This window comes from Paenibacillus hamazuiensis, from assembly GCF_023276405.1.
Classification (GTDB): Bacteria; Bacillota; Bacilli; order Paenibacillales; family NBRC-103111; genus Paenibacillus_AF; species Paenibacillus_AF hamazuiensis.
This window is the reverse complement of record NZ_JALRMO010000001.1, coordinates 6,597,501-6,655,171: the sequence shown is the minus strand read 5'-3', so window position 1 is coordinate 6,655,171 and position 57,671 is coordinate 6,597,501. Positions and strand designations below refer to the sequence as shown.

Below are 57,671 nucleotides of genomic sequence, written 5' to 3'. Positions count from 1 at the left end.
GGCCGCGTTTTAGAGCGTCGAGGCGTTCCGCCCTTCTTCTCTTTAGATGATCACTTATCCATTTATCGTGTTCCGTTTGAAAACCCATTCCCTAACCCCTCGCTTCTCCATATACGTCTGGAAACATAAAAACCCCGAATCCTTTCCGAATTTAGAAAGGAAACGGGGCATTCTTTGCCACTCGGCTATTGCTTGATATCCATAGTGTGCCACAAAGTGGTAAAGGAATGCAACCTTTGGCCCAGGACGGGGGAAGTCTTCTACGATGCGGAAATAAACTTCACGCGACCAATGGGGAAATGAACGTAGAGGCTGGAGGCTACCATGATAAATATTGCGTCTTTTACTTCCATGGCTTCACCCCCTTATCGAAGGGAACCCATGCCCACCCAAGGTTTCAATTGTACATTTACATCATTAACGCTGTTTTGCAACGCGATCAAGCGTTCCGTTTCCTCGGCACTCGCAATTCCCGAATCATTTCGCTCTCATCTCGGCCGATTTCCTCGAAGCCCAATGACGCATACAAGCTCGCCGCATGTACGTTCGCAGGCCGATGTCCAAGCATGATTTTCGCGCAGTCATGCTTTTCCCGGATGTACCGTACAAGCTCCTGCATGCCGGATCGTCCTAATCCTCTACGTTGGAACTTGTGGTCGATCATATAAGCCATGATCCAGTAGTTGCCATCGTCGGGATCGACGGCATAAACCGCAAATCCGACTAATTGCTCGTGATGATATATGGCCAGAGGGGTAAACCCGCAGTAGGCGGATTCGGCAAGCCAATATACGACAGGTACGGGAAAAACGGGCTTCTGTTCATCGGAAACTTGAAGTTCGGTGCAGGCGTACCAATTGTGCTGGTCAACCGGCCTGAGTTCAACAGTCGGCCGGTAACGCTCGCGTATCCGATCGCAGATTCCCAGCAGTTTATTTTTAAGCGGGATGACCCATTCCGGCGGGTTTATCAAATCCATATCCTCCACGCTGCGGAGAATCCGTGCGAAAGAATATAGATCCGCAAACCTTTGGAACAGGGGAAGCTGTTTAAGGCAACTATCATCCAAAGATCTAACCGACCGGTAACCGGCGATAAAATGCTTAATCTTTCCCCGGACCTCATCATGTTCTTGTTCTGCAAGATCGGAAATAGCGGACGCAATATCCATAACATACCAATGAAACATCGCATCGTCGAAATCGATGGCGCAATAACGGGATTTTTCCGCCACATAGAAGATGTTGTCCGGTTGGAAATCATAATGGATCAGCCCTGCATGCTCCTTGCCCGTAGGCAGCTCTGAAAGCAGCCCTCGCAATTGTTCGAGCTCACGCCTGGCGCCATGTTCTTGGGGATGGCGTTTCAAAACCGAGGAGACGAAGGTCAGCGCATCGACCCAGCTCCCCCGCAATACTGCACCGGAACCATACGATTCGGATAAAATATGCAGCGAAGCAAGCGAACGTCCCCACTCTTCGACATGCCGATCGGTCATTTGATCGAGCGGGAGGTGGATTCCGCCTGCTTGTTGAAACACTACTCCATAGTACCGGCTGCCGTCGGGCAACCGAACCGTTTCGATCCAGCAGCCGTTCCGGGAACGGACAGGAGCGACGGCCGGATAACCTTGGTTTATCAGGTATAGGATAAAATCGAGCTCCGCCTGAATCCTTTCGATAGTGCTGTCTTCCTCATGAATGAATCTGAGGAAGTACCGTTCCCCGTTTTTTTCAAACAAGTAAACGAAGTTGCTGCTGGCCCTCCAGAACCTCAACGTTTCCGCATCATGATCCCAAAGCTGAATCAGTTGTTTGGCAGGGGAGTGGTTTTCCAATCCTCGTACCATGTTTTTTAAAGACATCATGTCCTGGCTATCCTCCCATGTCCTGATGAGAGGCGTTTTGTCTAAAACCAACGACCTCTCACAGGCATTTTTATGTTGTCGTTCGTATTCAACATCATCACTCCTTCAGGTCGTAGTAGGGATAATAAAGCCGTATGTCGTGAAGTCCTGCCCTCCATGTCACATTGTCGAATAAGTATCCGGCAACATCAAGGTACAGTTTAGATTAAACTGATTTCTAACCGGGCTGGCATCGCCCTTCTTCAGTTTGGTTCAGTACATCGTTCGTTAAACTTTTTCCGAAAGCGCCGATTTTTGCATGAAAAAGACCTATAAGGAGAGCACCTGCGGCGCCCGCTGCAAACGAGACGAGGGCATGCTCCGGAACATCCGCAAAATAGATCAGCACCGCGGTCGCGACAAAGCCGGCCCAACCCGCCACGAAATTCGGAACCGCCGAGTTGCCGAAGATGCAGGGATAAGATTCCTTGGTGATGCCTTTAACAAAATGAGGAAAGGCATTCGCGCCGAGTACCCCGGCCATGAAGCTCAAAAATACGTCGAGCAGCATAATAAGACTCCTTTCGCTTGAAAAACATGGTTTTTTTTGGTACTAATTCATTATGGCACCGGACATAATGTTGTGGGTGGTGTCAATAGTAACAGTTGGCCGTTGGGGGAGGGAGGAATCGTCTATGAGCTCGCAGGAGCAGCGGTTGAAGGCGCTGGGGAATTATTTAAAATCGTGCCGTGCCAGATTGACTCCGGGCAGCGTAGGACTGCCTCCGGGCTACACCCGGCGGAAGACGCCGGGACTCAGGAGGGAAGAGGTCGCGCAGTTGGCCGGTGTCAGCACGACATGGTACACATGGCTGGAGCAAGGAAGAGACATCCATGTTTCCAAACAAGTCCTGGATTGTATCGGCAGGGCTCTGCGGTTAAACGCCGATGAATATGCGCATATGATGAATCTCGCTCAATTTCAGGCCGATCCTCCGGCGGCGAATGGGAAGCTGCTGATACCCCAAGGTTTGCAAAAAATCATCGAAGACCTGGCGTATCCGGCCATGGCCGTTAACCGCCGAACCGATGTTCTGGCCTGGAATAAGGCGGCCTGCAGCTATTTTGCCGATTTTCCTACAATCCCCGATCAGGAAAGAAATATGATTTGGCAGTGGTTTACAAACAGCGCTTTCCGGTTACGCCTCGCCAACTGGGAAGAGCGTTCGCCCTATGCGGCGGCCCTATTTAGAGGTTTATGCGACATGAACGCCGGGGACCCGCAGTTTTCACGGCTAGTGGACGATTTGCTGCAGACAAGTCCGTCTTTTAAGGAACATTGGACGCGCCATGAGGTCAAACAAAAATCGGGAGGAGTTCTCGAATTTGTCGGTTTAGGCGGCAAAAAACAATCGTTTGAAGTAACATCGTTCATGAATATCAACGGCATGGAAGACATTCATTTTTTTGTGCTCACACCATGTGTGACATCGGGATAAAAAACCATTTTCGGAGGTTATGGAAAATGAAAGTAAAACGAATCGTCGCCAATATTGCCAACCCGGATATCGCGGCAGCTAAAATTTTTTATCAGGACGTGCTTGGCCTGGATTTGCTGATGGATCATGGCTGGATCGCTTCTTACGGCTCGGACGAGGAGATGCGAGTTCAGATCAGCATCGCTGCCGAGGGAGGATCGGGTACACCGGTTCCGGATCTGTCGATTGAAGTCGATGATGTGGATGCCGCATTCGAACGCATGCAAAAAACCGGGTTCCGGATAGAATATGGCCCGGCGGACGAGCCGTGGGGGGTTCGGCGGTTCTATGTCCGCGACCCGTTCGGCAAGCTCGTCAACATTTTGGCTCATCACCGCGAATGAGCGGCTTCGGCTGCTTTTTTCGTTTTGTCGCGTTTTTACAATACGCTCTTTCATGTTTGTCTTATAATGAAAAAGGGTAGTATAGAGCTGGCCGCACGAAGAAAAGAATGATCGAACGGAGGATGAATCATGGAGGATCTGAGGTATGAATTGTATATCGGGGCCGCACCGGAGGCTGTTTGGCACGCTTTGACATCGCCGGAAGGCACGAAAGCGATATTTTTCGGAAGCGTTCTTAAATCGACCTTCGAAGCCGGTGCGCCCTACGAATACGTAGGCCCGGGCAACGACGGCGAAGAAACCGTACATGTTTACGGTAAAATACTGGAGTTTGAGCCGTACCGGATCATGAGCATGACGGAGCATCCGGGACCGTCGTATAGGGAGAATCACGCGGAACTGGAGACGAGGGTAACCCTCACGCTCGAAACCGTGGGCAATTGCACGAAGGTTACGCTCGTCAACGATCAGTGGCCGGACAATCACCCTTCCTACGAAAATACAAAAAGCAGCTGGCCGATGATTTTGAGCAGCCTGAAAAGCTTCGTGGAAACGGGCAAAGCATTGGATTTCGGCTGGTAAGCGAGAGCTTGCGCTAAGCTTCGAAGAGAGACTTCTGTCTGTATGAGGCAGGGGTCTCTTTGCGTTGAGAACAAACGCATCGAATGAGAGAGCAACATGACGAAATCTCCCTTGTGTTATAACTGAAGCGCAAGCCAAAAAACAAAGGGAGATGAACGTATGGGTAAGTTAGATGGAAAAGTGGCCTTGGTAACGGGATCGAGCCGGGGAATCGGACGTGCCATTGCGAAGCGGCTGGCGGAAGAGGGGGCGCTCGTTGCCGCGCATTACGGCAAAAATCGGGATGCTGCGGAGGAAGTGGTCCGCGAAATTGAACGGGACGGGGGAGAGGGGTTCGCCATCGGCGCCGATCTGGGAACCTCCAGCGGCGTTCAGGTGCTCTATGAAGCGCTCGATTACGAGCTTAAGCAGCGCACCGGGGAGACCAGCTTCGATGTTTTAGTAAACAATGCGGGCACCGCTTTGATGAAATCGATCGAGGAGACGACGGGACAAGAGTTCGATGAGTCGATGAACATCAACGTCAAAGCGCCGTTCTTCATGATTCAACAGGCGCTGCCGCGTTTGCGCAATGAAGGGCGCATCATCAATCTTTCGTCCGCCGTGACGAGAATTGCGCTTCCCGGCATTTTGGCTTACAGCATGACCAAAGGGGCCATCAACACATTGACGCTTGCATTAGCCAACCAGCTCGGTCCGCGCGGAATCACAATCAATGCGATCCAGCCGGGATTCGTTGCAACGGACATGAACGCCGGTATGTACCATGATCCGGATGGGCGAAAATACGGCGCCGATTTTTCGATCTTCGGCAGATGGGGACAGCCGGAGGATGTCGCCGACATCGCCGCTTTCCTGGCTTCGCCGGACAGCCGCTGGATAACCGGACAGTTGATCGATGCCAGCGGGGGATCGCATCTATAACAGGGCTTAACCTGGATTGGAAAAATTTTTTTGAAAAAATAAGAGAAGAGAACGCATTGGCTTATCTTGACTACGATTATCGTTACGACATATGGAATGAGCTCAAAAAGTTTGAGGATGAGAATCCTCAAGCGACGGAAGAACAGATTACCGACTATTTCCTGGACTTTAAAGCGATTTTCGCAGTCGAGCAGGCTGCTTACGAAACACAGCGGCTTTTCGGTTATAATGCCGAATTTGATGAGACGGGAGCCTATCGGAAAATTGCCGCCGGCATGTGGATTTTGCACTATACAGAGAACTGCATGTTAGTGGATTATTGGTCTCTGTCGCCGTCCGAGGGATTTGTCAGGGAAGGGAGTACCTCTAGACTAACGGCGCCAAAATACATGGACCTCATAAACGGGCTTACGGCGAAAAGCTTCGCATTCGAGGCGGGCATTACTAGGAAAAGCACGGAAACCGACGTTAGATTGGCTGCGATCAAGGCGTATACCGGCGGTGAAACCGTGAAATTGGAGAAAGTAGGCGGCGAACAGTTCCCCCGGGTATTTAAGGGGAACATTAAGGATTTCCAAAATTCGCGTAAAAAGCAGCAATAACTTTAAAGCCAGCCGGCTCTTACATCGAGCCGGGCTGGCTTTGTTTGTCCGCAGAACCGTTTCCCCATTTCTCCCCCCACTTGCGCATTTCCGAAAGGATGGCTCCGTACTCCTTGCCTTTTTCCGTCAAAGAGTATTCCACACTGACAGGCACGGTCGGGTATACCCTGCGGTGAACGATCTGCTGCTGTTCCAGCTGGCGTAAAGTGTCCGTGAGCGACTTGATGCTGATGCCGCCGACATTTCTTTGCAGTTGATTAAAGCGCTGAGGACCCAGACAGAGCTGGGAAATGACGAAATACGCCCACTTGCCGCTGATCACCTGCAGCGCTTCGCTGACGGCGAGCTGGCACGGATGCTGTCCGGTCGGAATCATCAAACCGCCTCCTAATCTTTCGTTAGCTGCTATGTTCAATTAGCGTATGCCAAAAAAAAGTGCGTTCTTACCAAAGTATATCATTTGATTTAGGATATCAACAGGGCAGGACCGAACCAAGGGTATAAGGTAAGCCCGCTCGAATAAAAAAGGAGGACGCATAGATGACATCACATAACAAGACAATTTTGGTGCTGGGGGCAACCGGGCAGCAGGGCGGAGCGGCAGCGGAGCAATTGCTGGCTGACGGGTGGAAGGTGCGGGCGTTTACCCGCGATACGTCAGGTCAACGGGCCCTCGCTCTCGCACAGGCGGGGGCCGAGCTGGCAGCCGGAGATATGGGGGACCGAGCTTCGCTGGACGCCGCCATGCAAGGAATTTACGGCGTCTTCAGCGTACAGCCGGTCGAGTGGGATTTGAGCGCTGCGGCGGAGGAAATCCGGCTCGGGACCAATGTGGCCGAAGCGGCCCAAGCGGCCGGAGTCCGGCATTTTGTGTATTCGTCGATGGGACACGCGGACAAACAGTCTCTTTTTCGTAAGGTGGCCAAATGGGAAGTCGAGAAGATCATCGAATCGCTGGGCCTGCCCGCAACCGTCTTCCGTCCGCCGTATTTCATGGAGAATTACGTCAATTTCCCGCATTACGGCATACGGAACGGAACGTATTTGGAGGCGATCAACCCGGATATCCCGGTGCCCATGATCGCGGTGGAGGACATCGGCAAGTTCGCAGCGCTGGCATTCCAACACCCGGAACGGTACCTCGGAAAAACGATCGAGCTGGCCGGAGATGCGAAGACGCCTCCCGATATTGCCGCGGCGATCAGCCGGGTGTCCGGCAAGACGGTCGTCTACACGCACATTCCATCGGAGACCGTGCACGAGCAGAGCGAGATCATGGGCAAGATCTACGACTGGTTGAACGCCGGTAATTATGTCGTCGATATTCCATCCTTGCGTAAGCTTCATCCGGGTCTGCTCAGCTTTGACGCCTGGCTGGAGAAAAACAAGGCGAAAGTCGATGCTTTGTTCGCCCGTCCGTAGCGGGCCGCAAGAAAGAAGCGCAGCCCGCAGATCCGAGCCGGATTCGCGGGCGTTGTCGCTTTGATCAGTGGGAAGCCGCGGGGTAACCTTGCGCATCCGCATCCGAGTCCGATTCCGGCCCTGGATTCAGTCTATCCTTTCCCATCGTGAAGGCGGCTGCGAGTGCAAGCACGGCGGGAACGAGACTGCAGGCAAACGTCAACACGATGGAAGAAGACAGCCCCTCAGCGATTTTGCCCAAAACCTGCGGCGAGATTTGGCTGCGGGTCGCCGGATCGAGCAGTGCATGCGGGTCGCTGAAGTTAAGACCATGCGGTATGGCGGTCTGATCGCTTCCCGAGAACGCATCGGTCAATTTGCGCGTCAGCGAGTGGCTCTGGATGATGCCGAACAAGGTGATGCACAGCGTCATGCCGAGCGACCGCAGGAAATTGAGCGTGGCGCTCGCCGCCCCCCGCTGCCGAACCTGAAACGAGTGGATCGCGGCGGTGGTCAGCACGGAGAAGGAAGCGCCGATTCCGAGACCGACCAGAATCATAAAAAGGGTGATGAGGACTCGCGGCGTTTCTGCGGACAGCGTAGTCAGCAGCGCGAGCCCGATGACAAGCAGGGCAAGAGTCGGGATCAAGATCGCCCGATAGGTTAACCTGCTCATCAGAAAACCGCCTCCGGCCGCGGTGACGACCGAGCTGAGCATCATCGGCAGCAGCACGAGGCCGGAGTTCGTGGCCGTTCCGCCAAGAACGCCCTGGATAAAGATCGGGATGTAGACGGATGCCGTTATGAACGCGGCTCCGCTCAACATCCCTATCGCGTTGCTTGCCGCATACAGCCGGTTTTGGAACATGCGAAACGAAATGATCGGTTCCTCGGCGCGCGTTTCGGCGAGCAGGAATATCGCGGCAAGCAGGACAAACCCTGCGAACAGGCCGAGAATAGGAGCCGAGCCCCATGCATACTGCTTGCCGCCCAGCTCCAGAGCGAACATGAGGCAGACGATGGCGCCGACCAGCGTAATGGCCCCCCACCAATCGATCCTTTGTTTGGAATGCTCCAGCGATTCCTTGTAAGAAAGCGTAATCAGGCCGAAGGCGATCAGACCGATCGGCAGGTTGATGTAGAAAATCCATTCCCACCTGATATAGTCGGTGATATAAGCTCCGAGCAGCGGGCCGAAAATGCTCGACATGCCGAACACGGCGCCGAACAGCCCGTTGAGCCGACCTCTTTGCTCATGCGGGACCGCATCGAACATGATCGTAAACGCGATCGGCACCAGAGCCCCGGCGCCAATGCCCTGCAAAGCGCGGTAAATGCTGAGCTGTACGATCGAATTTGCCGTTCCGCATAAAGCGGAGCCGAGCATAAACATCAAGATGCCGAAGACAAAAAAACGTTTGCGTCCGTACATATCGGACAGTTTGCCGAAAATCGGCATTCCGGCCATTTCCGCCACCATATAAGCGGAGGTGACCCAGACGAACTTGTCGAGTCCCCCAAGCTCGCCGATAATCGTTCCCATCGAGGTCGCTACGATCGTATTATCCATCGAAGCCATCAGGATAGCCAGCAGCAGTCCCGCTACGATCAATCCCGTTTTGTTTTGCGTTGCACCCATGATTTCTCTTCCTTTCCTTATCGTTGATCCGATCTACAGGCTTAATCATAAACAACCAACCCTGACAAAAGTATGTCAGGGTTGGTTTCAAAATTTATGTACATTCCCAAAAAGTGAAGCAGGTGACCTTCGGAAGGGAGGCTCTTTCATCAGAGCCTCCTTATTGCCTGCAGCTATAATTTGCTGATGGCCTCGTAAACGATCTCCCTTCGTTCTATGATGTAGTTTCGGATGATATCGGACTCCCCGTTGAATACCGATGTCGGATATTTTCGCGTCGTATCGGTGTAAATGCTGGGGGCGATGTCGTTTAACATTCGATTCGCCACAGGCATAATTTTTTTCACGGTAAAGGTGTGGGCCAAAATATCTTTAAGTATTTCTTTATACCTGGTCCGGTTGCTTTTAAACGCAAGCACCTTTTCGGTCAGCGTGTTATATCCCGTCACACGGACCAAATCGCTGCCGCATCGTCGGCCGTAGCAATTTCTGCCCCACGTTCCTTCGTAGTCCCAGGGGATCATCCGGTATTTGTGCCGGAGCCGGGGTGTATACAGCGCGTAATTTTGGTCGAAGCCGTCGTAATTTCCGGTAAGCACCGCTCCGGCCAGCCACCGGAGATAATTTTCAATATCGAGCCGCTGTTTCAGGTATTGCTGGAGTTGTTTTTGCCTCAGCCGGTTGATGCGGGCGATAAATGATTTGAGACGCTCGCGTTCGGCAGCCGTACCGATGATTAATCGGTAGCCGCTGAAAAGGGACTTCTTTCGTTTGCGGGTATCCGCACTCATCAGTCCGAATGTCGCGTTGTCATTGACGGCATATATCAGAGATTTCATAGGGAGCCGTCTCTTCCTGAAAAAAGAACGATCCACCCCCTCGATCTCCAGATATACTCCTTGATTTTCCCCATTCATCTTTAATAAAACATGCTTCGTATTCGGACTCGGGACCCCGATCCATTGGAAAAATCGGAACGAGAGCGCATTGCGGATCATGGAGGGATCGTCATACTCCGCATTATAATGGAATGTTTTTCCCCGGCGGACGATCTCGTACGATTTTTTCGGATACTCCCGGGTATGTCCTCCCCGGTAACGCATCTTGATGCAATATTTTCTTCCTTGGGTGGTCATGGCCGCATCGACATATTTATCGCTCCATACGTCCTTTTGAAGCGCCTGTCTTTGCCTGTCGTTAATCATGATTTGCCTGGTTGGCAATGCCATCGTCATCCGCGCCTTTCCCGCAAGAAAACCAAAAAGCCTATCGCATGGATAGGCTTTTTGCGATACTTTACGTTATGCGTTCAGGGCATCTGTCGACACGGCTGGTGTCCCTGTTGCAGGGGTACTCCGTTCGCTTTACTCCCCGCCGGTGCCCCGAGTACGGCCCCCGGGAGTGCAGTGGGAGCGATGTCCGGAAGTACCGCGGGTACGGTGTCCGGAAGTACCACGGGTACGGTGTCCGGAAGTACCGCGGGTACGGTGTCCGGAAGTACCGTGAGTACGGTGTCCGGAAGTACCATGAGTACGATGTCCGGCAGTACCGTGGGTACGATGCCCGGAAGTACCGCGGGTGCGGCCCCCTGCGGTACCGTGAGTACGTTCTCCTCGAGTTCCTTTAGTTCGATCCCCTCCAGTGCTACGAGAGCGACCTCCCCTGGCACCTCTGGAACAATCTCCTTTGGCAAACGCAGCTTTAGGCATTCAAAACCAACCTCCTCAATCTAGGATACTAACAGATTATGATTGAGCGCTCGGAATGATATGGACGGAAGTTGATAGAGCCGAAAAATAAGCGGATGGACAGGTCGTTTCGTCTATGAACCATCGATAGATTATTGCGGATTTGCCAGAAATATAGATAGACAACCAGTACCGTTCCTTAAGGGACACATATAAATATATTACAACTAAATATTCAAGATGAATGAAAGGAGGTCACTGCCTATGTAACCGGCAGCTCGAGCTGACTTGATAGATAGAGTAGGCATTGATCGAGTGAAGCAATTAATCGAGAGGGGTAATGACAAAATGGCTTATTTGGCAAATGCAATTGGACGAGGAATACGAGTTAACCGCTCGGGTCCGGATTCGATCGAAGGAAAGCTTCTTTATGTTCATCATGACTACCTGGTCATGCAAACAAACCAAGGCGTCGTATACGTAAACGGCAGGCATGTGAAGAGCTTCAGCGAAGCGAATGCCAGCGGCTCCTACAGCGGTTCCGCTCGGTATGTAAGAGCGTATAACTTTAACGATTTGTTCCTGCGGCTCAGGCACCAACATGTCTGCATCAACGGCGGTCCCGAGAAAGTCGAAGGATTTATCCTGGAAGCTATGGACGATAACATCGTTGTACTCGTCAATAAACAAATGGTGCGCATACCGGTTTTCCATATTAAACATGTAACGGTCCTCAGCACAAATTCCAGTAAAGGCAGCGGCAGCGGCGGAAACAAAAATAACAGCAAAAGCGGTTCGAACCAAAGCGGCGGAAACAAAAGCAACAACCAAAAAAGCGGTTCGAACCGGAGTGGCGCTAACAACAAAAGCGGCAGCAACAGAAGCCGCAGCAACGGAAGCCACAGCAGCAGAAGCGGCCATAGAGGCGGTACCAGCGGTTCCAAATCCAGAAGCGGATCGAAAAGATAAACCGTTCGATCTTATAGGGGGGGCCGGTCTTTCCGAACCTGACGAGGCCGAAGACCTCCTTTTCGGAATTGAGGCGAGCCCCCCATGCCTGATATCATGACGATCCTGACCCTAACCGTCTTTATAATGACGGTTATTTTTCTAATGTGGCGCCCCGGGGGTATGAACGAATCGATTCCTGCCTCCGTCGGCGCAGCCTTTATCATACTTGCCGGAATCGTTCCGGTTTCCGATGTGTACCGGATCTTCGGCATCGTCAGCGGAGCGGCCTTAACGATTCTGTCCACGACAGTGATGTCCATCGTGCTGGGCAGCATCGGTTTTTTCCGGTGGTCAGCCTGCAATGTCGTCCGATATGCGGGCGGGTCCGGGGTACTGCTTTATTGGTACATTAACTTGCTCTGTTTTTTAATGACGTTATTTTTTAACAATGACGGGAGCATATTGATCACTACGCCCATCATCATTCAAGTCGTAACGATGCTGAATTTAAAACCGCATCAAAAAATACCGTATTTGCTTTCGGGAGCATTGGTAGCGATGGCATCCGGCGCGTCCATAGGGGTGAGCAGCATTGCCAATTTGATGGCGCTGGACATCGTTGGGCTTGATTTGAACTCGTATGCAAATCTGATGTTCGTGCCTTCCGTAACGGGCATCGTTTTTATCGCGCTGCTGCTCTTTATTTATTTTCGAAAAAAGATTCCCAGAAACATATCCTTGCATCCGGCACCGAACGCGTTCCCTGTTCAAACGAATATTCCTCATGCTTACTACAGTCCCCAAAGAATAGAACGATGGATTCGGAGGGGCGATTCCCCGGAGGTATCCTTTCATCCGTCTATGAAGGGGCCTGGAACAAATCAACTGGAATTTGTTTCAAGCGTGCATCGGCATTGTGGTTATCGTCAGAGCGGCCTTTTTCGGAGGAACGTCGCTGGGCGTCCCTATCGAATGGATCGCTGTTCTGGGGACGGTGCTTCTGATCGCGGTCCGTTGGTTCAGCGTAGGAATCGGACCTTCCGATTTGCTGAAAAAAACGCCTTGGCACGTTTTGCTTTTTGCCTTCGGTATTTGCGTCATCGTCTATGGATTGAGCAACATCGGCTTGACTGCGATTATCGTAAGCGGGATGAAGGAAAGTATCTCTTCGGACCCTTTTCATGCGATTATGATTGTCGGCATTCTGGTCTCGCTGGTTTCGAATTTGCTGAACAATCTGCCTTCGGTCATGATCGGTGCGCTTTCGCTGATGGAGATGGGGCTGGATCCGCATATACTGCAGATCACTTATTTGGCCAACATTATCGGCAGCAGCGTCGGTTCTCTCATTACGCCGATGGGCACATTGGCTTCGTTAATCTGGATGTTCATCGTCAGGAAAAACAATATAGCGGTCACCTGGAGCGAGTATATCCGAGTGACGGTGGCGGTTATCCCGCTGGGAACGTTGTTCAGCTTATTTTGTTTGTATATTTGGACAGCGATGGTCAGGTAAGTTTGCGTTACGTTATTTTCCGCAATGGTTGTTTTATCCAGAAATGCCTCAAGGAGGGGAGAAGATCATGGAAATCATGCAGTCTTTTATCGGCAAGCTGGTCGAGCTGGAAATTTCGGGAAGGGGGCATCCTGTAAAGGGAACTCTCGTCGACATCGGCAACGATATTCTCGTTGTGCGTAATGCGACGCAGTTTCTGTATATTCCGCTTGTCCATCTGCAGTACATCAGCCTGAATCCGAATCCGGACGAAGTGGACGAGGAGGTGGCGGAATCGCCTTTTGAAAACGGGTCCGACATCTCTTACCGGAAAATCCTGATGAATGCCAGAGGGATGTTTATCGAGCTTTTCATTACCGGCAACCAGACGATTCACGGCTATTTAACGAGCATTATGAACGACTATTTCGTATTCAATTCGCCGGTATTTCGAACCGTCTTTATATCGATGAATCATTTAAAATACTTGATTCCGTATCACCCTAACGTGACGCCGTACGCTTTGAAGCAGGAAAAATTTCCGCTTAATCCGAATCCGATTCCGCTCGCCCGCACGTTCGACCAGCAGCTTAAGAAGCTGGAAGGGGAGTTCGTTGTCATCGATCTGGGGGAAAACCCGAACAAAATCGGTCAGTTAAAGTCGGTGCAAAACAACATGCTCGAGCTCGTAACGTCAAACGGAGAATCGGTCTTTATGCATTTCGATCACGTAAAAACCGTACATGTTCCCTAATGGGGCCCGGGATTCCGATCCCGGGTTTTTGCCGCATACGGCTGATTTTTCGAAAAACTATGCGTCATTTTTCGACAATAATCGACTTTTCTAGTCGTTTTTATGATATGATGAGGTTACGTTTTTCAATTTGCTTTCGGGGAGATCACCATTGAAACGTGTTACGGCCATCCCTTGGCACTATCTTTTTCGAAATCCCTCCAAGTCCATCGGCACAAGGCTGTTTCTTATCGTTGTTGCGGGTATGGCCGCTCTTGTGCTGCTGCTCGGATTTTCTTCTTATCATGTATCGAAATCGGTGCTAAAGGAGAACATGTTAAACTCCGTTTACCGAACGATCTTGCTTATGAACGAAAAGCTCGATATCAAGTTCAGATCTTATGAGGAAAGCTCGGCGCAGCTTGCGCTCGCCGTCTCGGAAAGCGGCAAAGACTCCTTCGATTCGAACAATCCCGCTTACTTCAGCATCCAGACAAAGGACTGGCTTGAACGATCGTTATATACTTACAAAGAGCTGTCTGGTGCGGCTTTATATAATTTGAAAGGAAAATACGTCGGCGGTGTAGGGTTGGGATTCTGGGAACACGAAAATGATGACGTGAGCGGGGAAACCTGGTTCCGTCAAGTTGTCGAAACATCGGGCAAAGCCGTTTGGCTGAATACGGTGGACATCGATGGCTCATCCGGGGAGCCCGTACTCAGTTTATCGCGGTTGGTCATGGACCGAACCGCATTTAAGCCGATGGCCGTCGAATTTATTCGCATCGAAACGGAGTCGGCAAGGGACGCTCTTTTGCAGCCTTTTGCAGGTTCGCTCGGCAAAACCTATATCGTAAACCCGGCCGGCACAGTGATGTTATCCTCCGAGGAGGGCATGATAGGTAAGCCGTTTCCGGCGCCGATACAACCCTCCGTATTTGAATCGATGCAGGGCAAATATTTTATGACGGATTCGCAAGGAGAAGAGCAGCTTGTCGTATATGCCCGGTCCGCCGTTACCGGATGGACGGTTTTTGGAGTGATCCCCGTTTCAGGGTTGACGGGAAAAAGCCGTGTTATTTTTTGGCTTATGCTGTGGATGGCGATTGCGGCATTGCTATTGTCGCTGGGAGTAGGGTACTACATCGTTCAGAAGTACATCGTTCCTTTGATCGGTCTTCGCAACCTGATGAAGGAAGGGGAGCGGGGCGACTTGTCGGTTCGTATGCAGATCACGACCGAAGACGAGATCGGACAGCTGGGGCAAAGCTTCAACCATATGATGGAGCAGCTTGCGAAGCTGGCGGAGGAAAATACGGGATTAAGCCGGTTGTCCCGAACGGATGCGCTCACCAAGCTGTACAACAAGCTTTCCTTTCAGGAGCAGCTCGACCGGGTTATAGAGGAAAGGCGCAAGAGCTACTTTCCGATCCATCTGGCCGTTATAGATATCGATAATTTCAAACAGGTCAACGATACGTACGGTCATCCGATCGGCGATCTTATTTTGGAAAGGGTCGCGAAAACGCTTCAAAGTGTAGCCGACCCCGACGATTTCGTAGCCCGCTACGGCGGGGAAGAGTTCGCCGTGATCTTTACGAGAAAAAGCATGCAAAGCGTTTGCGAGATTCTGGAGCGAATTCGCGTGGCCGTCGCCGGACTGAACCACGAGGAACTTGGCGGCTTGTCCGTGACAATCAGCGCCGGCGTGCAAAGCTATTCCGAGTCCAGAGGCAAGGAGCAGCTGTTCGCGGATAGCGACGCCTGTTTGTACGTGGCGAAAAGAACGGGGAAAAACAAAGTCGTGAAGGAGAAATATGGGTGAGTGATGTACCGTAATCAAGGTTTGGAAATATGCTCGCATAACAAAAAGAAGGAGGGCTCTCGGCCGGAGAACCCTCTTTTTGTTGGCAGATGCTATGAAGTGGAGCGTGCCAGGCACCATTTCGGCGCCAGCCGAAATGTGCCGGGCAGACGCGGGCACGAGGCACGTATCTCCTCCGATAGCATCACGCCTAAAGTGAAGCGTGTCCGGCAAAGGATTTTTTACCCGAAGGTTAAAAATCCATGCCGGACAAACGCGACTTAGAAGCGAGCACTCCCGCACTGCGGGCGGGTCCAGGGCGCCTGAGCGCCTGAGCGCCTGGGGTCCCCCCGATGGGGGGATTTAGGGGGGAGGCTCCTATTTTTTCATTTTTAAATAGGCAGCTTTATATTCGGCAATCAGCTTGTCGCCGCCGGCTTTTTTCCACTTGTTGATCTCTTCCTGCCAGCCGGCTTCGTCGATTTTGCCCATGATGAATTTCGTCTGCGCATCCATCATCATTTGATCGAGCTCTTGGCCGCGTTCGGAGAATGTTTGCGATTTCAGGCTGAGCGCCGGGTTGGAGACGATATATTGGATGCCGTCGGATTCCATCTTCGTGCCTTTTTCGCCGATCGGCACGTCCTTGAGCGGCTTCACATTGTAGCCTTCGAGCACGGTCAGGTTATCCCGGTACGGCTTCACTTCGCGCTGGAAGATGTTGAAGCCGTCGCCGACAAATTCGGTTCGGCCGTCGGCCGTATTGCCGAAATGAGTGCCTTCGATACCGCGCAGCAGCAGCGTCGACATTTGCGGATCCATCAGCTTGTCGAGGAATCCGAGCACCCGTTTCATTTCCGCTTCGGTTTTCACCGACGATTTCGGAATGACGAGGAAGCCGTTGTTGCCGTTTTCCGAAGCGATGCGAATGCCTTTAGGCCCTTCGAAGCTGGCGACATCGACGACCGCGTTCGGATTCGTTTTGTTCAAGCGGTCCTGCTGGCTCTTGCCGTTGGTCGCTACGCCGAAACGCATGCCGGCGCGGCCGGTATCCATCATTTTTTCCGCTTCCGTCGCGTCAAGCACGGCGAAGTCCTGGTTGATCAGGTTTTCCGCGTACAGACGGCGGAACAATTTCAGCACATCGAAAAATTCCGGTGTCATGTACTCCGGCGTAAAGTTGCCGTCTTTGTCTACGCCCCATTTGTTGATGCCGCCCATCATAACGGCAAAACGGGTCGGAATCGAAGCGGAGCCCTGGTTGTACGTTTTGTGAAGCACCATGCCATACGTATCGTTTTTCCCGTTTTTGTCCGGATCGTTCAGCGTGAGCGCCTTGAGCACGTTGTACCATTCGTCGAGCGTCTTCGGATAGGCCAGTTTCAAATTGTCCATCCAATCCTTGCGGTAAACGTTCGCTCCGCGGCCCATATTGCGATACAGCGGCACGCCATAAATTTTGCCTTCCACCGCGATGTTTTCGTAAAACTGCTTGTTTTGCGCGTTCAGGTTTTTGTAGTCCTTCAGGTACGGGCCGATTTCCCAGAACAGCTGGGATTCGATCGCATTCGTAACCGTAGGCCCCTGGTTCACCTTAAGCAGCTTCGGCATCTCGTTGGAGGCGAGCATCACGTTGATTTTATCGTTATAGGCGGACGAAGGAATCCACTGAAAATCGAGCTTCGTGTTTGTATATTTCTCGATAGCCTGCTCCACGGCATTGCCTTTGGCGGGAATGTCGCCCACCTGGGTAATGGCGATGTTCAGGTTAAGCGGCGATGTATCCTCCGGTGCGGCAGCTTGTTTGCCGGCAGATGGCGCTTCTCCTCCGCTGCTGCAGGCGACCGATACCAACATGGTGCTGGCGACCGCTGCGCTGACTAAAGCAAGTTTATTGTTTCTTTTCATGAAATATGGACCTCCCCGGAATGTAAGTATATTTATCCTTTTACCGAACCCAGCATAACGCCTTTCGCAAAATGCTTCTGCAGGAACGGATAAACGGCGATAATCGGCAGTGTGGCGAAGACGATAACCGCCATTTTGATCGTCAGCGGCTGAATGTTCATCTCCTCGATGTTCGTATCCCCGATGCGGCTGCTGGCGTTGATGACGATTTCCCGCAGCACGACCTGAATCGGCCATTTGGTGTTGGTGTTGATGTACATGACGGCGCTGAAAAACTTGTTCCAATGGTCGACCGCGTAGAACAGTCCGAAGGTGGCGATCGCCGGCAGCGACAGCGGGATAACGATGCGGAACAAGATGCCGAGGTCGTTGCAACCGTCGATTTTTGCAGAGTCCTCCAAACCGTCGGGAATTTGCTGGAAAAAGTTTTTGAGCACGATCAGGTTAAAGGCGCTGATCGCCGACGGGATCATAAGCGACCAGAGCGAGTCGATCATGCCAAGCGACTTGACCACATAATACGTCGGAATGAGTCCGCCGTTAAACAGCATCGTAAAGAGCACGGCCAGCAGCATTAAGCTGCGCCCTTTCAAATGAGGCCGGGAGAGAGGGTAGGCGAGCAGCGACGTGAATACCAGATTGATCAGCGTCCCGACCACCGTGACGTAAACGGACACACCCAAGCTCCGGACGAGCGTATTCGTGGAAAAAATGTACTTGTATGCGGAGAGCGAAATTTCCTTCGGGTACAAAATGAAGCCGCCTTGCGCAACGATATGCGGGGCCGTGAAGGAAACCGCCAGCACATAAATAAACGGGATGATGCAGACAAGCCCGATCAACGTCAGGAGGGTATAATTGACACCGTCGAAAATGCGGTTGCTCCATGTTTTATCGTAGGTCATGGGTCGATTTTCCTTTCTGCAGAGGGTTAGTATACGCCTTCTTCGCCAAAGCGCTTGGCCATCCAGTTGGCGACAAGCACAAGCAGCAATCCGACAACCGATTTAAACAGGCCAACCGCCGCGCTGTAGCTGTATTGCCCTTGCGTCAGCCCCTTGACGTACACGTACGTGTCGAATACTTCGCCGACCTCCCGGTTCGTCGACGTGAGCATGAGGAAGATATGCTCGAATCCCGAATCGAGGAAATTGCCAAGGCGAAGAATCAGCAAAATGACGATCGTGCTGCGGATGGCGGGCAGGGTGATGTGCCACAATTGCCGCCAGCGGCCGGCTCCGTCCATACGGGCCGCTTCATAGAGCTGCAGATCGACCCCGGCCAGCGCCGCGAGGAAAATGATCGTTCCCCAGCCGACTTCCTTCCATATGGACTGTGTGACGATCATCGTCCGGAACCATTCCGGCTCAAGCAAAAACGGAATTTTCTGCCCGGTAAACTTGAAGAGCAGCTCGTTGACCGCCCCGCCTTCGGTGGTGAACAAAATGTAGAAAATACCGACGACAACGACCCACGAAACAAAGTGCGGAATGTAGACGAGCGTTTGCACAAACCGCTTGAACCGCTCTCTTCGAACCTCATTAAGCATGAGCGCCAAAACGATCGGCAGCGGGAAGAAAAAGATCAGATTGTAAATCGCGAGCAGGAACGTGTTGCGGAACAGCATCCAAAACTGGTCCTCGCCAAAAAAGCGCTCGAAATGCTTAAGCCCCGCCCAAGGGCTGTTCAAAAAGCCGAGATGCGGCTTGAAATCTTGGAAGGCCATAATGATGCCGTACATCGGAACATATTTAAAAATCAAAAAATACGCGAGTCCCGGCAAAGCCATTAAGTAAAGCCAGCGATCCTTCGCCAATTCCTTCAACCACCTAAGCTTGTATGCGCTTTCTTTCGTGCGGATTTCGGCATTCGCTTGGGTATTCACCGCGCAGCCTCCTTTCATTGTCTCACATCATCTTCGCTGCATGGTTTCATTATCAATGAAGGTGTGGAAACATGCTATTGACCGGATGTAACTTCTTGCTGCGAACACCGGATGCTTGCCGGAACTGCAATGCCTGAGCGGGCGGAGTTAACCGAATGCAACCTTGCATATACCGAAAGCAACGTTCCGGTAAATCTGCGAAAAAAGCCTCCGTTTAAGCGGAAAGACGGCGTCTTTCCTGCCCAAACGGAGGCTATTCGAAGCTCTTTGGGGAATCACACTTCATGCTGACCGTTTCGTTCCCGATACTGTCCCGGCGTCATGCCGACGACCTTGCGGAAAATGCGGATGAAAGCGGTCGTATTCGAGTAATTCAGCTTGTCCGAAATGTCCGAAATTTTCATCGTCGTTGTCTCCAGCCATTCCTTGGCGAGCCTCATCCGGTATTCCGAAACGTATTCGCTGAAGGTCATGCCGGTTTCCTTCTTGAACACGCGGCTTAAGTAGACCGGATGGAAGTTCAGCTCCGCGGCGCAGCCCTCCAGCGTAATGTCCTGATTGTATCTCTCTTCGACCAGCTGGATGACCTTGTTGGCGATGCTTACGTACTGAGATTCCGCCTGCCGGTTTAAATAAGCGCCGATCGGCTCCAGCAAATCGCGCTTGAACCAGTCCGCGATATCCTCGAGCGTGTTCAGCTTCATCAGCTCGGAGTATGAGGCGCTCTCTCCCAGGACGTGATGGACCGTGCCGCCTTTCTCCTGTACGATCTGGTACAGCCGCGAGACGAGCTGCATCATCAAAACCGGGTATTCGTTAATGCTCACATTGCGCGCCGTCAGTTCCGAGATATAGGTATCGAGCCAAGGAATCGCTTTCTCCGTGCCTCCGAGCTTCAGCGCCTGTACGAGCTGGTCTTCCGTCCATTTGAGCTGCGTGTAGGCGGCGGCGGCCATCTCGCTAAGGCCCGCCTGCGCGTCCTCATAATGCAAAATCATTCCGTGACCGAGGTAAATCCGGCTTTTCAGCGCTTCCAGGCTTTCATTGTAAGCCAGCACCGCATCGGACGTGCGGGTAAACGGGCGGCTGATGCCGATGCTGACGCTGACCTGCAAAAATTCCTGCACCTTCGTCTTGATCAGCTCGGCAATGCCGTAATAATATTCCTTAAGCTCGACCTCGCTTGTCAGGTCGCTTTTTACGAGCGTCACCTGATACTGGTTGAGCAGCACGGGGCTGAACCTCAGATGAGCGGGAATCAGCTCCGAGGCGATGTTATGAATCGCGAACAGCAGCAGCTCCCGGTCGTGACTGCGATAGCGCGTGTCCTGCAGCGTATCGATTTGCAGCGTCAGCACGGCGAGGCGGCTCCATTCGGTAGGGAAGCCGTACAGCTTGCTGCGATGGGCGAAACCGCTTTCGGACAGCTGCCCGGCAAACAGCTTCAGCATCAGAAATTCCTTCAGCTGCGAAAATTGATCCTGCATCTGCTGCTTCATTTGCTGCCCGGCGCTGAAAAGCGTGCGGAACCGTTCCTCCAGCGAGGAAAATTCATCCTTGCCGCCGGATACGCCGACCGATACGGCTTGAGTCATCTCGTTCAGACGCCGTATGGGGGAGTACATCCGGTTGCTGATGATCCAGGCAAGCAGGCCGACGACGAGGAAAACGACGCTGCAGGCCACGACGGTGCCGACGGCGATTTTGCGGGTTTGCCGCGTCATCTCCTCCAGCGAAATGGCATATACGTAAGTCCAGCCGTTGTATGGCGAATGCACGTAAGAAAAGACCATGTCTTTGTCGCTTACCTTGCCGTGCAGAAATCCCGAAGTTTCGCCGACCTGCCGAATCCGCTCGGAAATAAGCGCATTCATCGGATTAAAAGGAACGACCTCCTGATCGCTCTTCGCCAAAAAATCGACCCCATCCCGGTCCAAAATATACATGCGACCGAGCTGCTCCGTACTGCCGGCAATCAGCGTCCGGAACTGCGTCTTCAGCATCTCGATGATCAGAAATCCCCGGGGCTGCTGGGTGAAGGGCAAAATCGGCAGCTTCTGCACCATGCGAATCGTTTCACTCCGGTTGCTGCTCCCGTCGCCGCCGCCGGTCGGCGGCGCGTATCCGGTATCCCAAAACATATTGTTCGGCCGCTTGGCATATGCCGCAAGATCGTCATGCAGCGGATGCCCGCTCAAAGGAATAACGGAGGTAAAGCTCATCAGCCAGTCGTGCTGCAGGTCGACCAAATAACCCTCGTTAATTCCGGGAAGCGTTTGCAGATTATAAAGACCCGTATAAAGGTTTCGGATTCGGGTCAGGTCCGTCACGTCGATCGTTTCACTCAGCGACGAGGTGACCAGCTGGGAGTTCGCAAACTGAATAGCCGTCAGCTCAAGCGTCTTCATGGACTGCTCGATGCGCATTTGCGTCTGCGAAAGAAGCTGCATGTGGCTTTCCTTCGTCTTTTGCTCTGCGTCTCCCGCCGCAATATAATAGGAAAACAAGCCTAAAGCCAGCACGGGGATGGCCCCGATCAGCAGGCTGAATGCCAGGAGAAGCTTCATATATCTGGGAATCTCTCTTATTTTTTTGCTTCCTGCAAGCATGCGGAACTCGACCCCTCTTACGGTATAAATATAGTATACACTGGCTGGCGGACGAGGCAAAGAGAGGTTTTTTTCCACCGGTCCTAAAGACATAAAGCCCTTCAGAGCGCGCCGTCCTTCACAAAAAGGGATCGCTCTGAGGGGCTTTACCGGGTCGGCTCCTTACGGGGAGTCGGTCATGACTTGCTCGTACTGCTCGTCCGAAAGGACGCGGCGGGCGGTCACGTAACGTTTCTTGTAGTAAGAATCATCCAGCTTCGTTACGGTGATTCCCTTGTTGGTGGCGGAGTGGTAGAATTGGCCGTTCCCGACATAAATCCCTACATGCGAGATTCCTTTGCCATCCGTATTGAAAAATACGAGATCGCCCGGGCGAAGATCATCTTTGTCCACCCATGTGCCTTCCTGTGCTTGATCCTTGGACGAATGAGGCAGCTTCGTGTTGAAGAATTTCGCGAAAATGTAGGACGTGTAGCCGGAGCAATCAAAGCCTTTCTCGGTGGTGCCCGCGTACTTGTACGGAGCTCCCATCACCGAATTGACCGCCTGGCTCAGCGGCGTTTCCGCGAAAACACTGCCCGCTCCGATGGAGACGGACATCGCCAAGGTAAACACGAGTACAGCAAACTTTTTCAAAACAAGTTCCCCTTCCTGTGCCTACGAGGTTAGCTTTAGGGTTCGGTTGAAGGTTCCCTATGATCACTTGAAATCGAGATCAATTCACCCGGAAGTGGTTCCCCCGTTTCCCTCTGGTGAGGGAATTCGGCAAGTTTTTCTTGTTGATTTTGTTGCTGGTACTTCAAATTCGTCAAAAAAAGCGAAATTCCTGCTCGGGACACAAAATTTTCACAAAAAACCTCGAAAAAGGTACGTTTATCTCCGAATATCACCTGTTTTTAGGACTAGCTCTTAAAATCAGACGACAGATCGCCAAACGCTTGTTTTATGCGGGTTTTCTGCGCAAAAAAGAATCAGGCCCCGCCTCTGTAAAGAGACGGAGCCCGATCCTGTGTCAAATCCTGCTCTATCTATACGATTGTCGATTTCGACAATTTACGCCTTCGCCAGCCAAATCCGGTATTGGGCCGAAATGGCCCATACTTTGCAAAACATTTGCGCCAGCCGGTATGCCTGGTACCCGAGCAGGGCGAAAAATCCGGCCCATATCATTGAAGCGGACATGACGACCGCGGTCAGGAGGAAGCCGACGAGCAGCAGCAGGATGGAAGCGCCGAGAGCAGGCAAAATCCCCCGGCCCATCGTGAGCAGACCTTCCCAGGAGGGGCGGCCGCCCGTTATCGAGAACTGCAGGTACATGAAGACCAGATGAAGGAGATATCCGTACGCCAGGTACGCCGCAAGGATCGGCAGCAGATCCGCCGCGATCGACTCGTAGGTAAACCGGGTCTTCAGCACGCCGGCGGCGGAAGGGAGGACCCACCACAGCGGGGCGAGCGTAAGCAGCATCCGAAGACCGTACAGGCCGAGAAACGGCACGGCCAATTGGCGAATGCCGCGGAAGAAGCGATAGCCGGAATTGAGATCGGTATGGTGAAGCGAGAAGAAGAGGCCGGCGTTCAGCAGCGGAGTCAGCAGCATCCGGGTGACGAGCAGGACGAACGCCCACCAGAGGTACGGTTGGAGCAGGTCGGTTTTCGACAGCTGAAACTGGCTCTCGATCCAGAAGAGACGGGCCGCTTCGCGGCCCATGTCGGCTCCGGGATAACGGTGAAGCAGCGGAACGATGATGGAGTAGACGAGCTTGTATAAAACAAGTCCCCATATCAGATTGTAAACGAACAGGGCGATGACGGCGAAAGGCTGCTTCCACGCCATGTTCCAGCCTTCCTTGATTGTTATTAGCATCTTCTTCACCTCACCATGCGACCCAGCCGAACAAGGTCTCAATAAATTTGACGGAGCCGAGATTCCAGCGCATCGCCAGCTTCGGGTCCACGTTCGTTCTCATAAAGCTGTTGATATGTTTGTTCTCGAGCACGTTCGTATAATGGGGATCGATGGCGACCCAGTCGACGGGGGAGGAGTGCGTCAGCTTGAAAATGACTTCGCTCTCGGTGCCTTCCCACACTTTGCCGGTTTGCGAGCCGTCGGCGAAATGGAATACGATCGGAACGTGGCCGTAGCTGCCGCCGAGCTTGCGAATAAGCACGCTCGATTCGTAAAGCGTGAGACCGTCATGCTCCAGCGGTTTCACGCGGATGCCGTCGACCGCGAAGTCCGTCATCATGCCGCCGAATACATATTGCTTGAAAAAGTCGTCCCAGCCCGCCTTCGTCGTATCCTCGACGATGCGCTGAAAATCGGCCGTAGTGGGATGCTTGAATTTCCACTGCTGGAAGTAGTTTTTCATGATGCGTTCCATAAGCTCCGGGCCGACCTGCCGTTCGATCGATTTGAGCACCAGCTTGGCTCGGGTGTACACGTTTTCCGCATACTCGTCGTGTCCCTTGTACTTCCAGGCAAGCTGCTTGAGAGGCTCCGGTGCGGTAATGTAACTTGACTCGACCGGCAGGTTCGGACGTACGCCGTATTCCGCCTCCATCAGCTTATCTTCGGCATAAGAGGTGAAGCCTTCATCGAGCCAAGCTTCCTCGAACTCGTTCGACGCCACCATGCCGTACCAAAACTGATGGCCGATTTCGTGAACGAGCACGCGCTCCAGTTCCAGATCGGGCTTCTCTTCCTCGGCGGCCCAACTGGTGATCAGCGTCGGATATTCCATCCCCCCGGCGCCATTGCCCCCCTTCGGAGGAACCACGATCGACAGCGTCGAGTACGGGTAGCTGCCGAACCACTGCGAGTAGCGGGCGAGCGCTTTTTTGGCGGCGGTCATGTAGCGGGTTTTGAGCGCTTCGTGGGACGGATCGAGGTACAGCTTGATTTTGACCCCGGGCAAATTGGCAGTCGCATACGGCTCTTCGACGTAGACGAAATTCGGCGAGGCGGACCAGGCGAAATCGTGCACGTCATCGGCGTAGAAGCTGTATGTTTTCCATTGCCCGTCGTCGACCGGAGGTCTCGTCGGGAAACCCGTCGCGGCGACCGTATATTTGGAAGGCACTTTCACCTTCACTTCATAGATGCCGAAATCGGCGTAAAACTCGGAATTGCCGTGATACTGGTGAATGCTCCAGCCTTCTTCCGCACGCCCCCTTGTTCCCGCCGGCTCATAGACGGCGATTTTCGGGAACCATTGTCCGGCCATAATAAAGTCGTCCAGGTAGCCCATGCGGGCAAACACGGTAGGGAGCTGTACGGTAAAATCGGTCCGCAGCGTCAGCTTCTCGCCGGGGGCCACCGGCTTGGGCAAAGTGACCTTGAGCAGCGTGCGGTCCTCCTTGTTGCCGTCATCCGGCTGGACGTATTCGGCGCGGATCAGCAGGTCTTCTCCGGTCAGCGTCTTCATGGAGAGAAGCTCCATGCCGCCGAAGCTGCCTTCCTTCGCTTTATCGCCCCGCAGCTGGCCCCCGGATTCCTTCATAAACGTCGTTTTTTTCGAAGCGAAGGCATTCGGGTACAGATGAAAGTAAAGTTCGCTTACTGGCTTTGCGCCGGGGTTTCTCCAGGTGAGCGTTTGCTGGCCGTCCAGCTTCTTGTGCTCCGCGTTCAGATCGACGGTCATGTGGTATTCAACGATGCGGTCGCTTAGCGGCTTGGGGGCGGGGCGCTCCAGGGGCTTCGCCGGCACGGCGGGCGGCAGCGGGCTTTCTGTGGCCGGCATCACCGGCTCCGTAAGCTGGGCCAGCACGGCGGCGGCGGGTGACTCCTTGAAAGGAATGGGATCGCCAAGCCCGGAAGGCTGCTGCAGGAGCGAGCCGGCTATGAGTGTCGTGCTCGTGGCGAGCAGAAAGGCGGTCATCCATTTGGCGAAAGGATGGGAGAGAGCGGTTTTCATTACTTTTTCACCCCGTTGACAAGCATCTACAGCATGTATATGTGGGCAAGCCGGGGAATATATCTAACGCTCCATGAAAAAATGGGACAAAGCGGAAAAAGGCCGCTCCCGGCGTAGGGAGCGGCTTGAGGAAGAGATGCGGCGGGAAGGGCCGAGAGGAGGAAAAATCGTCTCTCGGCCGCCGGAACAAGCGTCAAGCGAGACTGAGAGCGGGAATGGGCGCTCTCGGCCCGGTTATTGGGCCGCGGCGGGAGGCGGGAAGAGCCGAGAGGAGGAAAAACCGTCTCTCGGCCACCGGAACAAGCGCTAAGCGAGACTGAGAGCGGGATTTGGCGCTCTCGGTCAGTACGTTGTGGCCATTACCTGCTTCACATAACCCTGCGGAATTGGCTGTTGTACAGCTCGGCGTAGAAACCTTGCCGTGCGAGCAGCTCCTCGTGAGTGCCCCGCTCGATAATCTGCCCGCCGTTAATGACCAGAATCATGTCCGCCTCGCGGATCGTGCTCAGCCGGTGGGCGATGACGAAGCTGGTGCGCCCTTTCATCAGCACGTTCATCGCCGCTTGAACATGCATCTCCGTGCGCGTATCGATGCTGCTGGTCGCCTCGTCGAGAATGAGGACGGACGGATTCGCGAGGATCGCCCGCGCGATCGTCAGCAGCTGCCGCTGCCCCTGGCTCAGGTTGCCGCCTTCGGCCGTCAGCACCGTATCGTAGCCCTGCGGCAGCTTGGCGATGAAGCTGTCGGCGCCCGCCAGCTTCGCGGCGGCTTCGACTTCTTCGGGCGTGGCATCCAGCCGGCCGTAGCGAATGTTCTCGCGGACCGTACCTACGAAAAGGTACGCATCCTGCAAAACGATGCCGAGCCGGCCTCTCAGGCTGTTTTTGTCCATGTCGCGAATGTCCGTCCCGTCAATCGTAATCGTACCGCTGTCGATTTCGTAAAATCGCGTCAGCAGATTGACGATGGTCGTCTTCCCGGCGCCCGTCGGACCGACCAGCGCGACGCAATCGCCGGGACGCGCAGTGAAGGTGACATCGCGGAGCACGGGCGAATCTTTTTTATAGCTGAAGCTGACGTCCTTGAAAATCACTTCACCCTCGACGCCCGCTACTTGCCGGCCTTCCCCGGGATCCTCATATTCCGTCTCCGTATCGAGAATCTCGAACACCCGTTCAGCCCCCGCGATGCCCGATTGAATCATGTTGTACTGGTTGGCGAGCTCGTTGATCGGGCGGCCGAGCTGGCGGGAATAGTTAAGGAACGTCACGATAACCCCGATCGTCGTCCAGCCGTTCAGCGCCATCCAGCCTCCGATTGCCGCGATCAGCGCAAAGCTGGAGTTGTTCAGCACGTTCATGACCGGTCCCATCGTCCCGGAAAACACCTGCGCTTTCACGCTCGAGTCGCGGAGTTTCAGATTAATGTCGTGGAACTGCTGCAGCGAAGCCTGCTCCCGGCGAAAAATTTGCACGACCTTCTGGCCGGACACCGTTTCCTCAATATACCCGTTCAGCTCCCCGAGATGCTGCTGCTGGTCCTTGAAAAACCGGCGGGTGCGCTTCGAGATGAACCCCGTCACCAGAGTGACGAGAGGGACCGTAACGAGGCTGATGACCGTGAGCCATACGTTTAACGCCAGCATCATGGCGAGCGATCCGGCGAGCGTGACGAAGCTGGCAATCAGTTGGGTCACGCTTTGGCTCAGCGAGTTCGAAACGTTTTCGATATCGTTGGTCGTACGGCTCATCAGTTCCCCATGCGTTTTGCCGTCAAAAAAACGGAGCCGAAGTTTCTGCAGGTGGGAAAACAGATCGCGCCGCATCTCCATGACGGTATGCTGGGCGACGCCGGCCATCACATAACCTTGAAGCCAGGTCGCGAAGCTGCCGAACGCATAGACGACGAGCAGAAGCAGACATATCCGCAGAAGTCCGGCAGCCTGCTGAGGAATGACGTAATCGTCTACCGCTTTGCCGATCAAATACGGTCCGGCCAGCGCGAGACCCGAGCTGGCGATGGACAGCACGAAAACCGAAATCAGCCCGGCGCGCTGCCGGCTCAAATATTGCCATATGCGCCCGAGGGTGGCGCGGGTATTTTTGGCGCGCACCTTCGGCATCATGCCGCGGCCTGCGCCTCCGCCGCCCATCGGCATGCCCATGCCCATCGGAGGGCCGGGCGGCCGGCCGATTTCCGGCGAAGCATCTTTTCGGACGGGTGCCTCAGCCATGAAGGACCTCCTCCTTGCCCAACTGGGATTTGTAGATATCCTGGTAAACGGGACTTTGCGCCATCAGCTCGCGGTGCGTTCCCCGCGCTACGATACGTCCGTCCTCCAACACTAATATCAGATCCGCATCGAGCACCGATGAGATTCGCTGAGCGATGAGCACGCAGGTGCTGCCGGCCATCAGCTCCCTCAGCGCTTTCTGGATTCGCGATTCGGTCCCGAGATCGACGGCGCTCGTGCTGTCGTCGAGAATGAGCACCTTCGGCCGGACGAGCAGAGCCCGTGCGATGGATATGCGCTGCTTCTGCCCGCCGGACAGGTTGACGCCCTTCTGGCCGAGCTCGGTATCGTAGCCGTCCGGGAAGCCCATGATGAAATCGTGGGCTTGCGCCGCTTTCGCCGCCGCTTCGACTTCCTCTTGGGAAGCGTCGGGTTTGCCGAACCGGATGTTGTCGCGGATCGTACCGGTGAACAAAATCGACTGCTGAAGCACCATGCCTATCCGGCTTCTCAGGTGCCGGAGCGAGATGTCCCGCACGTCGGTCCCGTCAATGAGCACCCGGCCGCCGGATGCATCGTACAGGCGGGGAATCAGGCCGACGAGCGACGATTTGCCGGAGCCCGTCGCGCCGAGAATGGCGATCGTTTGCCCGGGTTCCGCGGTGAAGCTGATATCGCTCAGCACGATCTCCTTGGCTTCTGCGCCATAAGCGAACGAGACGCGGTCGAACTCGATTTTTCCGAAGCGAATGGCATCGTCCCGGGCGTCCGTTCGTTCGGCAATCTCCGAATTCGCAGCAAACACTTCGTTAATGCGGTCGGCGGACGCTTTGGCGCGGGAAACGTTCATCAGCATCATGCCGACCATCAGCAGAGAGGCGAGCACCTGCATCACATAGTTCAAAAAGGCGATCAGATCGCCGACCTGCAGCGAACCGCTCCACGTTTGTGCGGCTCCGAACCAAAGCACGGCGACGATGCTGAAGTTCATTATCAACATCATCAGCGGCATGTTCAGCGCGATCATTCTCGCCGCCTTCAGCGCCATATCAGTGTAATCTTGGTTTGCATCGCCGAAGCGGCTGCGCTCGTAGTCCGCCCGCACGAACGCTTTGACGACGCGGATGCCGGACAAGTTTTCCTGCAGCACGTTGTTCACGGCGTCCAGCTTCGCCTGCACGTTGGCGAACAGCGGGAACGACAAGCGGATCAGCCAATACAGCACGACGAACAAAATCGGGATCGACACGGCGAGCACCAGCGCCAGACGCGGGCTGATCGTCAGCGCCATGACAACGCTCCCGAGTGCGAGGAACGGAGCGCGGACGAAGATGCGCAGCGTCATTTGCACGAGATTTTGCACCTGAACGATGTCTCCGGTGAGCCGGGTAACGAGCGAGCCCGCTTTGAAACGGTCCAGATTGCCGAACGAGAACGTTTGCACATGCCGATACAGCGCTTTCCGAAGATCGGCTCCGAAATACTGCGAGGCTTTGCTGGAAAAAACCGTGCAGCCCACCCCTCCGATAAGTCCGATCAGAGCGTACAGCAGCATGAAGCCTCCGGTATGCTGAATGTGCTGCAGATCGCCTTTCATGACGCCGTCGTTGACGATGCTCGCCATCAGCTTCGGCTGCAGCAAATCCATATACACCTCGAGCAGCATAAGCAGAGGCGCGAGCAGAACGGATAACCAATAAGGTTTCAAGTAGGTCGCAAGCTTCCACATCGCTTCCATCACCTCATTATTTTGTCGACTAACTATGTTCGGATTCGATATCCTTGCTTAAATTGTCATGCATATGAAGCAAAAAACGGCGGAGCAGCAGCTTCTCCTCCTCGCGGAAATCTTCGAAGCATTTTTGCTCGGAGGCATGGATCGCCTCTTTCACCTTGCCGGCCACCTCCAGCCCTTTTTCCGTCAAAAAGACCCGGGAAACCCTTTGGTCGCGGGGGTCCGGCTTTCGCTCAAGGAGCCCGTTTTTTTGCATGCGGGTGATCATGACGGTCAGCGTGGCCGGCTTGACCCGCATTTTTGCGGCAAGCTCGCTTTGGCTCTGTCCGTTCCGCTCAAGGAGACGCATCAGCAAGGGAGGCTGGCCGGGATATACCTCGTAATCCTGCAGCAGCACGTGAATATGGTGGCGGTGGAGCTTCATGACATGCCCCATCATATGCATCAACGAGTTCGAATCGCGCAAGAGGAGTCGCTCCTTTCTAATATTTAGTCAGCTAATGATTAGTGTATGACCGGCTGCCGAAGCAGTCAACCATTTTTTAGCAATGGGCCGAGAAATTTTTACCGTGGGGTTTGAAAAAGAGGCCGCACATTCGTTAAAATAAAAGGAAGGCCGGAAAGTGTGAATTCGGGCCATTTTTCGGAATGGATGGTGCCATGCAGTGGAAGCGGATAAAGGGAAAAAGCTGGCGCTCAATATCGTCAGCGGCAAGGTCGAGCATAAAGGCTTTGGAGCCGGTTCAATCGATTTGAACAACATGTCGAGCGTCATTATCGACGGCGATGAAGCATATTTGGATATGGGCGCAATGCACGCCAAGAGCAAGGTCGAGAAGGGCATCAAGTTTTCCACGAATAAGGAAGACGTGCCGAACGGCCGTAAATGCTGGATCGTTTGGGTCGCTGTAGACCGAAATGAGCAGGGAGAAAAGTATTACGCGGGCGTTACGGCCTGCGAGATGCTGGTTGACCCGGAAGCGCGCAAGGGCTGGAAAATTCTCGCCGATCACGTTAACAAGATGGACTACGCGCTGAAGCGGCGCATCATTTTGGAGGGACTGAGCGATGCCGAGAAAGCGGCGCTGAAGCGCTGCCTGATCGAGCAAGGGCCTGACATTTGGGAAAATTCGGGTGAGGTGCTGAAGCAGGCGCTGGCTTAAAGGTTCGACGAACCTGTCCGTGAATGTAAGGATAAAACGTTCCGGAGAAACGAGCATAGAGCCGCCCGGTGCTGCTGTTTGCGGAGGTATGGAGCCGCCGGAAGCCCGTTTTTAAAATGTGTCATTTATGTGTCGGTGGTTGTGAGCGGCGCTTTTCCGAGGTATACTATTCGCTGGTGTATGCACAGTATACTAGGACAGCAAACAGGCGGCTCCCGGGGGCTGCCTGTTTGTGTTGTGAGAGGCCGAGAACTAGTCGCCTTCCCCAACTGGATTCGCATATGCTATTGCCGGTATTGCTGGTATATTTGACGTGTGGTAAGATGATAACTATAAAGACCGCCGCTGCGGGAACAGCGGCGGCCGGCAGCACCAAAGGCTGTGGCCTGACCACGGCATGCGATGACTTAGATGTTAAGCGAAAGACCACCGTGGGTTGGCGAACCTCGTGCGGTGGTCTTTTCGCTTAACGCCGCTTTCTGCGAATCCATCGAACCAGCTTTCTTCCGGAGAATTGCGTAAAAACCAAGGCCGTTACCCTATGGGGTAGCGGCCTTGGTTTTTGCTGTTCATCGACTGGTGGGCGGCATCCGATTCAGTGGGCGTTAACTCCGCCGATGCGTTTTTTTCGAAATACTGCAGATGGCTGAATGTGCTGGACCACGTCACCGGCTCATGAAGCGCTCCCCGCTATCTGATCGAATCAAGATTACTGTCCGAGCCGCTCCCGCAAAAACTCCAACGTGCGGCGGAACGCGTCCTGCGACGGTTCCTCGCGGTACGACGGCCGCGTGTCGTTGAAGAAAGCGTGCGGCGCGCCGTCGTAGACGACGTAGTCGAAGCGCTTGCCGTGCTCCTTCATCGCTTCGGCGAATGCTGGCACCGCATCGGTGATGCGGCGGTCGAGCTCGCCGTAGAAGCCGAGCACCGGGCACGCGATGCCCGGGATCTCCTCGGCGGCCGGCGCGCCGCCGTAGAAGACGACCGCGCCCGCCAGCTGCGGGTCGCGGCAGGCCAGCTGGGCGGCCAGCATGCCGCCCAGGCAGAAGCCGACGGCGGCCGTGCGCGGGGCCGCCGGGCCATCCTCGCGGCGCAGCCACTGCGCCGCGGCATACACCGGCTCCGCAAGCGCGCTGCGGTCGCCGTTAAAGATCGCGCCGAGCGTTTCGCGCAGCCGCTCGGCCTCATCTGCGGGCAGCGCGGCAAGCGTCTGCTCCTGCACATCGGGGCCGCCCGGGACGGCGGGCGGAAGCGCGTCGCGGAACCGCTTCACGGCCTCGACGCGCTCGGCCTCAAGCGCTTCCGGGCGCTTGCCGTTTCGCGCGTACAGATCCGGCGCGAAAGCGGTGTAGCCGGCGGCGGCAAAGCGCCGCGTCACATCCTGAATATGGGGGTCGACACCCCAGATTTCCTGAATCACAAGCACCGCGGGCCGAGGGCCCGCCGCAGTTTCCTCCGGCTGCGCCAGATAGCCGCTGAATTCCCCGTAGGTCGTCCATTCCGTGCGTACATTTGCCATGCCATAACTCCTCCTCTTATCGAAAAAGCATGCCAAGCTCTCCCCACCAGCATATTCCAAAACGCGGCGATTCACAAGATGGCGGGGGACGGAGAAGGGGAGGATAAGCCCTCAATGTGGTCAGGCTAAGCGGGGCCATAGCGGAACTCCGGTTCGCTAAGTGGATCCATTTCGGATATTTTGGAAAATTAGCGGAACTCAGGTGATCTATTGGACTGAATTCCCACTCCCCAAGCCAGTTTCCACAGATTTAGCGCATCTCAGTTCCTTTATTTTTTCAATGTGTCCGTTTATCCAAGGTTAACGAACGTGTGTTCCGCTAGTTCCAACGGATCTAGAACACAGCCCCCTACGCGTCGTATAAGCTTAAACATTTGCGCTTCATACGTTGCGTACGTTGCGCGGAGAGGAGAATGGCTGCCGCTCGACGGCCAAGCCATATTCAGTCCCCCTCCGCTGCTGTTTTGCCGGCTCAGTCGTTCCACCAGCGCTTCAGATCGTTCCACCACGTCGAGTTGCCCTTCGTCTTCGGCGGCGTTTCCTTGGCGGGCGCCGGTTTTTGCGTGCAGTATTCGGTCGGCTCAGTGCCTTTCACGAACGCTTCCATCCGCGAGTTCGGGCAGTCTTCGTTGGCGAGCTTGCCTGTGGCCGGATCGATGTATACGTTCACGACGCCGTCCGGGATCGGGAACAGCTTCGGCGGCACCGACTCGAGCGCGCCTTCCGTGAAATCGGCGAAAATCGGCGCGGCCAAATACGATTCCACCGCGCTGACGGTGCGGCCTTTGTCGTAGCCGACCCATACGGCCGTGGACAGCTCCGGCGTGAAGCCGACCATCCACGCGTCGGTATCGGTCGTGCCGGTTTTGCCGGCGACCGGCCGTTTGATCTGCTTCGAGACGCGGCTGCCGGTGCCGCCGTCGTCAAAGACGCTTTCCATCAGGCTGGTCATCACGTACGTATAATTCGGGTCGGCGACCTGCTCCTCGTGCGGCTCCGCTTCGTACAGGACGCGGCCCGAAGAATTCTCGATTTTCAAAATCGCCACCGGATCGACATGTACCCCTTGATTGGCGAACACGCCGAACGCCGAAGCCATTTCCAGCGGGCTGACCGGGAATGTGCCGAGCGCCAGCGAAGGCAAAGGCTGCATCGGGCTTGTGATGCCGAATTTGCGTGCGGTGGCGATGACGTTTTCCGCCCCCACGTCCAGCAGCGTGTGCACGGCGAAAATATTGTCCGATTTGGCGATCGCCGTACGCAAATCGATCCAATCGAAATAATGATTGTTGAAGTTGCTCGGCGTGTACGTCTGCCGTCCTTTATCGTAGGTGAACGTCGTCGGCTCGCTTTTGAACCGGGTGACCGGGGTGAACCGGTTCGTCTGCAGCCCCGTGTAATACACGAACGGCTTGAACGACGACCCCGGCTGGCGGCTGGACGCCAGAGCGCGGTTGTACTGGTTTTCCGCATAGCTTTTGCCGCCGACCATCGCCTTGATGTAGCCGTTGCGCGGATCGACCGCGACCAAAGCGGCCTGCAGCTCTCCACGGTCCTTCAAAGTGCTCGCCACAACGTCGTCGGCGATTTTTTGCGCGCGCAGGTCCAGCGTCGTGTACACCTTCAGCCCGCCTTCGTCGAATTGTTCCTCGGGAATGCCGAGTTTGTCGATTGCGAGATTACGCACGTAATCGCGAAAATACGGCGCGGCGGCCGGCTTTTTTTCCTCCAGCGGCTTGTAGGTTAAAGGTTCTTTCGACGCCCGATCGGCCTCCCGCTGGGTGATATATCCGCTTTCGACCATCGTCTGCAGCACCGTCATCTGGCGCTCCTTCGCTTTTTTCTCGTCATAATAAGGAGAGTAGTAGCGCGGTCCCTTCGGGATGCCGGCCAGGAGCGCGCTTTCCGCCAGCGTCAGGTCGCGGGCGTCCTTGCCGAAAAACAGCTTTGCCGCCGCCTGAATGCCGTACGTGGAGTGCCCGTAATAAATTTGGTTCAAATACTGCTCAAGGATTTCGTCCTTTGACAAGTGCATCTCAAGCTGCATCGCGTAAAACGTTTCCTTGATTTTGCGCGTCCACGTCCGCTCGTGGTTCAAATACAAATTCCGCGCGAGCTGCTGGGTGATCGTCCCGGCGCCCTGCACCTTGGCCATATGCTGCAGGTTGACGTAGGCGGCCCGAATAATGCCTTTCGGATCGAAGCCGAAATGGTTGTAAAAATTGCGGTCCTCCGTCGCCAGCGTCGCCTTCACCAAATAATCCGACACGTCCGACAGCCTTACGGCTTCGCGGTTTTGCCCGGAATGAAAGGAATCGATGATTTCTCCGTGGACGTCGTACATTTGCGTCGCTTGCTCCATTTTGGAGGCGGGCAATGCCTGGGAGCGAAGGTACAGCAAAAATACTATCGAAAAGGCGGCAAATACCACCAGGGACGAGAACATGAAGGAAAAGAGCTTTTTCATAGCCGCCCTCCTGAAATTCAGTCTATACTATTAATCCAGTATGGAATGGAATGGGAGGAGGTATTCTAGAAAAGTTAAATATTTTTTAAATCGCCATAAAACGGGACTGCGCGCTGTTGCATTTTTGCCGGGATACTCTATAATACAATTTGATGTTTGGAACAGAGGAAAAAAGCCCCTTCCCGCAGGAAGATTATTTTAGATGAAAAGAGGTAATCGCGATGGAATTGTGGTATACGGAGAAACAAACGGAAAACTTCGGCATTACGGCTAAAATCCGCGAGACGCTCGTTACGGAAAAAACCGATTTTCAAGATTTGGCGATGATCGATACGGTCGAATGGGGCCGCATGCTCGTGCTGGACGGCATGGTCATGACAACGATCAAGGACGAGTTCGTATACCATGAGATGGTCGCGCATCCGGCGCTCTATACGCATCCGAATCCGAAGCACGTGCTCGTTGTCGGTGGCGGGGACGGCGGCGTTATCCGCGAGGTGCTGAAGCATCCCGAAGTGGAGAAGGCGGTTCTCGTAGAGATCGACGGCAAAGTCATCGAGTATTCGAAAAAGTACCTGCCGGAAATCGCCGGCGAGCTCGATAACCCGCGCGTGGAAGTGATCGTCAACGACGGCTACATGCACATCCACGATCACAAAAATACATACGACGTCATCATGGTCGACTCGACCGAGCCGGTCGGACCGGCGGTCAACCTGTTTACGCAAGGCTTCTATAAAGGCATTTTCGACGCGCTGAAGGAAGACGGCATCTTCGTCGCACAGACGGACAATCCGTGGTTCAAGGCCGATCTGATCAAAACCGTGAACCGCGACGTGAAGGAAATTTTCCCTATCGTTCGCGTGTACTGCGCCAACATCCCGACGTATCCGAGCGGTCTGTGGACCTTCACGATGGGCAGCAAGAAATACGATCCGCTGCAAGTGGACGAAACGAAAATCCCGGACATCGATACGAAGTATTACACGCCAAGGCTGCACAAAGCGGCTTTTGCGCTGCCGAAGTTCGTTGAGGATTTGACGAAGTAATTTATAATGGCGAAGGAAGTGTCCCCATGCGTTTGGATCAAAAATATTCCGGCAACGTGTTCATCCTGAGCTCCGACGATTACGCGGCTTCCCGCGCAGTCATCTACGGCATGCCGATGGATTATACCGTCAGCTTCCGTCCCGGCTCCCGCTTCGGCCCGGCGCGTATCCGCGAAGTGTCGATCGGGCTGGAGGAATACAGTCCTTATCTCGATAAAAGCCTCGAAGACATCACCTATTTCGATGCCGGGGACCTGCTGCTGCCGTTCGGCAACGCCGGACGCAGCCTGGAAATCATCGGCGAATATGTGCGCGGTTTGCTAGCGGACGGTAAATTCCCGTTTGGCCTCGGCGGCGAGCACCTCGTCAGCTGGCCGGTCATTCAGGAAGTGTATAAGAAATATCCGGACCTCGCGCTCATCCATATCGACGCTCACGCCGACCTGCGCGAGCAGTACGAAGGCGAGCCCCTGTCGCACTCGACTCCGGTCCGCAAAGCCGCTGCGCTGATGGGCGGCAAAAACATTTACCAATTCGGCATCCGCTCCGGTTCGCGCGAGGAGTTCCAGTTCGGCCGCGAGAACATCAACTTCCACCCGTTCGAGGTGCTGGCGCCGCTGAAAAAAGTGCTGCCGGAACTCGCCGGACGGCCGGTCTACTTGACGATCGACATCGACGTTCTCGATCCGTCCTGCGCGCCGGGCACCGGTACGGCCGAAGCGGGCGGTATCACGTCGAAGGAGCTGCTTGAGGCGATTCACGCAATGGCGGCGTCAGATATCAACTTCGTCGGCGCCGATCTGGTGGAGGTTGCCCCGGGGTACGACCCGACGGAGCAGACGCAGATTGTGGCCAGCAAGCTGATTCGCGAAATGCTGCTCGGCCTGGTGAGATAATAACGATAAGAACTCAGAGCCGCCCTGCGGTCCGCTGAGTTCTTTTGCTTTTAAGGAGGGGGTTTCTAAGTGAAGCCGGATTTGAGCGGTTTGAAGGCGGTTGCGCAAGCTCTTGAAAAGGCCGGAATTGCCTATGCATTAGGAGGGAGCGGCCTGCTCTACAGTCTGGGGCTTGCGGAAACGGTGAACGATTGGGATGTGATGACGGAGGCGCAGCAGGATGTGGTGGAGCGGTCGCTTCGGGATTTTGACGTGGCGGAAAAGAAAAGCGGGGATTTCCCGTTTGCGACTGCGTACAAGCTGATGGTGCGCTTTCGCGATGGGCAGCCGCCGGTCGAGATGATAGGTTCGTTCGCCATCCGTTCGGAGCAGGGCTTGTGCCGCTTGCCGGCCATTCCGTCATCCCGTTGGGAAGGGATTTGGACCGGCAGCGCGGAAGTATGGTACGCCGCTTACTCCCTGATGCAAAGGACGGAGAAAGCCGAACTGCTGCTCGCGTACTTGCGCAAGCACGGCGTGGACCGGGAGGCGGTGCGCAGGCTGCTCGAAGAGCCGCTGCCCCCGGCGATAAAAGCCGAGCTTTCCGCCCTGCATCGGCGGCAAGATCGGTAAGCGCGGCTTTTGATTGAATGCAATGCCGCTTACATTTGCAGCACGCTTAACGCAAACAAGGTCTTGCGGGCGAATTGAAGCGGAGGTTCGACCGACATAAAGTGTACATAGTAAATGGGCGGCTGTTCAAACAACCAATGGTTGTGTATGGCGCTGATGAGAATGCCCTGGTTTTGCAGCCGATGGGTGAAGGGGGCGATTTCGTCCTGAAGCAGCGAAATTTCGCCCAGATTCAGCGTGTTTCCCCGTGCATCCGGCGACTCGATGGAGAGGTCGACTCCCAGCACGTGGTGACTTCGCACCGGCCTCCCCATAATATAGGCGCGGAGCCGGCGGGGAATGGATACGGAGCACACCCCGTTTTCCAGCGTAGGCCGCCCCCCGACGATTTCCGCAAATTGCTTGCATACCGTTTCGTTCATATTGAATTCCACCTGTCGTGTTGTTTCTAACAGGTTATGGCCTATGGGCGCAAAAGGTGAGTGTGCCCGGTGCTCTTGAAAAAAGGGTTTTACCGCATCGGCCGTAATTGCGGCGAGTTTTTAAAAGACTGGAGGGACGGATGTTGGAAAAAACGGTACTCCGTAACGGGCTGACCATCATTACCGATCATAACGAAAAAGCCGTTTCCACTCTGCTTTGTTATTGGGTGAAAGCCGGCGGTCATCACGAAGGGGGATATCCGTACGGGATCGCCCATTTTCTGGAGCATATGATGTTCAAAGGTACGGCATCGCGTACGAAGGAAAACATCAACGAGCAGGCGGAGGAAAGCGGCGGCAGGCTGAACGCGTCTACAGGTGCGGACCGGACGCGGTATTTCATGTACACTCCGTATGACGAATGGAAGCGGGGTGCGGAGCTGTTGACCGATATGGTGTTTCGCCCTGCCTTTCCGGAAGAGGAGATTGTCAGGGAGAAGACGGTGGTTATCGAGGAGATTAAACGCTCGGAGGACAACCCGCGGGAGTACGGGGTCCGGCAGCTGTTTCGCATCCTCCGCGGCATGCATCCGGAGCGGGCAAGCGTACTCGGAACGGAGGCGTCGGTCGCCTCGATCACCCGCGACGATTTGCTCCGATTTCATCGGCAGTTTTATCAGCCGGGCAACGTGGTGCTTGTAGCTACCGGTCATATCGACCACGATGCGCTCGTCGCTTATGTGGACTCGCTTACGGTTCCGGCGACGACCAGTCTGCCTTCGCCGGTCGGCCTGGCGAAGCTCAGCCCGTGTCCGCTGGACGGGCGGACGATCCATATCGCAAGGGATATTCGGCAAGCGCAGCTGCACTGGGGCATGTACGGGCCGGACGCCGGATCGGCGGACAAATATGCGGGGTTTGTCGCGCTCCATCTGCTGGGGGGAGGCCGCAGCTCCCGGCTGCGGAAGCTGATCCGCGCGGAGCGGGGGCTTGCCTACGACGTCTCGGCAAGGCTGAGTCCGCTCGTCAGCGAAGGGTTTATTTCCGGCTACGCGGGTATCGACCCGCAGCATATCGACGAGGTGCGCCGCATCATCGTGACCGAGCTGGAGCGGCTGGGATGCGAGCGGGTGCAGGACGACGAGCTGCTGCGCGCTCAAAAGGCGATTACGGGCGGCTATCTGATCGCCGAGGATCGGCCGGAGGCGGTGAACGCCCGGCTCGCGGCGCAGCATATGTACGGCGATGTCATCGACCCGGGCGTATTTGCCGACCGGATCCGCGAGGTGACGGCCGATGACGTGCTCCGGTTTGCGCAAACGTACTTGCAGGAAACCAAAATGCTGTTTATCCAGGTGAGCCGCGAGGGCGAAGCGGGGGCGGGCCGCTCGGAAACGGACGAACGGACGGCGTAAAGCGAAGAACATTCGTTCTTCTGGCGTGCGTATGAGCGTAGGGGGACAATATTTGCAGTGTCAGGCCCAAGCGAAATTTAACGGTTACTTTAAGCGGTTGCCGTCATGGGGTTCGCGGTCCGAACGAGACATACCGGGCAGCTAAAAATAGCGGAACTCACGTTCGCTATCCTCGAAAAAATAGGTGCGTTTGGAAAAATAGAGGAACTGAGATCCGTTAAATCGATGAAAAATGGCGTTTGTACCGGGTGAACAGGCAGATAGATCATCTGAGTTCCGCTAATTTCCAAAAACATCCGAAATGGGCCGATTTAGCGAACTATAGTTCCTCTATGGTTTGTCCCGTTTAACCTGACAGCTGATGCTGTCTCAGCCCGGGCCCCCTTCCCAACGCCAAGCCCCGGTTCACGGCAAATGGTCCAGCCCCATATGAATTCGCCGAAAATGGCTCGGGGTAACCCCTTCCTGCTGCTTGAACAGCTTGATGAAGTAGCTGGGATCCTCATAGCCGACCTGCTTGGCCACTTCCTTGATTTCCAGAGCGGCCTGGCGGAGCAGCAGCTCCTTCGCCTTGCTCAGCCGGAAACGGGTGATGTACACAAACGGGCGAAGGCCGACCGTTTCCCGGAACAGCAGGCACGTATACTGCGGGGAAATCCCGAGCTGCCCGGCGAGCTGCTGGAGAGTGATATCCTCGTGATAATGCCGCTCGATAAAATCGAAAATCGGGGTGAGCTGCTCAAAATGCTGCTGCTTCGACTTCACCTCCGACCGGGAAGCGTACTGGAACAAATCGAGCACGATCCGGTATACCCACCCCGAGCACTCGATCGCGCGGAGCGGATCGTTCGACTGTAGCGCGCTTAAGGCTGCATGCATCTTGCGAAGCGTCACGTCCGGGTGCGTTAAATACAGCACCTGCGAGCCTTGAAAGCCGAGATCGGCGAGCAGCTTGTCCGCATGGTTGCCGTTAAACGTTACCCACTGCACCTCCCAAGGTTCCTTCACCGGATAATAAGCATGTTTTTCATGGGGAAAAAGCAGCATGCCCTGCCCCCGGGATAACGTGTACGATTTGCCGCCGACATCGAGCTGCCCTATGCCTTCCTTCGTTTGAATCCACTGGTAATCGGGAAAACCGTCTTCTCGCTCCATCAGCTCCTGATTGTCCCAGCCTCCGGCGCTCGTGATGTACAGAGGCAGTCTTGAATCCATATCCGTCATGACGCGAAAAATATTTTTATTCACCCAAAAACCACCCATTCATTTGCGAATATATTCATATTAACAAGAAAATACTCCGATTGCACTTGGCCATTCGGCGAGATTATGCTGTTAATATCATTGGATCGTCAGGAGGGCAAACTCATGGTTTCGAAAAATGCGGTGCTTAAGGACATGTTCTATGGAGGCGACTACAACCCGGAGCAGTGGTCCGAAGATGTATGGCAGGATGATATGAGGCTGATGAAAAAAGCCGGCGTCAACATCGTCAGCGTCGGTATTTTCAGCTGGGCGGTGCTGCAGACGAGCCCGGATACGTACGATTTCGGCTGGTTGGACCGGATGATGGATCTGCTCGCGCAAAACGGCATCTATGCCGATCTCGCGACGGCGACTGCATCACCGCCGGCCTGGATGGCGCGCCATTATCCGGATTCGCTGCCGGTCGACGAGAACGGCGTGCGCTACTCGCAGGGGGCGCGGCAGCATTACTGCCCGAACAGCAAGGCGTTCCGGCTGCTGGCGGCAAAGCTCGTCCGCAAGCTGGCCGAGCGGTACAAACATCACCCGGCGCTTGCGATGTGGCACATCAACAACGAATACGGCTGCCACATATCCCGCTGCTATTGCGACCAGTGTGCAGCCGAATTCCGCGTCTGGCTGCAAAAGCGGTACGGTACGCTGGATGAACTGAACGCGCGGTGGGGGACGAATTTCTGGAGCCAGAAATACTACGACTGGGAAGAGATCGGGCTGCCCCGCAAAACGCCGACCTACCCAAACCCGGGGCAGGATCTCGATTATGCCCGCTTCATGTCGGACAGCCTGCTCGAGTGCTACCTTACGGAATACCGCATTCTCCGCGAGGAAACGCCGGGCATTCCGATCATGACCAATTTCATGGGCTTCTTCAAGCCGCTCGATTATTTCGAATGGGCCAAACATATGGACGTCGTGACATGGGACAGCTACCCGGAGCCGACGGCGGGCATTCCGGTCGGAGCGGCGATGGCCCACGATTTGATGCGCAGCCTGAAGGGCGGCGAGCCTTTCATCCTGATGGAGCAGGTGACGAGCCAGGTGAACTGGCGCCGGCACAATCCGGTCAAGCGGCCGGGGGTCATGCGCTTGTGGAGCTACCAGACGGTGGCGCGGGGCGGCGACGGCGTTATGTTTTTCCAGTGGCGCCAGTCCCGGGCCGGAGCGGAGAAGTTTCACGGCGCGATGGTGTCGCATACCGGCGACGAGAACAGCCGCGTCTACCGCGAGGTGGAGCAGCTCGGCAACGAGCTGAAGCGGCTTACGCCGGTTGTAGGTTCGCGGGTCAAGGCGAAGGTGGCGATATTGTTCGACTGGCACAACTGGTGGGCTTTGGAGCTTTCGTCCAAACCGAACTGGGATGTGCGTTATGTAGAGCAGATCGCGCACTACTATAAACCGCTGTTCGAGCAAAATATCGCTGTCGACTTCGTGCAGCCGACCGGCGATTTGAGCGGATACAGCGTTGTGTTCGCCCCGACGCTGTACATGGTGGAGCCGGGCGTAAAGGAAAACCTCGAAAGCTACGTAGCGGGCGGGGGAACGCTGCTCACGACCTTCTTCAGCGGAATGGTCGACGAGAACGACCGGATTCATCTCGGCGGCTACCCGGCGCCGCTGCGCAAGCTGCTCGGACTGACCGTCGAAGAGCTCGATCCGATGCTTCCGGAGCAGACGAACCGGATTGTCGTTTCCGGGCTTGCTCCGGAAGCGGACGGCGAATACGAATGCAGCCTTTGGGCCGATGTGATCCGCCTCGAGGGAGCGCAGGCTCTGGCCGCATTCGCCGAAGATTTTTATGCCGGCGGTCCGGCGGTGACCGTCAATGCCTTCGGCAGCGGCAAAGCCTACTATGTCGGCACTCGGGGCGAGGAGAGCTTCACATCGCGGCTGGTCGCCAAGGTGCTGGCCGATGCCGGCGTGCAGGCTCCGCTTGCCGCGGAGCCCGGCGTAGAGGTGCAGTGCCGCGAGAAGGAAGATCAGCGATTCGTGTTCGTGCTGAACCATTTGCCGCGGCCCGCTTCCATCACGCTGCCCGCAGGCGAGCACCGCGAGCTGATCGGCGGAGAGGCGCTGAGCGGCACGCTGGAGCTGGCTCCGAACGGAGTAGCTGTTATGCAACTGGCCCCGTAACCAATCGTCGTAAACACCGCCCCTTTGCAGGCGGTGTTTTTTGCTGCGACGAAGAGATTTCCCCAAGTATGTGGATATTTTGTGGATAAAGCGGGAGTTAAGGGGAGGAAAATGTGGATAAAGTGGGCGGGGGTGTGAGTGTTTTGTGGATAAAGTTTATGAATGACTCCCTCCGGTTGATCTGGTCGCTTCGCGTAGGATACACTTAAGGCAGCACGATTTGAACGGGAGTGTGTGGATGTGACTTCAAAACAGGCCGTTTCGATCCGGGTTTCCAGCGCCTCTGAAGGGCAGCGTATCGACCAGCGGTATAACGGGGATTTGTATCTCAAAGGAGATTATGCGTATCTTCGATATGCGGAGTCGGAAACGGAACTCGGCAAAACGACGACGGTCATAAAAATAGGGCGCGAAGAAATTCGCATCCTCAGGCAGGGCGACGTGGTCTCGGAGCAGAGCTTTGCAAAAGGGAAACGTCTTGCGGGATATTACGAGACCCCCCGGGGACGGCTCACGCTGGAGACCGAGACGGACTCGATGTCCATCGAGATCGAGGAAGGCATCGGAGTCATACGCTGGAGTTATTTGCTGCTGGCCGGCAACGACCAAGTGGGGCGTTATAGTCTGCAGCTCGACATTCGGCCTGCGGGAGGGGGTTGACGGATCCGGAGCCGGCCGCATGCCTCGAACTTTGGCTGCCGGATGAACGATAAAGCCGCCGTTCCTCGCCGCACATTTTTTCCGGGTACGGATTTCCCGGGCACGCATTGCAGCTTACGGCGGGCGGTCAGACCCCATACCCGCGAATTCGCGCGCCGGCCGAGCGGCTAAGCTTTTCGATTTATATTCACCGCCTTGATGGCGGCTTGAACGGCACGCAGCGCATGAATTTCGCGGACTTCCCCCGATTTTTTGGCCGATTTTGTCAGCGGGACGGCATTTTTTTTCAAAAGCAGCTTCACCTGCGTCGGCCGCAGCGTCGGACGGGATGCGAGCATGAGCGCAATGACGCCCGATACGTGCGAGGTCGCCATCGACGTGCCGGAAAGCTCGTTGTATCGTCCGCGGAGCCAGGTGGAGTATATTTTATCTCCCGGCGCATAAATATCGATAAGCCGGCTTTGATTGCTGAACGGAGCTATTTTGCTGCCCTTGGTGGTGGCGCCCACCGAAATCGTTTGCGAGAAACGGGCCGGATAATCGATCGTCGCCTTTTTCCCTTCGTTGCCGGAAGAAGCGACGACGATCGTACCGGCTTGATAAGCGTTGCGGATGGCCGCCTCCAGCGAGCGGCTGTACGTTTTCATGCCAAAGCTCATATTGATGATGTGCAGGTCGTTATTTACGCACCAGTCGATGCCGTTGATGATATCGGAGACGAACGCGCTTCCCTGATAGTCGAACGCCTTGACCGGATGAATGATCGCGTGGGGGGCGACTCCGACGATGCCGCGCTGCCGGGAAGCGGCTGCGATAGTTCCGGCGATATGAGTCCCGTGACCGTTGTCGTCGTTTGGCAGCATATGCCGCTGGAGCAGGTTGATGCCTCTGGATAACGAATGCCGCAGGTCCGGATGGGAATAATCGACGCCGGTGTCGATGACGCCGACGTGAATTTGCGAGCCTTTCGATTTGGACCAAGCGCGGTGGGCCTTGATGTGGCGGATCCCCCACGGGATGGTCACCTGCTCGCCGATGCTTTTCGACTTCTGCGGCCGTTCGCCGGACTTTGCCTTGATGCCGTGCACTTTCATTTTAATATCGACTTCGACCGAATGGACGTAGGGAGTGCGGGCCACCCGGCTGACGGAGCGCAAATTGCAGGAAATGGCGTTGATGATTTTCAAAAACTGAACGGAGCCGAGGCGCGTGAGCTGAGATTTCAGCCGCCCGATCTGCTTGACGCAGGCCGCGTAATCGCGGCGGGTGTTAAAGCGAATGATGTGGCGCTTCACATCCGCGGTGCCGCCCGTATCTTCGAGCTCGCTGTGAAGCAGCTGGACAAAAAGAGCCGTATTCACGCGTACATTCCTCCGATTTTGCAGATGCTTTCCTGGTTGGTATATAAGGTATGACTTGCGTCCCGAGTTCGCCTGAGCACATGGCCTTTTTCCAAATAAATAGGTTATTGCCGGTGTCAGAAGATAAATCCCGTCATACGATAAATAAGGGGGATTGTGCGATGCCGATCCCTGCTCCGCTTGGGGCATAGGTGGCGGATGCCGTCGCCGCAGCGGATACAGTCAGAGCGAAGAGACGTCCACGTCCTTCGCTTCTTCCATTTTTAGCGGATCCCAGTTGCAATTTTGCATGAAATAAGGTTTACTTAATGAAGATAATGGATATTGTAGTATAGATATAATCGTGAAATTGTTTGAAGGGATGTGCTTGGATGAGCGCGCAGTACACGCTGAAAATCGGCACGGAGCAAGCGAAGGAAATGCCAATGGTCGATCTGGCCTTTGAACTGCTCAAGGCGGCCAATACTCCGTTTTATTACCGCGACCTGATGGCGGAGATCGCTAAGATCAAAGGTCTTTCCGACGAAGAAGTCATGCAGGTGATCGCTCAGCTATATACCGAAATCAATATCGACGGCCGCTTCGCTTGCGTAGGCACCAATCTGTGGGGGCTGAAGCGCTGGTATCCGGTGGAAAAATCCGAGGATGCCGTAGGCAATGCGAAACGTCCGCGCATCATTAACGATGACGACGACGATCTCGACGAAGAGGATATTTTCGAAGAAGAGGAAGATGCGTACGCGGAGGAAGAGGATTTCGATTCCTACGATACGGTGCGCGACGACTTCGATGCCGAGGAAGAAGTCGAAGAAGAAGGCGAGTTCTTCGAGGAAGAGGAGATTGAGGAAGAAGAGCTGGACGATGTCGGTCTGGACGATGCCGAAGAAGACCTCGACGACGAGCTGGATGAAGTCGATGACGAGGAATTGGACGACGAGGATGAGGATAAATAAGGCAGTCAAGAAAGTCGGAGACGTCTCTTGACAGGCCCACCGGTTCAGAGTAAACTATTTTCTGGGCTATTGATAGTTGTTAAAGAATGATGAAGAAATCCAAAGTGCCCCTCTTTGACGGGGGGCGCTTTTTATTTTTTTTGTAGCGGGAAACAATGAACAGTGACCGCTGGTGTTAAAACTTTCAGGAGGGGCTACATAATGACAAAGTACATTTTCGTGACGGGAGGCGTGGTGTCCTCGTTAGGTAAAGGGATCACTGCTGCATCGCTCGGACGGTTGCTCAAAAACAGGGGGCTTAAAGTTACGATTCAAAAATTCGATCCGTACATCAACGTCGATCCGGGTACGATGAGCCCGTATCAGCACGGGGAAGTGTTCGTCACCGACGACGGTGCGGAAACGGATCTCGATCTGGGCCATTATGAACGTTTTATCGATATTAATTTGACGAAAAACAGCAATGTGACCACCGGCAAAATTTATTCCTCGGTTATCGCCAAAGAGCGGCGCGGCGAATATTTGGGCGGCACGGTGCAGGTCATTCCGCACATCACCAACGAGATCAAGGAACGCGTCTTCCGCGCCGGCCGCGAGGCTCATTCCGATGTGGTCATTACGGAAATCGGCGGCACCGTCGGGGATATCGAGAGCTTGCCGTTCCTTGAAGCGATTCGCCAAATCAAAAGCGATATCGGCCGCGATAACGTCATGTACATTCATGTGACGCTGATCCCGTATTTGAAAGCCGCAGGCGAAGTCAAAACGAAGCCGACGCAGCACAGCGTCAAGGAGCTGCGTTCTCTCGGCATTCAGCCGCATGTCGTCGTCTGCCGCACCGAGCACCCGCTCACCGATGAAATGAAGCGCAAGCTGGCGCTGTTCTGCGACATCGACGCCAATGCCGTTATCGAAGCGTGCGACGCGGAAACGCTGTACGAAGTGCCGATGATGCTTCGCGCGCAGGGGCTTGACGACATCGTCGTGAATCATCTGAAGCTGTCGGCGCCTCCTGCGGATATGACGGAATGGCAAGGTTTGATCGACCGCGTCAAATCGCTGAAGCACAAGACGGAAATCGCCATCGTCGGCAAGTACGTCGCACTGCACGACGCCTACTTGTCCATCGTCGAATCGCTCGGTCATGCCGGCATCGACTGCAATACCGAAGTGAACATCCGCTGGATCAACGCGGAAGAAGTATATGACCACAACGTGGACGAACTGCTCGGCGGCGTGCAGGGCATTCTCGTTCCCGGCGGCTTCGGCGACCGCGGCATCGAAGGCAAAGTCGCCGCAATCCGCTACGCAAGGGAACGCCGCATTCCGTTCTTCGGCATTTGCCTCGGCATGCAGGTGGCTGTCGTCGAATTCGCGCGCTCCATGGCCAATCTGAGCGGGGCAAACAGCTCGGAAATCAATCCGACGACGCCATATCCGGTAATCGACCTGCTGCCCGAGCAGAAGGATATCGAGGACCTCGGCGGCACCATGCGCCTCGGCCTGTATCCGTGCAAGCTGGCGGAAGGGTCACTCGCGATGCGCTGCTACGAGGATGAGCTGGTGTATGAGCGCCACCGCCACCGCTACGAATTTAACAATGAGTACCGCGACCTGATCGAATCCGCCGGCCTGAAAATTTCCGGCACCTCCCCGGACGGACGGCTGGTGGAAATCATCGAGTATCCGGACCATCCGTGGTTTCTTGCGGTGCAGTTCCATCCGGAGTTTACGTCCAGGCCTAACCGCCCGCAGCCGTTGTTCCGTCACTTTGTCCGGGCCGCTTTCGAGCACGGGAACGAAGGCGCGGACCGTAAATAATTCTTTTTTTGTAAAAGATTTGAACTGTAAGAAGGAAAACCCGAGCCTCGTAGCGAATGTAACCTATATAGACACGAAAGGACTCTCGAAAGAGAGTTCCTTTGTTTGTCCAAGTGAGCGTATAAAACGGTTTTGCTGAGCCGCCGGCCTTTCCGGAAAGCATCGTCCGGGAAGCCGGGTCAGGCCAGATTCCGCCCATAACCGGCCCTTACAAACCAGACAACCAGAAAGCTTGCGCTAACGAAGCCGGCTTTCCGCCAGGAAAGCCCTTAGGAGGGATTCATGATGAAGAAGAAGCTGCTCATTGTAGACGACCAAAACGGTATCCGTATTTTGCTTATGGAAGTGTTCAGCAGCGAAGGCTACGAAACGTACCAGGCCTCAAACGGAAAGCTGGCGCTCGAGATCGTCAAAAGCGTCTCGCCGGATCTTGTTCTTTTGGATATGAAAATACCAGGCATGGACGGACTGGACATTTTGAAGCATATCAAGCAGATCGATTCTTCCATTAAAGTGATTATGATGACGGCCTATGGAGAGCTTGACATGATTAAGGAAGCGACCGATTTGGGCGCGGTCATGCACTTTACGAAACCTTTCGACATTGACGAGCTCCGGGCGGCGGTGAACAACCAACTGCGCAACACCGACAACGAATATGCGGTAGGATCCTGATTCCGGGGGTCCTTTTTGTTTTATTCCGCATGGTTATCATTTGCAAGGTTATATGGTATAATAACGCAGTATGACAGTTGAGCCGGTGATTTCGCACTCTAGGCTAGCATCTACATATAAAAGGGAGGAACAGAACAACCATGCCACTCGTATCGATGAATGAGTTTTTGCCCAAAGCCAAGGCAAACAAATTTGCAGTCGGCCAATTTAACATGAACAACCTCGAATTTGCCCAAGCCATCATGGAAGCGGCCATCGAGCTCAAATCCCCGTTTATTTACGGTGTCAGCGAAGGCGCCTTGAAATATATGGGTATCGAATTTACCGTAGCGATCGCCGAAGCGGCGGCCAAGAAATCCGGTCTTCCGATCGCACTTCACCTCGACCACGGCAGCAGCTTTGAAGTGGCGATGAAGTGTATCCGCGCCGGATTCAGCTCGGTTATGTTCGACGGATCCCACTACTCTTTCGAAGAAAATATCCGCCTCACGAAGGAAGTGGTCAAAGCCGCTCGTGCGATGGGCGTGTCCGTGGAAGGCGAGCTCGGTACGATCGGCGGGGTAGAAGACGACATCAGCGTGGACGAGGCTGACGCCAACCTGGCCAAGCCGGAGGAAGCGATCCGCTTCTACGAAGAGACCGGCGTAGATTGCCTTGCTATCGCTGTAGGTACGGCGCACGGCATGTATGCCGGCGAGCCGAACATCCGCTTCGATATTATCGAGAAGGTGTCCAGCGCGATTCCGGTACCGGTCGTACTGCACGGCGGCTCCGGCGTTCCGGATGAAATGATCCGCAAATCCATCGCAGCCGGCGTGGGCAAAATCAACGTGAACACCGAGAATCAGGTTGCCTGCACCGATGCGATTCGCGAAGTTCTGAATAAAGACGCGAAAGTATATGATCCTCGCAAATACCTCAGCCCCGCCCGCAAAGCCATGATCGACGTAGTCAAATCCAAGATCGAGCTGTTCGGCAGCGCGAACCAAGCCTAACTTCGAACATCAAACCAGACGGGAAATCCGCCCCGCGAGAGCGGATTTTCCCCCTGCTTTCTTTTTCATTTTATCCGAATCTATCATTAGGCGAACATGCAGCTCAAGATGCAAGCTTTGCCTGAAGGCAAAAGCTCTCAGGAGGAATACGTTTATATGGAAAAACTGATGGTCGCTGGCGGCCGTTCTCTGCGCGGAACGGTTCAGATCAGCGGCGCGAAGAACAGCGCGGTGGCTTTGCTGCCGACGGCTTTGCTGGCCGAAACGGCGATCACGCTGGACAATCTGCCCTCGATCAGCGATGTGGCGGTATATGCCAATCTGCTGTCGGAGCTCGGCGCAACTGTCGAACGGAAGGACGATATGATGACGATCGATCCGACCCACCTTCAATTGAGGCCGATGCCGAACGGCGACGTGAAAAAACTGCGGGCATCCTACTATTTGATGGGCGCGCTTCTGGGCCGGTTCGGCGAAGCGACGGTAGGGCTGCCGGGCGGCTGCAATTTCGAGCCGAGACCGATCGAACAGCACATTAAAGGCTTTGAAGCGCTTGGAGCAACCGTGTCCAACGAGAACGGGTCGCTGAAAATCCGCGCAAAAGAACTTCGCGGAGCGAAAATTTATCTGGACTTGGTCAGCGTAGGGGCAACGATCAACATCATGCTTGCCGCTTCGAAGGCCAAAGGAATTACGATTATCGAAAATGCGGCCAAAGAGCCTGAAATTATAGATGTAGCCACTTTACTTAATTCCATGGGCGCAAAAATCAAAGGCGCCGGCACGGAAACGATTCGGATCGAAGGTGTCGATTCGCTTCACGGGTGCCGCCATTCCATTATTCCCGACCGCATACAAGCGGGTACATACATGATTGCCGCCGCGGCAACGCGCGGCGATGTTGTCGTAGATAATGTCATCCCCAAGCATATGGAGGCTGTTACAGCCAAGCTGCAGGAGATGGGCGCCCACATTTACGAGATGGATGAGTCGATCCGCGTCGTCGGCCAGCAGGAATATGAAAGCGTCGACGTGAAAGCGCTCGTGTATCCGGGGTTTGCCACCGATCTGCAGTCGCCGATGACTACGCTTCTCACTCAGGCCAGGGGTGTCAGCATCTTAACCGACTACGTGTATGGAAATAGATTTAAGCACGTCCCCGAATTAACCCGGATGGGAGCCAAAATCAAGGTCGAAGGCCGTTCCGCCGTCATTGAGGGAAACCGCCTGAGCGCAGCGAAAGTGAAAGCGACCGATTTGCGCGCGGGAGCTGCGCTGGTGATCGCGGGACTGACGGTGGAGGATGGGATTACGGAAATTAGCGGAGTGGAGTATATCGACCGCGGGTACGATAATTTGGTGGCCAACTTGTCGCGGCTCGGAGCCGAAGTTTGGCGCGAGAAGGCATAATGGCCGTGAGGCTGGAATAAATTGCGGTAAAGTTGGGAATTGCTAGAATATAATTTTTAAAGACAAAATTTAATAGTTTGGTGGTTGGTTACATGGATATGCATTTAGCGCAGCTCGAAGCGCTGAAACTGACGGAATTATACAAACTGGCCAAGGAACATCAAATTCCTTCGTACGGCCAAATGAAGAAAAAGGAACTTATTTTTGCCATTCTTCGGGCTCAAGCGGAAAAAGGCGGCCTTATGTTTATGCAGGGCGTCCTTGAGATTTTGCCCGAGGGCTTCGGGTTTTTAAGACCGATCAACTATTTGCCCAGCCCGGAAGACATCTACATTTCCGCCTCGCAGATCCGGAGATTCGATCTTCGGTCAGGGGATTTGGTATCCGGCAAATGCAGACCGCCGAAAGAAAACGAACGTTACTTCGGACTCCTCCATGTGGAGGCCGTCAACGGCGAAGATCCCGAAACCGCATCGGAACGTCTACATTTTCCTGCGCTTACTCCTCTTTATCCGCAAAAGAAAGTGGTTCTAGAAACGTCCCCTTCTCACCTGTCTACCCGCCTTATGGATTTGCTGTCTCCCGTCGGTTTAGGCCAGCGCGGATTGATCGTGGCACCTCCAAAAGCAGGAAAGACGCTGCTTTTGAAAGAAATCGCCAACAGCATTTCGACCAATTATCCGGAAATCGAGCTTTTCGTGCTGCTGATCGACGAAAGGCCGGAGGAAGTAACGGATATGCAGCGTTCGGTAAAAGGGGAAGTTGTTGCGTCCACGTTCGATGAGCTTCCGGAAAATCATATCAAGGTGGCGGAGCTTGTGCTGGAACGGGCACAGCGGCTGGTTGAGCACAAAAAGGACGTGGTCATTTTGCTGGACAGCATCACAAGGCTGGCCAGAGCTTATAACCTCGTCGTGCCGCCGTCCGGGCGAACCTTGTCCGGAGGTATCGATCCGGGAGCGTTCCACCGACCGAAGCGGTTTTTCGGGGCGGCCCGCAACATTGAGGAGGGCGGCAGCCTGACCATTCTCGCTACGGCGCTCATCGAGACCGGTTCACGGATGGACGACGTCATTTACGAGGAGTTCAAGGGAACGGGCAACCTCGAGCTGCATTTGGACCGCAAGCTGGCGGAGCGCCGCATTTTCCCGGCGATCGATATTCGCCGCTCCGGCACGCGCCGCGAGGAGATGCTGCTGACGAAGGAAGAGCTGGAGAAGGTATGGGCGATTCGCAAGAGCATGAACGAGTCGCATGAATACGTCGACGCATTTATTAAGAAGCTCGCAGAAACGAAGACAAACCAGGAGTTTTTGGATACGCTCGATAAAAAAACCGGAACCGGCACTTCCACGCCGCCGACCAAACGGGTGAAAAACTCCGCTTCCTAAGAGTGAGTGAACAAGTGAAGGAACTTCACCATACTTTAAAGCAAACGTTTTGAGGGGAAATTATGAACCTGGTATATGCAGACCGTCAAGGTAATGTGTTCGACCACCCCGACTTTGTCGGGCTTGGCCGCAGTGGCGATCAAGTGACGGAAATATTGGAAGACGAGCTGATTCCGCTGCCGGAAGGAGCGACGCTCGTCAGCTTGCCGGATACGCGGGCTGTCGGCATGGATGCCGAAACCGGCGAGATGAAGCTGGTTCCCGGCGACGTGCAGGCCGTAGGCGCTCTGCTGCCGCAAGGTTTTACACGGCTGCTGCTGCCCGGCTACGTCAAAGCCGACAAGACGAAGCTGCTGCCGCTCTTCGGCTATACGGCGGTCGTGTGGAAGGACGGCGGTTTTTACGTCGCCGCTCGCCAAAGCGACGACCCGGAGCGCTGGAATCCGCTGAACTGCGACCGCGATGAGCTGGAGCTGCAGGTTGAGCGGTTCCGCAAGCAATATCCGGACAATCGCTTATACGGGCATTTGTCCAATTGTGCGCTCGGGTACGAATGTTTGACGGCTTCCAATACGTTTTTGAACCGCTGGGAAGGAGCGGTGCCGGTTTCGTTCGCCTGCAATGCGGGATGCTTCGGATGCATCTCCGAGCAGCCGGAGGACAGCGGATTTCCGGCCCCGCAGACGCGGATGAATTTCAAGCCGACGGTGCAGGAAATCGTCGAAGTGATGCTGCAGCATTTGAAAACGCCGGACAGCATTATCAGCTTCGGCCAAGGCTGCGAAGGAGAACCGTCCACCCAGGCGCCCAGCATCATTGAAGCGATCCGAACCGTGCGCGCGCAAACCGATATGGGCTACATCAACATCAATACGAACGCCGGCCTCACCGATCATATTCGCGGCATCGTCGACGCCGGCCTCGATTTGATGCGGGTCAGCACCATCAGCGCGCTGGACGATCATTATAACGCGTATTACAAACCTCGCGGATATACGCTGAAAAACGTCGAGAAATCGCTCCGCTATGCGGCGGATCAAGGCGTGTACACCTCGATCAACTATTTGATTTTCCCCGGCGTCACCGATCGGGAAGAAGAGATCGAAGCGATGATCGAGTTTGCGCGGCGTACGGACCTGAAGCTGATTCAGCTGAGAAATCTCAATATCGACCCGGAAAGCTACCTGAATTTAATTCCGAAAGCCCGCGGCGAAATCCTCGGGATGAAGCAGATGATCGAGATTTTTCAGGAGGAGCTGCCGGACGTGGTGCTCGGCTCTTACACTCATGTTCCAAAGCCGGAACTGCGCAGAAAAAAGGTTGCATCCCGTTCGCAGGGCTGATATAATCTTTCTATGTGTCTAATGATAACTCTGATTCACATGGTGTTTCAGGGCGTGAAAGAGGTGAAAGGAATGAAACAAGGTATTCATCCGAATTACCAAACAACGACGGTAACATGCGCATGCGGCAACACGTTTGAATCGGGTTCGATCAAGCAAAACCTGCGCGTGGAGATTTGCTCGAACTGCCACCCGTTCTTCACCGGCAAGCAGAAATTCGTCGATGCAGGCGGTCGTGTTGATAAATTCAAGAAGAAATACGGCATCTAAGCTGCCGCTCATTTCCATTCGAAATACGGCATAACAAAACCTCCCATGGTCATCCTAAGTATGAATACTTAGCTGGCAGGGAGGTTTTTTTATTGCTCACTTTTAAACCATGGGCCATGCTGCTCGGGGTTGGGACAACGCTTCTCATCTCGGCCTGTCAAAATCAAGGGAATACGGCAACTCCCGTTCAAAACGAAAATGTCAAAACTTACTCCACCGACGGTTATCTCGGCCTTACGGATGCGAATCCTAATTTGCCCACGGGCCCATCCTATCATACGTATTCGGACGATGTGCGCACGATGCGCTCCGTGATTAAACAAATTCCGGGCGTCCAAAGCTCCAACGTTACGATAAACGGTCCCATAGCCAATGTCCGGCTGCAAGTAGCGACAAATACGAGCGATGCGGAGTTGGATGCAATTCGGCAAAATGCGCAGTCCCAGCTTGCCGCAGCCATGCCGAGGTACAGTGTGCAGGTGACGGTTTCCCGCAGGTAGCCGGCGGTTCTTTTAGCAATTGCTGCCGCACATTGCTATTTCCCTTGGAATCGGCTATACTTATCTTTGCCGTGCTAGACGGGGAGGTAGCGGTGCCCTGTAACCCGCAATCCGCTACAGCGGGGTTGAATTCCTACAAGCGGTATTGTCGATGTGAGGTTTGGGTTTTAAAGCTGGTGTTGAGAGCCGGGTCCTTCGCAATGGATGCCTGTGAACCTGGTCAGGTCCGGAAGGAAGCAGCCATAAGCGGGAAGTTTCATGTGCCGGAGGGTTGCCTTGCTTGAGCCAGCGATAAGAATTCCGCTCGGATCGCAATATCAATTGCAGGTGCACGGTTACATATGGTGAATTAACGAACACTGTGACGAGTCATGATCCGTTATGACGAAGGTACGGTGTTTTTTTTGTGTGGAAGAAGGAAAATGAAAAAAATGGGAGAATTATTCAGGTACTTATTGCTGATGCAGTCTGGTCATGAATTCAGGAGGTGCTCCGGTTGTCTGATCCTGTTATTTTACACGTTTCGCTGGATTCCTTCCGAAAATATGCGGATCGGTATTTGACCCATTCCATCGTGCTTATGGATGAAGAAGGACGAATCAGGTACTGCAATTCGGCATTTACGGAAATCGTCGGCCGCACGGAAAACGAGCTGCACGGGCAAGCCGCCGAACGGTACTTGATAGCAGACCGGCCGTTCGCAGAAATGAAACCGTTTTACAGTGGGAAAAATGGGGGGGATATTGACGATTTACCTATAGTAGCGGTACGGAGCGCATCCGGTTCCTGCCTCACCTTTAAGTGTGAACTTCTTGACATTGAAATTGATCGTTCTCCCTGTTCACTCCTGATTCTTCGGAATCAAGTACCGGGACATAGTTTGACTTTGCTGCAGCAATTTGCCGGGGCTTTTATGAAAGATGTAAATCTGGGGGTTCTGCTGATTGATACGGAATTTAAGCTTATCGACATTAGCGATATGGCTTGCCGGCTGCTCGGATTAATCCGGGAGCGGGTGCTGCATTTGCCGGTCGACGAAATTTTTGCCTCGGTGCCGCCGGAGCATCGATTCGTGGAAAGAACCGTTTTGGATGGGGTGGTCGTCCGAAATCACGCCGTCTCCTGGACACACAATCAGGAGCGCTACGAGCTGCTGCTCGACTCGAATGTGCTTCGCGATCAATCAGGCCGAATCGTCGGCGCTTATATCATGTTCAAAGATGTGACCAATCTTCGATCGTTGGAGCAGCAGGTACAGAGGAGCGACAGGCTTGCCATGATCGGGCAAATTGCCGCCGGAACCGCGCATGAAATCAGGAATCCGCTTACATCGATCAAAGGGTTTTTGCAGGTGCTGCGCAAGACGTTCCAGGACCAAGGGATGGACAAAGAGAGTGGATACACCAATGTCATGCTTACGGAAATCAATCGGATCAACGAGCTCGTCAACGAACTTTTGCTGCTCAGCAAGCCGAAAAACGTGTCCTTCGAAGAAGTCGACATATCCCAGGTGCTGCGCGACATTTTGCCTATCATCAATAATGAAGCGATTTTGCACGGGGTGGTGGTGCATTACGAGGCTTCGTATCCAATGCCTAAGGTGATAGCCGATCGCGAGCTGCTGAAGCAAGTATTTTTGAACATCGGTAAAAACGGCATCGAAGCGATGGTGGACGGCGGGCGCCTCACGATTACGGAGCGTGTGGACCGGGAAGAGAAGCGGGTCAATATCGACATTCACGATACGGGGCCGGGGATACCGCTTTTTGTAATCGACAAAATTTTCGATCCGTTTTTTACGACAAAACCGGAAGGAACCGGATTGGGTTTATCCGTATGCCAGCGCATCATTCATGATATAGGGGGGAGTATTCGCGTATCGACAAAAGGGTTCGGAACCACCTTTACCATTTGTATACCTTACCCATAGCTTTTCAAAAGGTCCTGCTTTCCGGCAAGGGCCTTTTGTGCACGGTCTCCTTCAAATATATACGGCATCTGTAGTATAATAAGTTGAATCATCCATAGAAAGAACCATGGGAGAGACCATTATGGCACATATCGCACTGTATCGAACGTGGAGGCCGCAGGCTTTCCGGGACGTCGTCGGCCAGAAGCACATCATACAGACACTGCAAAATTCTTTGCGCGAAGGCCGCATATCCCATGCGTATTTGTTCAATGGGCCGCGAGGTACGGGAAAAACGAGCATTGCGAAAATTATGGCGAAGGCCGTAAACTGCGAGCATGGACCCGCTGCGGAGCCGTGCAACGAATGCTCGGCGTGCCGGCGCATTACGGAAGGCTCGGTTATGGACGTGCTCGAAATCGATGCCGCCTCGAACCGCGGCGTTGAGGAAATTCGCGATATTCGCGACAAGGTCAAATATGCGCCGACCGAAGTGCGGCATAAGGTGTACATCATCGACGAGGTTCATATGCTGACGACGGAAGCGTTCAACGCGCTTTTGAAGACGCTGGAGGAGCCGCCCGCACACGTGATGTTCATTTTGGCCACGACGGAGCCTCATCGGATACCGGCAACGATCATCTCGCGATGTCAACGATTCGATTTTCGCAGAGTGCCGCTGGAAGAGCAGGTAGAGCGTCTGAACCAGGTGTGCCGGCATGAAAATATCGACGCCGAACCCGAGGCCATCCGCTATATTGCGCGCTTGTCCGACGGCGGCATGCGCGATGCGATCAGCCTGCTCGATCAGATCATGGCGTTTTCGGGCAAACATATATCTTACGCGGATACGCTGGCTATGACCGGCGGCATCGCCTCCGACCAGTTCGAGAAGCTGGCGCAGGCCGTGATGGATCAGGATGTGACCGCGGCGCTGCAGATCATCGACGATTTCATGCAGGAAGGCAAGAGCGCGGATAAGTGCATTGAGAATCTGATTCATTTTTTCCGCGATGTCTTGCTTGTGAAAATGGTCCCGGGATCGCAGGCGGTCACCGAGCGCATTCTTGACATTTCGCGCATGCAGCAGGTGGCTTCGGGTTTTTCGAGCGAGCAGATCATGCGGTATATTGAAGTGCTCAACCATTATCATATGGAAATGAAATATTCGGCCCAGCCCCAAACGTTGTTTGAGGTAGCGATGATGAAGCTGTGCAGCTCGGGAAGCGGGGCTTCATCCGGCGGTGGGGGGGCGGAATCATCGCCGGCCGGCAGCGAGCCCGCGGGAGCGGTCGTCCGCGATTTGCTGGGGCGCATTCAGCGGCTGGAGAGCCAGCTCGCGGAGCTGCAAAAGCAAGCTCCGGTCGCCGCCTCTTCGGCTGCTCCCAGCATGTCAACGCCGGCGCCGTTTCGTTCGCCTTCCGCTCCGGCTGCCACCAAGCGAAGCGTCGAGAAGCTGGACGGCTTCCTGCAAGGAGCGGACGGGGCCGAGATCCGGGCGGTCAAAGGCAAGTGGAGCCAGGTTTTAGCTCGCGTCAAGGAGCAGAAAATCACGGTGCACGCTTGGCTAGTCGACGGAGAGCCCGTGGCGGTTTCGGACGAGCGCCTGC

The 57,671-nt window shown here is 54.6% G+C and carries 49 protein-coding genes, 1 other RNA gene, 2 pseudogenes and 1 riboswitch (2 of these 53 cut by a window edge); of the genes and pseudogenes, 31 read left to right on the top strand and 21 right to left on the bottom strand.

The window, feature by feature from the left end:
- From MYS68_RS29195 to MYS68_RS29185, 3 genes are all read right to left on the bottom strand, one after another.
- Positions 1–88 carry the beginning of a hypothetical protein gene (locus tag MYS68_RS29195; RefSeq protein ID WP_248929171.1) on the bottom strand. The gene continues 605 nt to the left of window position 1, outside the view, so only the first 88 of its 693 coding nucleotides appear in the window; the start codon lies at positions 86–88; its stop codon lies off the left edge, out of view.
- A 351-nt stretch (positions 89–439) separates the two neighbouring features.
- Positions 440–1,867 (bottom strand): GNAT family N-acetyltransferase, encoded by a 1,428-nt coding sequence (locus MYS68_RS29190; protein WP_248929170.1) that lies wholly within the window; start codon positions 1,865–1,867, stop codon positions 440–442.
- A 217-nt stretch (positions 1,868–2,084) separates the two neighbouring features.
- Positions 2,085–2,417, bottom strand: coding sequence for a hypothetical protein (locus MYS68_RS29185; RefSeq protein ID WP_248929169.1), 333 nt, complete (start codon positions 2,415–2,417; stop codon positions 2,085–2,087).
- A gap of 124 nt (positions 2,418–2,541) precedes the next feature.
- Between MYS68_RS29185 and MYS68_RS29180 the strand changes: the two genes are divergently transcribed.
- The 5 genes from MYS68_RS29180 (at position 2,542) to MYS68_RS29160 (ending at position 5,836) form a co-directional block, all read left to right on the top strand.
- Entirely contained in the window at positions 2,542–3,345 is an 804-nt protein-coding gene (locus tag MYS68_RS29180) for a helix-turn-helix transcriptional regulator (protein ID WP_248929168.1), read from the top strand.
- 26 nt (positions 3,346–3,371) lie between these two features.
- Complete coding sequence (locus tag MYS68_RS29175) at positions 3,372–3,728, top strand: VOC family protein (protein ID WP_248929167.1); 357 nt, start codon at positions 3,372–3,374, stop codon at positions 3,726–3,728.
- A gap of 129 nt (positions 3,729–3,857) precedes the next feature.
- Entirely contained in the window at positions 3,858–4,310 is a 453-nt protein-coding gene (locus MYS68_RS29170) for an SRPBCC family protein (protein WP_248929166.1), read from the top strand.
- A gap of 159 nt (positions 4,311–4,469) precedes the next feature.
- Positions 4,470–5,234, top strand: a complete 765-nt coding sequence (locus tag MYS68_RS29165) for an SDR family oxidoreductase (protein WP_248929165.1) — start codon at positions 4,470–4,472, stop codon at positions 5,232–5,234.
- A gap of 56 nt (positions 5,235–5,290) precedes the next feature.
- Positions 5,291–5,836 carry a hypothetical protein gene (locus MYS68_RS29160; RefSeq protein WP_248929164.1) on the top strand — a complete coding sequence of 182 codons (546 nt, stop codon included), beginning with the start codon at positions 5,291–5,293 and terminating at the stop codon, positions 5,834–5,836.
- A gap of 19 nt (positions 5,837–5,855) precedes the next feature.
- On the opposite strand, the gene MYS68_RS29155 is transcribed toward MYS68_RS29160, so the two are convergent.
- The gene (locus tag MYS68_RS29155; protein ID WP_248929163.1) at positions 5,856–6,212 is read right to left on the bottom strand and encodes a winged helix-turn-helix transcriptional regulator; all 357 of its coding nucleotides are present in this window, start codon (positions 6,210–6,212) and stop codon (positions 5,856–5,858) included.
- Positions 6,213–6,376: 164 nt separating this feature from the next.
- Between MYS68_RS29155 and MYS68_RS29150 the strand changes: the two genes are divergently transcribed.
- On the top strand, positions 6,377–7,258 hold the full coding sequence (locus MYS68_RS29150; protein WP_248929162.1) for an NmrA/HSCARG family protein: 882 nt from the start codon (positions 6,377–6,379) through the stop codon (positions 7,256–7,258).
- A 64-nt stretch (positions 7,259–7,322) separates the two neighbouring features.
- Here the strand turns inward: MYS68_RS29150 and MYS68_RS29145 are convergent, their stop codons facing one another.
- Both MYS68_RS29145 and MYS68_RS29140 read right to left on the bottom strand, forming a co-directional pair.
- On the bottom strand, positions 7,323–8,876 hold the full coding sequence (locus MYS68_RS29145; RefSeq protein ID WP_248929161.1) for an MDR family MFS transporter: 1,554 nt from the start codon (positions 8,874–8,876) through the stop codon (positions 7,323–7,325).
- A 173-nt stretch (positions 8,877–9,049) separates the two neighbouring features.
- On the bottom strand, positions 9,050–10,111 hold the full coding sequence (locus MYS68_RS29140; RefSeq protein ID WP_248929160.1) for a CotH kinase family protein: 1,062 nt from the start codon (positions 10,109–10,111) through the stop codon (positions 9,050–9,052).
- A gap of 801 nt (positions 10,112–10,912) precedes the next feature.
- Here MYS68_RS29140 and MYS68_RS29135 point away from each other — a divergent pair.
- The 5 genes and pseudogenes from MYS68_RS29135 to MYS68_RS29120 all read left to right on the top strand — a co-directional run bounded on the left by MYS68_RS29135 (position 10,913) and on the right by MYS68_RS29120 (position 15,568).
- Positions 10,913–11,533, top strand: a complete 621-nt coding sequence (locus MYS68_RS29135; RefSeq protein ID WP_248929159.1) for a hypothetical protein — start codon at positions 10,913–10,915, stop codon at positions 11,531–11,533.
- An 84-nt stretch (positions 11,534–11,617) separates the two neighbouring features.
- A pseudogene (locus MYS68_RS39195) lies at positions 11,618–12,295 on the top strand (ArsB/NhaD family transporter); the annotation flags it as partial.
- 136 nt (positions 12,296–12,431) lie between these two features.
- A complete protein-coding gene (locus MYS68_RS38675) occupies positions 12,432–13,031 on the top strand; it encodes an ArsB/NhaD family transporter (RefSeq protein ID WP_338043626.1) in 600 nt (199 codons plus the stop codon).
- 67 nt (positions 13,032–13,098) lie between these two features.
- Positions 13,099–13,764 carry a DUF2642 domain-containing protein gene (locus MYS68_RS29125; protein WP_248929158.1) on the top strand — a complete coding sequence of 222 codons (666 nt, stop codon included), beginning with the start codon at positions 13,099–13,101 and terminating at the stop codon, positions 13,762–13,764.
- Between the two features lie 151 nt (positions 13,765–13,915).
- Positions 13,916–15,568, top strand: a complete 1,653-nt coding sequence (locus tag MYS68_RS29120; RefSeq protein ID WP_248929157.1) for a sensor domain-containing diguanylate cyclase — start codon at positions 13,916–13,918, stop codon at positions 15,566–15,568.
- A 357-nt stretch (positions 15,569–15,925) separates the two neighbouring features.
- Here MYS68_RS29120 and MYS68_RS29115 read toward each other — a convergent pair whose 3' ends face one another.
- From MYS68_RS29115 to MYS68_RS29070, 10 genes are all read right to left on the bottom strand, one after another.
- Positions 15,926–17,455 carry an extracellular solute-binding protein gene (locus MYS68_RS29115; protein ID WP_248929156.1) on the bottom strand — a complete coding sequence of 510 codons (1,530 nt, stop codon included), beginning with the start codon at positions 17,453–17,455 and terminating at the stop codon, positions 15,926–15,928.
- Positions 17,456–17,487: 32 nt separating this feature from the next.
- Positions 17,488–18,360 carry a carbohydrate ABC transporter permease gene (locus MYS68_RS29110; RefSeq protein WP_248929155.1) on the bottom strand — a complete coding sequence of 291 codons (873 nt, stop codon included), beginning with the start codon at positions 18,358–18,360 and terminating at the stop codon, positions 17,488–17,490.
- Between the two features lie 26 nt (positions 18,361–18,386).
- On the bottom strand, positions 18,387–19,358 hold the full coding sequence (locus MYS68_RS29105; RefSeq protein WP_248929154.1) for an ABC transporter permease: 972 nt from the start codon (positions 19,356–19,358) through the stop codon (positions 18,387–18,389).
- Between the two features lie 257 nt (positions 19,359–19,615).
- Complete coding sequence (locus tag MYS68_RS29100) at positions 19,616–21,907, bottom strand: helix-turn-helix domain-containing protein (RefSeq protein WP_248929153.1); 2,292 nt, start codon at positions 21,905–21,907, stop codon at positions 19,616–19,618.
- A gap of 204 nt (positions 21,908–22,111) precedes the next feature.
- Complete coding sequence (locus tag MYS68_RS29095) at positions 22,112–22,585, bottom strand: C40 family peptidase (protein ID WP_420852168.1); 474 nt, start codon at positions 22,583–22,585, stop codon at positions 22,112–22,114.
- 3 nt (positions 22,586–22,588) lie between these two features.
- Positions 22,589–22,727, bottom strand: a riboswitch (cyclic di-AMP (ydaO/yuaA leader).
- A gap of 275 nt (positions 22,728–23,002) precedes the next feature.
- Positions 23,003–23,815, bottom strand: a complete 813-nt coding sequence (locus tag MYS68_RS29090; RefSeq protein WP_248929152.1) for a hypothetical protein — start codon at positions 23,813–23,815, stop codon at positions 23,003–23,005.
- Between the two features lie 10 nt (positions 23,816–23,825).
- A complete protein-coding gene (locus MYS68_RS29085; protein ID WP_248929151.1) occupies positions 23,826–25,865 on the bottom strand; it encodes a M1 family metallopeptidase in 2,040 nt (679 codons plus the stop codon).
- 368 nt (positions 25,866–26,233) lie between these two features.
- Positions 26,234–28,036 (bottom strand): ABC transporter ATP-binding protein, encoded by a 1,803-nt coding sequence (locus MYS68_RS29080; protein WP_248931045.1) that lies wholly within the window; start codon positions 28,034–28,036, stop codon positions 26,234–26,236.
- A 55-nt stretch (positions 28,037–28,091) separates the two neighbouring features.
- A complete protein-coding gene (locus MYS68_RS29075) occupies positions 28,092–29,828 on the bottom strand; it encodes an ABC transporter ATP-binding protein (protein ID WP_248929150.1) in 1,737 nt (578 codons plus the stop codon).
- A gap of 28 nt (positions 29,829–29,856) precedes the next feature.
- Entirely contained in the window at positions 29,857–30,279 is a 423-nt protein-coding gene (locus MYS68_RS29070) for a MarR family winged helix-turn-helix transcriptional regulator (protein ID WP_248931044.1), read from the bottom strand.
- Positions 30,280–30,499: 220 nt separating this feature from the next.
- Here MYS68_RS29070 and MYS68_RS29065 point away from each other — a divergent pair, with 220 nt between their 5' ends.
- The gene (locus MYS68_RS29065) at positions 30,500–30,997 is read left to right on the top strand and encodes a YwhD family protein (RefSeq protein WP_248929149.1); all 498 of its coding nucleotides are present in this window, start codon (positions 30,500–30,502) and stop codon (positions 30,995–30,997) included.
- Between the two features lie 709 nt (positions 30,998–31,706).
- Here MYS68_RS29065 and MYS68_RS29060 read toward each other — a convergent pair.
- Both MYS68_RS29060 and MYS68_RS29055 read right to left on the bottom strand, forming a co-directional pair.
- On the bottom strand, positions 31,707–32,516 hold the full coding sequence (locus MYS68_RS29060; protein ID WP_248929148.1) for a dienelactone hydrolase family protein: 810 nt from the start codon (positions 32,514–32,516) through the stop codon (positions 31,707–31,709).
- A gap of 472 nt (positions 32,517–32,988) precedes the next feature.
- On the bottom strand, positions 32,989–34,983 hold the full coding sequence (locus MYS68_RS29055) for a transglycosylase domain-containing protein (RefSeq protein WP_248929147.1): 1,995 nt from the start codon (positions 34,981–34,983) through the stop codon (positions 32,989–32,991).
- A gap of 221 nt (positions 34,984–35,204) precedes the next feature.
- Between MYS68_RS29055 and speE the strand changes: the two genes are divergently transcribed.
- The 3 genes from speE (at position 35,205) to MYS68_RS29040 (ending at position 37,540) form a co-directional block, all read left to right on the top strand.
- Positions 35,205–36,032 carry a polyamine aminopropyltransferase gene (gene speE, locus MYS68_RS29050; RefSeq protein ID WP_248929146.1) on the top strand — a complete coding sequence of 276 codons (828 nt, stop codon included), beginning with the start codon at positions 35,205–35,207 and terminating at the stop codon, positions 36,030–36,032.
- A gap of 26 nt (positions 36,033–36,058) precedes the next feature.
- Positions 36,059–36,928 (top strand): agmatinase, encoded by an 870-nt coding sequence (gene speB, locus MYS68_RS29045; protein WP_248929145.1) that lies wholly within the window; start codon positions 36,059–36,061, stop codon positions 36,926–36,928.
- Between the two features lie 69 nt (positions 36,929–36,997).
- Positions 36,998–37,540 carry a hypothetical protein gene (locus MYS68_RS29040; protein WP_248929144.1) on the top strand — a complete coding sequence of 181 codons (543 nt, stop codon included), beginning with the start codon at positions 36,998–37,000 and terminating at the stop codon, positions 37,538–37,540.
- A gap of 29 nt (positions 37,541–37,569) precedes the next feature.
- On the opposite strand, the gene MYS68_RS29035 is transcribed toward MYS68_RS29040, so the two are convergent.
- Positions 37,570–37,962, bottom strand: a complete 393-nt coding sequence (locus tag MYS68_RS29035; RefSeq protein WP_248929143.1) for a DUF1259 domain-containing protein — start codon at positions 37,960–37,962, stop codon at positions 37,570–37,572.
- Positions 37,963–38,102: 140 nt separating this feature from the next.
- Here MYS68_RS29035 and MYS68_RS29030 point away from each other — a divergent pair, with 140 nt between their 5' ends.
- Positions 38,103–39,377 (top strand): M16 family metallopeptidase, encoded by a 1,275-nt coding sequence (locus MYS68_RS29030; RefSeq protein ID WP_248929142.1) that lies wholly within the window; start codon positions 38,103–38,105, stop codon positions 39,375–39,377.
- Positions 39,378–39,782: 405 nt separating this feature from the next.
- Here MYS68_RS29030 and MYS68_RS29025 read toward each other — a convergent pair whose 3' ends face one another.
- The gene (locus MYS68_RS29025) at positions 39,783–40,625 is read right to left on the bottom strand and encodes an AraC family transcriptional regulator (RefSeq protein ID WP_248929141.1); all 843 of its coding nucleotides are present in this window, start codon (positions 40,623–40,625) and stop codon (positions 39,783–39,785) included.
- Between the two features lie 120 nt (positions 40,626–40,745).
- Between MYS68_RS29025 and MYS68_RS29020 the strand changes: the two genes are divergently transcribed.
- Together MYS68_RS29020 and MYS68_RS29015 are read left to right on the top strand one after the other, a co-directional pair.
- Positions 40,746–42,773: a beta-galactosidase gene (locus MYS68_RS29020; RefSeq protein WP_248929140.1), complete on the top strand. Its 2,028-nt coding sequence runs from the start codon at positions 40,746–40,748 to the stop codon at positions 42,771–42,773.
- 240 nt (positions 42,774–43,013) lie between these two features.
- On the top strand, positions 43,014–43,433 hold the full coding sequence (locus MYS68_RS29015) for a YwiB family protein (protein WP_248929139.1): 420 nt from the start codon (positions 43,014–43,016) through the stop codon (positions 43,431–43,433).
- A 167-nt stretch (positions 43,434–43,600) separates the two neighbouring features.
- Here the strand turns inward: MYS68_RS29015 and MYS68_RS29010 are convergent, their stop codons facing one another.
- Positions 43,601–44,794 carry a S8 family peptidase gene (locus MYS68_RS29010; protein ID WP_248929138.1) on the bottom strand — a complete coding sequence of 398 codons (1,194 nt, stop codon included), beginning with the start codon at positions 44,792–44,794 and terminating at the stop codon, positions 43,601–43,603.
- 371 nt (positions 44,795–45,165) lie between these two features.
- Between MYS68_RS29010 and rpoE the strand changes: the two genes are divergently transcribed.
- The 13 genes and pseudogenes from rpoE to dnaX form a co-directional block, all read left to right on the top strand.
- On the top strand, positions 45,166–45,747 hold the full coding sequence (rpoE, locus tag MYS68_RS29005) for a DNA-directed RNA polymerase subunit delta (RefSeq protein ID WP_248929137.1): 582 nt from the start codon (positions 45,166–45,168) through the stop codon (positions 45,745–45,747).
- 201 nt (positions 45,748–45,948) lie between these two features.
- Positions 45,949–47,568 carry a CTP synthase gene (locus MYS68_RS29000; protein ID WP_248929136.1) on the top strand — a complete coding sequence of 540 codons (1,620 nt, stop codon included), beginning with the start codon at positions 45,949–45,951 and terminating at the stop codon, positions 47,566–47,568.
- Positions 47,569–47,853: 285 nt separating this feature from the next.
- Positions 47,854–48,243, top strand: coding sequence for a response regulator (locus MYS68_RS28995; protein WP_248931043.1), 390 nt, complete (start codon positions 47,854–47,856; stop codon positions 48,241–48,243).
- A 140-nt stretch (positions 48,244–48,383) separates the two neighbouring features.
- Positions 48,384–49,238, top strand: coding sequence for a class II fructose-1,6-bisphosphate aldolase (gene fba, locus MYS68_RS28990; RefSeq protein WP_248929135.1), 855 nt, complete (start codon positions 48,384–48,386; stop codon positions 49,236–49,238).
- Positions 49,239–49,394: 156 nt separating this feature from the next.
- A complete protein-coding gene (locus MYS68_RS28985; protein ID WP_248929134.1) occupies positions 49,395–50,648 on the top strand; it encodes a UDP-N-acetylglucosamine 1-carboxyvinyltransferase in 1,254 nt (417 codons plus the stop codon).
- Between the two features lie 92 nt (positions 50,649–50,740).
- Positions 50,741–52,039 carry a transcription termination factor Rho gene (gene rho / locus MYS68_RS28980; protein ID WP_248929133.1) on the top strand — a complete coding sequence of 433 codons (1,299 nt, stop codon included), beginning with the start codon at positions 50,741–50,743 and terminating at the stop codon, positions 52,037–52,039.
- 62 nt (positions 52,040–52,101) lie between these two features.
- On the top strand, positions 52,102–53,382 hold the full coding sequence (locus MYS68_RS28975; protein WP_248929132.1) for a radical SAM family protein: 1,281 nt from the start codon (positions 52,102–52,104) through the stop codon (positions 53,380–53,382).
- Between the two features lie 72 nt (positions 53,383–53,454).
- The gene (rpmE, locus tag MYS68_RS28970) at positions 53,455–53,652 is read left to right on the top strand and encodes a 50S ribosomal protein L31 (protein WP_248929131.1); all 198 of its coding nucleotides are present in this window, start codon (positions 53,455–53,457) and stop codon (positions 53,650–53,652) included.
- Positions 53,653–53,744: 92 nt separating this feature from the next.
- Positions 53,745–54,152, top strand: coding sequence for a hypothetical protein (locus MYS68_RS28965; RefSeq protein ID WP_248929130.1), 408 nt, complete (start codon positions 53,745–53,747; stop codon positions 54,150–54,152).
- Positions 54,153–54,221: 69 nt separating this feature from the next.
- An RNA gene (ffs, locus tag MYS68_RS28960) (signal recognition particle sRNA large type) lies at positions 54,222–54,487 on the top strand.
- A gap of 152 nt (positions 54,488–54,639) precedes the next feature.
- Positions 54,640–54,831: pseudogene (locus tag MYS68_RS39190) on the top strand (PAS domain S-box protein); the annotation flags it as partial.
- 234 nt (positions 54,832–55,065) lie between these two features.
- A complete protein-coding gene (locus tag MYS68_RS28955; RefSeq protein WP_420852241.1) occupies positions 55,066–56,082 on the top strand; it encodes an ATP-binding protein in 1,017 nt (338 codons plus the stop codon).
- A gap of 121 nt (positions 56,083–56,203) precedes the next feature.
- On the top strand, positions 56,204–57,671 hold the 5' portion of the coding sequence (gene dnaX / locus MYS68_RS28950) for a DNA polymerase III subunit gamma/tau (protein WP_248929128.1). It continues 284 nt past the right edge of the window; the window shows 1,468 of its 1,752 coding nt (coding positions 1–1,468); the start codon lies at positions 56,204–56,206; the stop codon falls past the right edge of the window.

Bases quoted from the DNA above. Each gene is read 5' to 3' on its own strand.
- MYS68_RS29190 (WP_248929170.1), bottom strand. From the start codon at position 1,867: ATGATGTCTTTAAAAAACATGGTACGAGGATTGGAAAACCACTCCCCT.
- MYS68_RS29185 (WP_248929169.1), bottom strand. From the start codon at position 2,417: ATGCTGCTCGACGTATTTTTGAGCTTCATGGCCGGGGTACTCGGCGCG.
- MYS68_RS29180 (WP_248929168.1), top strand. From the start codon at position 2,542: ATGAGCTCGCAGGAGCAGCGGTTGAAGGCGCTGGGGAATTATTTAAAA.
- MYS68_RS29175 (WP_248929167.1), top strand. From the start codon at position 3,372: ATGAAAGTAAAACGAATCGTCGCCAATATTGCCAACCCGGATATCGCG.
- MYS68_RS29170 (WP_248929166.1), top strand. From the start codon at position 3,858: ATGGAGGATCTGAGGTATGAATTGTATATCGGGGCCGCACCGGAGGCT.
- MYS68_RS29165 (WP_248929165.1), top strand. From the start codon at position 4,470: ATGGGTAAGTTAGATGGAAAAGTGGCCTTGGTAACGGGATCGAGCCGG.
- MYS68_RS29155 (WP_248929163.1), bottom strand. From the start codon at position 6,212: ATGATTCCGACCGGACAGCATCCGTGCCAGCTCGCCGTCAGCGAAGCG.
- MYS68_RS29150 (WP_248929162.1), top strand. From the start codon at position 6,377: ATGACATCACATAACAAGACAATTTTGGTGCTGGGGGCAACCGGGCAG.
- MYS68_RS29145 (WP_248929161.1), bottom strand. From the start codon at position 8,876: ATGGGTGCAACGCAAAACAAAACGGGATTGATCGTAGCGGGACTGCTG.
- MYS68_RS29140 (WP_248929160.1), bottom strand. From the start codon at position 10,111: ATGACGATGGCATTGCCAACCAGGCAAATCATGATTAACGACAGGCAA.
- MYS68_RS29135 (WP_248929159.1), top strand. From the start codon at position 10,913: ATGGCTTATTTGGCAAATGCAATTGGACGAGGAATACGAGTTAACCGC.
- MYS68_RS29125 (WP_248929158.1), top strand. From the start codon at position 13,099: ATGGAAATCATGCAGTCTTTTATCGGCAAGCTGGTCGAGCTGGAAATT.
- MYS68_RS29115 (WP_248929156.1), bottom strand. From the start codon at position 17,455: ATGAAAAGAAACAATAAACTTGCTTTAGTCAGCGCAGCGGTCGCCAGC.
- MYS68_RS29110 (WP_248929155.1), bottom strand. From the start codon at position 18,360: ATGACCTACGATAAAACATGGAGCAACCGCATTTTCGACGGTGTCAAT.
- MYS68_RS29105 (WP_248929154.1), bottom strand. From the start codon at position 19,358: ATGAAAGGAGGCTGCGCGGTGAATACCCAAGCGAATGCCGAAATCCGC.
- MYS68_RS29100 (WP_248929153.1), bottom strand. From the start codon at position 21,907: ATGAAGCTTCTCCTGGCATTCAGCCTGCTGATCGGGGCCATCCCCGTG.
- MYS68_RS29090 (WP_248929152.1), bottom strand. From the start codon at position 23,815: ATGCTAATAACAATCAAGGAAGGCTGGAACATGGCGTGGAAGCAGCCT.
- MYS68_RS29085 (WP_248929151.1), bottom strand. From the start codon at position 25,865: ATGAAAACCGCTCTCTCCCATCCTTTCGCCAAATGGATGACCGCCTTT.
- MYS68_RS29080 (WP_248931045.1), bottom strand. From the start codon at position 28,036: ATGGGCATGGGCATGCCGATGGGCGGCGGAGGCGCAGGCCGCGGCATG.
- MYS68_RS29075 (WP_248929150.1), bottom strand. From the start codon at position 29,828: ATGTGGAAGCTTGCGACCTACTTGAAACCTTATTGGTTATCCGTTCTG.
- MYS68_RS29070 (WP_248931044.1), bottom strand. From the start codon at position 30,279: ATGCATATGATGGGGCATGTCATGAAGCTCCACCGCCACCATATTCAC.
- MYS68_RS29060 (WP_248929148.1), bottom strand. From the start codon at position 32,516: ATGGCAAATGTACGCACGGAATGGACGACCTACGGGGAATTCAGCGGC.
- MYS68_RS29055 (WP_248929147.1), bottom strand. From the start codon at position 34,983: ATGAAAAAGCTCTTTTCCTTCATGTTCTCGTCCCTGGTGGTATTTGCC.
- speE (WP_248929146.1), top strand. From the start codon at position 35,205: ATGGAATTGTGGTATACGGAGAAACAAACGGAAAACTTCGGCATTACG.
- speB (WP_248929145.1), top strand. From the start codon at position 36,059: ATGCGTTTGGATCAAAAATATTCCGGCAACGTGTTCATCCTGAGCTCC.
- MYS68_RS29035 (WP_248929143.1), bottom strand. From the start codon at position 37,962: ATGAACGAAACGGTATGCAAGCAATTTGCGGAAATCGTCGGGGGGCGG.
- MYS68_RS29030 (WP_248929142.1), top strand. From the start codon at position 38,103: ATGTTGGAAAAAACGGTACTCCGTAACGGGCTGACCATCATTACCGAT.
- MYS68_RS29020 (WP_248929140.1), top strand. From the start codon at position 40,746: ATGGTTTCGAAAAATGCGGTGCTTAAGGACATGTTCTATGGAGGCGAC.
- rpoE (WP_248929137.1), top strand. From the start codon at position 45,166: ATGAGCGCGCAGTACACGCTGAAAATCGGCACGGAGCAAGCGAAGGAA.
- MYS68_RS29000 (WP_248929136.1), top strand. From the start codon at position 45,949: ATGACAAAGTACATTTTCGTGACGGGAGGCGTGGTGTCCTCGTTAGGT.
- MYS68_RS28995 (WP_248931043.1), top strand. From the start codon at position 47,854: ATGAAGAAGAAGCTGCTCATTGTAGACGACCAAAACGGTATCCGTATT.
- fba (WP_248929135.1), top strand. From the start codon at position 48,384: ATGCCACTCGTATCGATGAATGAGTTTTTGCCCAAAGCCAAGGCAAAC.
- MYS68_RS28985 (WP_248929134.1), top strand. From the start codon at position 49,395: ATGGAAAAACTGATGGTCGCTGGCGGCCGTTCTCTGCGCGGAACGGTT.
- rho (WP_248929133.1), top strand. From the start codon at position 50,741: ATGGATATGCATTTAGCGCAGCTCGAAGCGCTGAAACTGACGGAATTA.
- MYS68_RS28975 (WP_248929132.1), top strand. From the start codon at position 52,102: ATGAACCTGGTATATGCAGACCGTCAAGGTAATGTGTTCGACCACCCC.
- rpmE (WP_248929131.1), top strand. From the start codon at position 53,455: ATGAAACAAGGTATTCATCCGAATTACCAAACAACGACGGTAACATGC.
- MYS68_RS28955 (WP_420852241.1), top strand. From the start codon at position 55,066: ATGAAAGATGTAAATCTGGGGGTTCTGCTGATTGATACGGAATTTAAG.